Source organism: Lawsonibacter faecis (assembly GCF_014287675.1).
Classification (GTDB): domain Bacteria; phylum Bacillota; class Clostridia; order Oscillospirales; family Oscillospiraceae; genus Pseudoflavonifractor; species Pseudoflavonifractor faecis.
In genome coordinates this window covers 171273-227493 of the sequence record NZ_JACOPQ010000005.1, presented here as the reverse complement: position 1 = coordinate 227493, position 56221 = coordinate 171273, and the positions used below count along the sequence as shown (strand labels likewise).

The following is a 56221-nucleotide window of genomic DNA, read 5'->3' as shown; positions in this document are numbered from 1 at the left end:
GAGAAGGTACAGAAGAAAGGTGAACGAACGACATGGGTAACATTTTGAAGAAGATCTTCGGCACCAGTTCCCAGAAGGAACTGAAAGCCATCGAGCCGCTGGTGAAGAAGATCGAGGCCCTGGAGGAGCCCTATAAGGCCCTCACCGACGCGGAGCTGCGGGCCAAAACCGATGAATTTAAGGAGCGCCTGGGGCACGGGGAGACGCTGGACGACATCCTGCCCGAGGCATTCGCCGTCTGCCGGGAGGCTTCCTGGCGCGTGCTGGGCATGCGCCCCTACCGGGTGCAGCTCATCGGCGGCATTATCCTGCACCAGGGCCGCATCGCCGAGATGAAGACCGGCGAGGGCAAGACCCTGGTGGCTACCCTGCCCGCCTACCTCAACGCCCTGGCGGGTGAGGGCGTGCACATTGTCACCGTCAACGACTACCTGGCCAAGCGCGACAGCGAGTGGATGGGCAAGGTCTACCGCTTCCTGGGCCTCACCGTGGGTCTTGTCATCCACGAGGTGGAGCCGGGCCGCCGCCGCGCCTCCTACGAGGCGGACATTACCTATGGCACCAACAACGAGTTCGGCTTCGACTACCTCCGGGACAACATGGCCATCTATAAGCAGGAGATGGTTCAGCGGGGCCACTCCTTCGCCATCGTGGACGAGGTGGACTCCATTCTCATCGACGAGGCCCGCACCCCCCTCATCATCTCCGGCCAGGGGGACAAGTCCACCCAGCTTTACCAGGTGGTGGATGCCTTCGTCTCCCGCCTGAAGGCCAAGAAGGTGGCCAGCGTGGATACCAAGGAGGAGGAGGACGAGAGCATCGACGCCGACTATGTGGTCGACGAGAAGGCCCGCACCGTCACCCTCACCGCCCGGGGCATTGAGAAGGCCGAGAAGGCCTTCAACATCGAGAACCTTGCCGACCCCGAGAACACCACCCTCTCCCACCACATCAACCAGGCCATTCGCGCCTGGGGCCTGATGCGCCGTGACAAGGACTACGTGGTTAAGGATGGCGAGGTCATCATCGTCGACGAATTTACCGGCCGCCTGATGTACGGCCGCCGCTACTCCGAGGGCCTCCACCAGGCCATTGAGGCCAAGGAGAAGGTGGAGGTGGCCCGGGAGTCCAAAACCCTGGCCACCATTACCTTCCAGAATTACTTCCGCCTCTACACCAAGCTCTCCGGCATGACCGGTACCGCCATGACCGAGGAGGAGGAGTTCAACAGCATCTACGAGCTGGACATTGTGGAGATCCCCACCAACAAGCCCCTGGCACGTGTGGACAACCCCGACGTGGTCTATAAAAATGAGCCGGGCAAGCTCCGCGCCGTGGTGGCCCAAATCGAGGAGTGCCACGCCAAGGGACAGCCTGTGCTGGTGGGCACCGTCTCCATCGAGAAGTCCGAGGAGCTCTCCGATATGCTCCGCCGCAAGGGCATCAAGCACAACGTTCTGAACGCCAAGTTCCACGAGAAGGAAGCCGAGATCGTGGCCCAGGCCGGTAAGTACGGCGCCGTCACCGTCGCCACCAACATGGCCGGCCGCGGTACCGATATCATGCTGGGCGGCAACGCCGAGTTCCTGGCCAAGAACGATCTGCGCAAGGCGGGCCTCTCCGATGAGCTCATCGCGGAGTCCACCGGCTATGCCGACACCGACGATGAGGAGATTCTGAACGCCCGTAAACTGTTCGCCGAGGCGGAGGCCAAGTATAAGGAGGAGATCAAGGAGGAGGCCGAGAAGGTCCGCGCCGCGGGCGGCCTCTTCATTCTGGGCACTGAGCGCCACGAATCCCGGCGTATCGACAACCAGCTCCGCGGCCGCGCCGGACGCCAGGGCGACCCCGGCGAGAGCCGCTTTTATCTCTCCCTGGAGGACGACATCATGCGCCTGTTCGGCTCCGAGCGGGTGATGAATATGATGGAGTCCCTGGGTGTGGACGAGGATACCCCCATTGAGCAGAAGATGCTCTCCAACGCCATCGAGTCCGCACAGAAGCGGGTGGAGTCCAAGAACTTCCAGACCCGTAAGACGGTGCTGGAGTACGATGACGTGATGAACACCCAGCGTAAGGTGATTTACGAGCAGCGCCGCAAGGTGCTGGACGGCGACAATCTGAAGGACTCCGTCCAGAATATGATAGCCACCGTTATCTCCGACGCCGTCCACGGCCACATGGGAGAGCAGAAGCACCTCTCCGCCGAGGACTTCAGGGCCGCTACCGCCCCGTTCCGGGGCGTCTTCCTGGCCCCCAACGATCTGGCGCTCACCGACAGCGAGCTGGAGCAGTACTCGGCCGACGATCTGGCCGATATGGTGAAGCAGCGCGCAGCCGACCTCTACGCCCGCAAGGAAAAGGAGCTGGGCGAGCCCCTTATGCGGGAGCTGGAGCGGGTGATCATGCTCCGGGTTGTGGACGAGTACTGGATGGACAACATTGACGCCATGACCGAGCTGCGCCAGGGCATCGGCCTGCGGGCTTACGGCCAGAACGACCCTGTGGTGGAGTACAAGCGCGAGGGCTACGAGATGTTTGAAAACATGATCGCGGCCATTCAGGAGGAGACCGTCCGGCGGCTGTTCCTGGCCCGGGTCCAGGTGGGCGGCGAGGTGAAGCGCGAGCGGGTGGCGAAGGTCACCGGCGAGAGCGGCGCGGCCGACGGCACCGTCAAGAAGCAGCCCGTCAAGAAGGCCGACAAGATTGGCCGCAACGACCCGTGCCCCTGCGGCAGCGGCCTGAAGTGGAAGAAATGCACCTGTGCGGAGTACCACTCCGAGGAGAACTGAGCGCCACTAAAATGGATGGTTCCTGTGAAGGCGTGCTTTCGCGGGGCGCAATCACGGCAGAGCAATAGGGAATAGGAAATCAGGGATAGGTGAAGGAATGGAGCGCTTATTCCCTGTTGCCTATTCCCTATTCCGTTTATATCCGTTCATAAAGGAGAGCTTATGGAGTTCAAAGAGACGACTGTCAATGGCGTGACCTACTCCCATGTCCCTGAACTGGGGGCCGCCCACGGCTTTTCCACCCGGCTGGGCGGTGTGAGCGAGGGGATCTTTGCCACGCTCAACCTGGGCGCCAATCGCGGGGACGACCGGGAGAAGGTCCGGGAGAATTACCGCCGCTTCTGCGCCGCTGTGGGCACGGACGCGGACCATATGGTTTTCTCCAGCCAGGTCCACGGCGACGTGGTGCGCGTCTGTACCGCCGCCGACGGCGGCCTGGGCCTCAGCCGGATGGAGGACTACGAGGCCGACGGCCTCGTGACCGACGTGCCCGGCCTCTGCCTGGTGGTATTTTCCGCCGACTGCCTGCCCCTCCTGCTCCACGACCCGGTGCGCCGGGTGGCCGCCGCCGTCCATGCGGGCTGGCGGGGCACCGCGCTGGGCATCGCCGAGCGGGCGGTGGAGAAGATGCGGGACCTCTACGGCTGCGACCCGGGGAATATCCGGGCGGCCATCGGCCCCTGTATCTCCAAGTGCTGCTTTGAGACGGACGAGGATGTGCCCAATGCCATGACCGCCGCCCTGGGCGCGGGGGCGCTCAAATTTATTGAGATGCGGGAGGGCGCCAAGTTCCGGGTGGATCTGAAGGGGCTGAACGCCCTGCGGCTGGAGCGGGCGGGCCTCGACCCGGAGCGCATTGCCGTCTCGCCGGAGTGCACCGCCTGCCGGAGCGACAAATACTGGTCCCACCGCGTCACCGGGGGCGAGCGGGGGAGCCAGGCGGCAGTCATACAGTTGTAGAGAAACAAGTAAGTATAAAACGGGGATTTGCGGGACAGGGTCTCAGCGGGCCGCCCGTTTATGCGGCGATTGGGAGGCGCTCTCACCTTCCGCCGGGCCGCCCTGCCCGGCCGGCATTTTTCTTTCTGCATTTCCATCATTTTAAAGGGGGTACTTTTATGAAAAAGCTCTTGGTTAATCCCGGCATCTGCGGATTCAAGACCCTGGTGGAGGCCAGCGCCGACAAGGAGACGGGGGACGTCACCGTCAAGGTGGCCTCGGGCTGCCCTGCCGTGCAGAAGATGATGGACGAGGTGGGGGACACCTTCGACAGCTACGCCCTCTGCCTCACACCGCCGGGCGCCGGCCCCCTGTACGAGTATGCCGCCGCCCATTTCCCCGCCCATGCAGCCTGCCCTGTCATCTCGGGCATTATCAAATGCGCCGAGGCGGAGAGCGTCCTGGCCCTGCCCGCGGAAGTGAGCTTTACCTTTCAGGAGTAAGCATGAAAAAAAGCAAAATGATATGCCTTGTTCTCACCCTGGCGCTTCTATGTTCCCTGTCCGCCTGCGGCGGGGAGGGGGAGCCCTCTCCCTCGCCCACCGCGGCGCCCACCGAGAGCGCCGCACCCTCGCCCGCACCCACCGAGGCCCCCGGCACGGCGGAGTTTGTGCTCTCCTGCTACCCGTCGGCGGGCTTTCACCCCATCACGGGCCAGAACCGCACCAATCTGACGTTGGCCCCCCTGATGTATGAGGGCCTCTTTGAGCTGGACGAGACCTTCGCGCCCCACAATGTCCTCTGCGAGAGTCATGCCGTCAGCGAGGACGGCCTCACCTGGACGTTCACCCTCAAGGCCGCGGCCTTCTCCGACGGCAGCGCCCTGACCGCCGCCGACGTGGTCCACTCCCTTCAGCGCGCTCAGGGGGAGGACTCGGTCTACGCCGGGCGGCTGTCCGGCGTGCGGAGCATCCGGGAGGCGGAGGCGGGGGTGGAAGTGGTTTTGTCCGCCCCCAACGGAAATTTGCCAGCCCTGCTGGACATCCCAATTGTCAAGGAAAACGGGGAGGCGCCCCTCGGCACCGGCCCCTACGTGCTCACGGGGGAGGGGGAGGAGCTGTCCCTCACGGCGGTGGACGGCTGGTGGCAGAACAAGGCCCTGCCCCTCACCTCCATCCGGCTCTGCAGCGTCCAGGGGGCTGACGGCCTCATCCATGCCTTCGACACCCGGGAGGTCTCCCTGGTGACTGCCGACATCACCGGTTCCAACGCCCTGGGTTATTCGGGCAGTTACGAGGTCTGGGACTACCCCACCTCCATCATGCTCTACGTGGGCTACAACACCCAATCCGGTCCCTGCAGGGATTCCGAGGTCCGCCGGGCCCTCTCCTACGGCTATGAGCGCACGGCGGTGGCAAAGAGCCTTTTCGCCCAGCACGCGGCGGCGGCCTGTCTGCCCGTCTCCCCAGCCTCGCCCCTCTACAGCCAGGCCCTGGCCGATACGCTTGCCTACTCGCCCCAGCGGGTGGAGGAGCTGCTGGAGGGGGCCGGCTGGCTGCTGTCCGACGGCGTGCGGACCAAGGGACGGGAGGCGCTGACGCTGACCTTTGTGGTGAATACGGACAACTCCTATAAGGTATCCGCCGCCGAGTATCTGACCGAGCTGCTCTCCCGGGAGGGGATCGCCGTGGAGCTGAAGAAGCTCCCCTGGGAGGACTATGTGGCCGCCCTGGAGGGCGGGGAGTTCGACCTCTACCTGGGGGAGGTGAAGCTCACCGCCGACTTTGACCTGACGGCCCTCCTGGCCCCCGGCGGGACGCTCAACTACGGGGCGTTTGCCGACGGGGAGACTCAGGATCTGTTGGCCGCCTATCTGGCGGCGGACGCCGCCGGGCGGAGCGAGGCGGCTCAGGCCCTCTACCGGCAGATTGCCCGCACCGCGCCCTTCACGCCCATCTGCTTTAAAAGCTGGTCCGTCCTCACCCACTGGGGGAAGATTGCCGGGCTGAACCCCACCCAGCAGAATGTGTTTTATGGATTTTCAAACTGGAAGCCGGGGAGGTGAAAAGCGCAGGAACGCAATCGCCCCTGCCCCACTGCGGGGCCCCTCGCCGTCCGCTTCCAGGCCCTTTGATTTCGGTATCACGCCCTATTGGAGGCCCCCTCGGGGGCCTCTTGTTGATAAAACCGACAATTGTCCGAACCGCCACTGGACAAGCCGCTCCGGATGGGGTAAATTGTAGGTGCGAAAGGTACGGCCGACAGACAGAGACTATATTTTGGAGGAATGGAAATGGGACAGGTCTTCCGCTGCTATGTGGAAAAACGCCCGGGCTTTGACGTGGAGGCGGTGGCACTGCTGCGGGAGCTGCGGGAACAGCTTCAGCTGCCCGCGCTCACCGGCGTGCGAATCTTTAACCGCTACGACGTGGATTTGCTGGACGAGGCTGCCTACCGCCCCGCGCGGGACACGGTCTTCTCAGAGCCCCAGTGCGACGCCGTTTACGACGAGGCCATGCCCGACCTGGGCGGCGCCCACATTCTGCTGGCGGTGGAGGCCCTGCCCGGTCAGTACGACCAGCGCTCCGACTCGGCCCGTCAGTGCATCCAGCTCCTCACCGGCGGAGAACGCCCCAGGGTCCAGACCGCCAAGGTCTACGTTCTCATGGGAGATCTGACCGGAGCCGACCTCAAAAAGATTAAGAGCTACCTCATCAACCCCGTGGAGAGCCGTGAGGCGGGCCTCGGCAAGCCCGAGACCCTGGCCCAGGATTACCCCGCGCCGCCCCCGGTAAAGTCCATTGAGGGCTTTATTGCCATGGACGAGGCGGCCCTCAGGGATATGCTGAATGAGTATGGTCTCGCCATGGATCTGGGAGACCTCCGGTACATGCAGGACTATTTCCGCGACGAGGAGCGCCGGGACCCCACCGTCACCGAGCTGCGGCTGGTGGACACCTACTGGTCCGACCACTGCCGGCACACCACCTTCTCCACCCACATCGACTCCGTGGAGATTCTGGACAGCGAGGTGAGAGGGGTCTATGAGCAGTACCTCGCGGCCCGGGAGGAGGTCTACGGCGCGGAGAAGGCCGCCTGCCGCCCCCAGACGCTCATGGACATCGCCACCATCGGCGCAAAGGTCCTCAAAAAGCGGGGGCTGCTTCCCAACCTGGACGAGAGCGAGGAGATCAACGCCTGCTCCATCCGTGTCACCGCCACTGTGGACGGGGCAAAAGAGGACTGGCTCCTCATGTTCAAGAACGAGACCCATAACCACCCCACTGAAATTGAGCCCTTCGGCGGCGCGGCCACCTGCATCGGCGGCGCCATCCGGGATCCCCTGTCCGGCCGGTCCTACGTCTATCAGGCCATGCGGGTCACCGGCTGCGGCGACCCCCGCACACCGCTCAGCGAGACCATGGAGGGCAAGCTGCCCCAGCGTAAGCTCTGCACCACCGCGGCGGCGGGCTACTCATCCTACGGCAATCAGATTGGCCTGGCCACCGGCCAGGTGAGCGAGATCTACCACCCCGGCTATGTGGCAAAGCACCTGGAGCTGGGCGCGGTGGTGGGAGCAGCCCCCGCCGCCAACGTGGTCCGGGAGCGGCCCGCTCCCGGCGACGTGGTAATCCTCCTGGGCGGCCGCACCGGCCGGGACGGCATCGGCGGGGCCACCGGCTCCTCCAAGAGCCACAATATGGACTCTCTGGACACCATGGCCAGCGAGGTTCAGAAGGGCAACGCCCCCGAGGAGCGGAAAATCCAGCGGCTCTTCCGCAATGGGGACGTGACCCGTCTCATCAAACGCTGCAACGACTTCGGCGCAGGCGGCGTGAGCGTCGCCATCGGTGAGCTTGCCGACGGCCTCTCCATCGACCTGGACGCCGTGCGCAAGAAATACGACGGTCTGGACGGTACGGAGATTGCCATTTCCGAGAGCCAGGAGCGCATGGCCGTAGTGGTGGCCCCGGCGGATGTGGATGCCTTTATCGCCCATGCCGAGGCGGAAAACCTGGAGGCCTACGTGGTGGCGACCGTCACTGAGAGTCCCCGCATGGTCATGCGCTGGAACGGCCAGACCGTGGCCGACCTCTCCCGCGCGTTCCTCTCCTCCAACGGCGCGGACAAGCACATCGACGTGGAGGTCCCCGCGGTGGACCGGGGGAAGACCGCGCTGCGCGCCTCCCGCCTGCGGGACTTGGCCGCCTCCCTGGAGAACGCCCTCCAGAGGGGCCTGGTGGAGCGGTTTGACTCCACCATCGGCGCGGCCTCTGTGCTGGTGCCCTTCGGCGGCGCGGCTCAGACCACGCCCACCCAGGTCATGGCCGCGCTGCTGCCCGTGGGGCCGGGACGGAAGACTGACGACTGCTCCGTCATGGCCTGGGGCTTCGAGCCCCGGCGCATGGAGCGGGACCCCTTCCGGGGGGCGGCCGTATCCGTGGTGGATTCGGTGGCCAAGCTGGTGGCCGCCGGATGCGACGCATCCAAGGCCTACCTCTCCCTTCAGGAGTATTTTGAAAAGCTCCGCACCGATAAGCGCCGCTGGGGCAAGCCCTTCTCCGCCCTCCTGGGGGCCCTGTCCGCCCAGTTGGGTCTGGGTGTGGCCGCCATCGGCGGCAAGGACTCCATGTCGGGCTCCTTCCTGGACCTGGACGTGCCCCCCACGCTGGTCTCCTTCGCCGTGGCGCCGGCCAGGGCGGGCGATATCATCTCCCCCGAGTTCAAGGGCCCGGACCACCCGGTCTGTCTCTTCGCCCCCCTCTACCGGGGGGACTACGAGAGCCAGAAGAACCTCTGGCGGGACTTCCATAAGCTCTGCAGGGCGGGCAAGATCCTCTCCGCCTGGGCGGTGGACGAGGGCGGCTGCGCCGCCGGGGTCATGAAGATGTCCTTTGGCAACCGGGTGGGCTTCCGCGCCTGCGACTGTATGGACAGCGCCCTCTGGTATGCCTCCATCCCCGGGGCCATCATCGCCGAGTGCGCATGTGAAATCCCCGGCGCCACACTCCTGGGCCGCACCGTCGCCGCCCCTAGCGTCACCCTCGCTGGGGAGACCGCCTTTATCGACGAGCTGCTCTACCTCAGCGAGCAGGCCCTGGAGGAGGTCTATCCCACCCGGGCAGGCGGCAGCGCGGCGGTGGAAAGCGTTTCATGGGAGGGGCGCTCCCCGGCGGTGTGCAAAGCCAAGGTTGCGCGGCCCAAGGCGGTCATCCCCGTTTTCCCCGGCACAAACTGCGAGTATGATACGGCGGCCGCCTGCCTGAAGGCTGGCATTGAGCCGGAGATTCTGGTGGTGCGCAACGGCGGCTCCGCCCAGCTCCGGGACTCCGCCCAGGCGCTGGAGGCGGCCATCCGTGGGAGTCAGATGGTGGTGCTGCCCGGCGGCTTCTCCGGCGGAGACGAGCCCGACGGCTCCGCCAAGTTTATCTGCTCCTTCTTCCGCAACGCCAGGATAACAGACGCGGTGCACGACCTCCTCAGGAACCGGGACGGCCTGATGCTGGGCATCTGCAACGGGTTCCAGGCCCTGGTCAAGCTGGGACTGGTGCCCTACGGCGAGATTCGACCCATGGACGCCGGCTGCGCCACACTGACCTATAACCTCATCGGCCGCCACCAGAGCCGCTATGTCACCACCAGGGTGGCCTCGGTCCGGTCCCCCTGGATGCTCAAGTCTCAGGTGGGCGACCTCCACACCATTCCCGTCTCTCACGGAGAGGGCCGCTTTGTGGCCCCGGCAGAGCTGATGGCGGGCCTCATCGCAAACGGCCAGGTGGCGACCCAGTATGTGGACGCCGCCGGGAAGCCGTCTATGGATATCAGCGTCAACCCCAACGGCTCCCTGGAAGCGGTGGAGGGAATCTTCTCCCCCGACGGCCGCGTCTTTGGTAAGATGGGCCACAGCGAGCGGTACGGCGAGTTTATCGCCAAAAATATCCCGGGGAATAAACACCAGCCTCTCTTCGAGAGCGGTGCGGAGTACTTTAAATAATCACTTTATTTTAAAAGCGGGAGCTGCCCCTCAGGGGCCGCTCCCGCTTTCTGCCGCACAAACCCGGCCGCTCAGAGGCGTGAGACAAGAAAGCCGTCCCGCAGGTATCATACCTGCGGGACGGCCCAAAACTTTAAACAGATTTTAATCTCTCCTTTATAGCCGTTTTAGACACCCGTGGTAAGATTAGGTCAATCAAAAAGGAGGTATCCAGTTATGGTTACTATTATTACGCTGGGCGTCATCGGTGTGGTCATCGCCGCGGTGGTCGGCATCATCCTGTTCCTGGTCGGCATTCCCCTGATGATTATCGGCAGCATTCTCCCCTGGGTCCTGACCCTGGTCGGTGTCGTCATGCTGATTAAGGCCGCCCTGGACAAACCCTTCCGCTGGGAGAACTTTATCCCCGGCCTGGTGGCCCTCCTGGCCTCCGGACTGCTCCGCTGGCTCTTCTGAGAGTTTTAACTTTTTCTTACCTTTTCCCCCAGCTCTTGACTTGCCTGTTCGCGGCTGGATATAATCTAGGTAACCCCTGATTCAATCGCTATGAGCAAATGGGCGGGATTACCTGGGAAGAGGTGAGCGAGATGAACGCCAACATTCTCGTCGTGGATGACGAGCCTGAGATTGCCGACCTGGTGGAAGTATATCTGAAAAGCGAGGGCTTCACCGTCTTCAAGTGCGGGACGGGCACCGAAGCCCTCGCTTGTGTGCGCCGGGAGCGGCTGGATCTCGCCATTCTGGACGTGATGCTGCCCGATATCTCCGGATTTACCCTCTGCGGCGAGATCCGTAAGGATTTTCACTTCCTAGTCCTCATGCTCACCGCCAAGGCGGAGGATATGGACAAAATTACCGGCCTCACCATCGGGGCCGACGACTATCTCACCAAGCCCTTCAACCCCCTGGAACTGGTGGCCCGGGTCAAGGCCCAGTTGCGGCGTTACACCCGCTACAACGAGGCGGAGAAAGCCGCCGCCGGGGATGTCATCGACTTCAACGGCCTGGTCATCAACCGCGCCACCCATGAGTGCACCCTCTACGAGCAGCCGCTGGGCCTCACCCCTATTGAGTTTGACATCCTCTGGATGCTCTGCGAGAACCGGGGGCAGGTCATCTCCGCCGAGCGGCTTTTCGAGACTGTGTGGGGAGAGAAGTATCTGGACCGCAACAATACGGTCATGGTCCACATCCGCCGTCTGCGCGAGAAAATGGGGGAACCCAGCCGAAACCCGCGGTTTATCAAGACGGTATGGGGCGTGGGGTATAAAGTTGACTGAAACTGGGCAAAAAAATGTTGACAAATCGGCGTTAATCGGGTATACTAACTCTTGCCCTGTTCCGAATGGGGCCGCTATGGCGGCGTAGCTCAGTTGGCTAGAGCATCCGGTTCATACCCGGCAGGTCACAGGTTCAAATCCCGTCGCCGCTACCATGCAGCGCAACGCTGCACATGGCCCGTTGGTCAAGTGGTTAAGACACCGCCCTTTCACGGCGGTAACACGAGTTCGAGTCTCGTACGGGTCACCAAACCCCATACGGGGTCGATGCCAATGTAGCCACTCCATATGGAGGCATAGCTCAGCTGGTAGAGCGTCCGCCTCACACGCGGAAGGTCACAGATTCGAGTTCTGTTGTCTCCACCAGAAGAAACCACTTTAGGATGTTTCCTAGAGTGGTTTTTTCTTGCCAAAATGGCCTGTTTTTAAGGCTTTACGTGTTTTGAAAGCAAAATGGGGTTAAGTTACAACAGGCAAAACCAGGCAAAGATAAGCATATCAAAAATGGGAAAAAGTATGGGTAAATTTTTCTCCCCCCTTAACAGAACGCGCCCCGGATTCTCCTTAGAAAAGGATGGGTCCGGGGCGTTCTTTATATTCCGTTGGGGGTCACTTCGTGGCGGCCGCTCCGGTTTTTAACTGGATGCGCTCATGGTTGTAAAAGTAGATGAAGCGGGCAAACATGTCGTTGGCTTCCTCAAGGGAAGCGGGCTTGTGTCGATAGATGCATTCCGTTTTGAGAATGGAGAAGAAATTCTCTGCTATAGCGTTGCCGTGACAGCTACCCCGCCTTGACATGGAGGGCGTAATGACGTATTTTTGAGCCGCTTGCGTCCACATGTAAGACATCCCCGTCGGTATATCTCCGCGCCAAGTGCCGCCGCTGTGCGCGGCTGAGCCCCGAATGATGCCTGCCGGCGTAGTCATTCACACGATTTTTTCTCTTCGCTCACTTGGGATAACATGGTCGTGACGGCCTAAGCGCATATTCTGGGGGGATTTATTTTTTCCCGGCTCCAGACCATGTGTAGACTGAACCCCGGTACTGCTCCCTGATCGCCTCTTCCGCCTGCTGCTTCAGCTCCCCCTGCAGAGTGACGGCCGGGTGAAAGCATCCCCCCATGCGCAGGAGGGGCAGCGTTACCTGCAGCTTTCCCTTCTCCTCCTTGACCAGGATATTGGAGATGGTCAGAATGCCTTGGCCGCCAAGCGCCAGATGTATGCTGGCCTTACCGCTGACAGGAGAGGTGCGGCTGAGACGAACCTCGATATCAAAGGGAACCGGCCGCGGCCCATCTCCCGACATCAGCGCCGCGCCGCACGGGTCGAGCCTCTGCCCGCAATCCGGGAAGACCTGATGTCCTGCGCCGTCGGGGGCGTCAGTTGCCCCGCAGCGGGCTGCTGCGTCCGCCGTTTGTAGCTCCATTGGATTTACCTCGCTTTCCTAATATATTACCTCAGTTTTGCGTCTGATCCGCCGACAAAGAAAGCGGCATTTGCAGAAGCCCTCTTTACCACAGACTATTTACGCCCTGTCTGCGACTTCCAGCCAATGGTCCCTCCAATAGTCCAGATGGCGGAACATGGCGTTTAGATGAGCGCGATCCGGCGCGGGTGCGAGATAGGCAGCATACTGGAGGGTATTGATGCCCCACGCGGCCAGATCGTCGTCACGCGTTCCGATTAAAACACCTCGCCGCCATGCGGGGAGCAATTGGCTGGAAAAACGCTCAATTTCTCTCCGCGGCAGCTCCGTACTGACGGCGAACAGGGTGGACAAGCACTGGTTTACAAGACCTGCCGCGCGTTCAATATCGCAGCCGCAGTCAGTGATGGTACTGATTTCCGGTCGCTCCGAGAAAACTGCGTTCAGCGCGGTGGAATCTTGAAAACCCAAAAGTACAATAGCATAGCTCATGTTGACCTGCTCTCTTGTATGGATTTCTTCTTCTCCAAGCCCTCCCTCGCCGCGACGGAAGGCTTGGAGAAGAAGGGGGGACAGCCCCCTCTTCTCCCTACTGTGACAGGCCCCGGATCTGCGCTTTACTGACGCAGCTTCGTCCAGGTCTCAGCGCCGTTTGATTTCGTGTAGTCGTGGGCGTTTGTGGCCTCCATGATCTGGTAATAGGCCCAGGAGCTGTCCGTCAGGTCGCTGAACGGATGCATACTGTCCGCATGGTCGTCCACGTAATCCTCATCGGCCGCGCGGCCTAGCATCCGGTTGACAATCACCGTTACCTCGGCGCGGGTAATCGCTTCGTTGGGGCGGAAGGTGCCGTCGGTATAACCGCTGATCCACCCGTACTTTACGGAGCCAACAATATAGTCGAAGAACCAGTCGTCCTCAGTGATATCGCTGAAAATATTTTCACCGTCAGTATCCAGCTTTGCAAAGCGCATGGCCATCACTGTAAACTCAGCGCGGGTCAGGGGCCGCATCGGGTCGAAGCGGCTGTTGCCAACACCGGCGATGACCTCGATGGAAGCCAGCGCGTTGACCGCCCCGGCATACCAAGCGTCGGCGGGCACGTCGCTGAAACTGACGGTAACAGCGATGTCCTTGTCCAGCAGCAGGTTATAGAACATCTGCGCCGCCTCGGCGCGGGTCATCTTGTCGTTGGGGCCGAAAGCGCCGTTTGCGTAGCCCCGCAGATAGCTGGAATGCTCCTCGGTGTTCAGCCACTTGGAGACGCCGGTATCGCCGGGATCGGCCGCGGAGAATTTCTCCTCAAAGATCGCCTCGATTGTATGGCCGGCCCGAATATTCTCGAAGGTGTAGCTTTCCACGGCGCCAATGCTTTTTCCATCCACCAGAACATCCTTCACGGCATATCCGTCTCCGGGCCTGACGGTAAATGTTTTATTCCCGCCTCGGGCCACGGATACTCTGCCGGAGGGGCTGATGGAGCCTCCGTCTCCCGCGGAGGCGGTGATGGCGTAGGTCGTGACGCCGCCGCCGCTCCACGTCCACCGGGCATACAGAACCAGATCGGCCGTCACGGTATCCTCGGCAAAGTTCCATGCCGTCTGGAAGGTCTCCTCCTGATACCAGCCGCCGAAAACATACCCGCTGCGCTCGGGTGCTGCGGGCTGGGTCACGGCGGTGCCGTGGACCACCGTCTGCGGCTCTACGGCGCTGCCGCCCTGGCTGTCAAAGGTGACGGTATGCTGAACGGTTTTGATGTTGGCGGTGACGGAGACAAAGCCGCCGTTCTCGTCCTCCACAAACAGGTCGGCGAGAGAGAACTCCGCCGCGTCGGGGTCCCAGCGCGCCGGCTGCGCGCCGCTGACGTTCCAGCCGTCCAGAAGATAGCCCTCGTCGACGCTCAGCGCCGGAAATGCCATGGCGTCTGCGCGGTTCTCCCAGGGCACAATTTGGGTCCAGGCGGGGGTATCCGCGTGGTCATCCCACCGGGCATGCTCGTAATTATCGATGCCCCAGTAGATTCTCAGCGTCTTCTCCACAGGAATTTCCGCAGAGACAATATTGGCGGTGATGGAGACAAAGCCGCCGTTTTCGTCCTCCACAATCAGGTCGGCGAGAGAAAACTCCGCCGCGTCGGGGTCCCAGCGTGCCGGCTGCGCGCCGCTGACGTTCCAGCCGTCCAGAAGATAGCCCTCGTCTACGCTCAGCGCCGGAAACGCTATGGCGTCTGCGCGGTTCTCCCAGGGCACAATTTGGGTCCAGGCGGGGGTATCCGCGTGGTCGTCCCACCGGGCATGCCCGTAATTATCGATGCCCCAGTAGATTTTCAGCGTCTTCTCCACGGGGACGTCCTCAAAAACAGGAGTGAAGCCAATATATGCCTCGCGGGCGTCAAAATTGGCAACACCTGCGGCTTCTAGGGAAGCAAAAGAGAAGGAATCCCCCGCGCGCAAGGTCAGCCCCGCGATGCCGAGGTTATTGACCCAGTGAGAGAGGACCTTGCCCTCCGGGGCCACCACGGTCGGTACGGTCATCGAAGCATCCGCGCTTGTGGAGTAGAGGTCAAACTGCTTGGGGTCTGTATCGGCGGTTTCATCGCCCCAGCTTCCTTCAAACAGATTGAAAGAGACATGAATGACAGTTTCGTTCTTCTCCCACACCGCATAGAGGTGAACCTTGCCGTCGGTGATGCCGGAGAACGGGAAAACCACTTTCTGGCCGCCCTGATATTCTGCCGCGGCGGCGTCCGGAGCAGCGGCCCAGCCCAGGAACGTATGGCCGTCCCGGGTAAAGGTCCGGTCATTTTTGAGCGTAACCTCGCTGCCGTAGGTAAAATGGGACGCGCTTTGCTCCTTGTCCGGATCGCTGGCCAATGAGCCGCCGTTTCCATGGTAAATAGCGGTGTAGGAATTGGTGTCCCAGTTTGCAATCAGGTTTGTCCAGCCGCTGACCGTCTGCCCGGCGACATCAATGCCGGCCTGACCCTCTCTGGACCAGAACCTGAAGGTATAGCCCTCCCTTGTGGGGGCCGGCGCGTCGGCGGTCGGGAGCTGGGAGCCGTACGCAGCCTTTGTGCCGTGCAGCGCTTTACCCGCGGTATAATCCGCGTCGCTCTGGAAATAGACCACGTTCTCCATGATAATGTCGTAGCGCGCCGTCAGCGTGTGGTTCCCGGCGATCTTGACAATCGTCTGCGCGGTTATTTCCGCATCCCCCAGGTACCAGCCCGCAAACGTATAGCCGACGGGCGGTGTGGGGACGGGCAGCTCGCCGTATGCGGCGTCATAGGTCACCTTTTTGCTGACGGTGGCCGATGAACCGCTGCCTGCGTCAAAGGCCACGTCATAGGAGTTTGCGGCATAGGCCCCGTACAGCTCGTATTTCTTGAGCGCCAGCGGCGTATGTACGTTCTTCCCGGCAGTCCCGATATCGGTCTTTTTCTCGTACCAGCCGTCAAACGTATACCCTTCCCTGGCTTCCGGCTGGAAGAGTACGAAGTCTGCCCGGCTCTTTTCCGTCATCACGCCGGAGGGAATCGCCAGATCGTCCACATGATAGTTCACCCTGTATTGGTCGTAGACCACGCACATGATACGGTTCCAGTCGCTCTTCAGCACCGTGCTGGTCTGGTCGAGCCGCCACACCGGCGCTGCGTTGTCCTTGTACCATACCCCGTCGAATTCATATCCGAACGCCCCTTTTGCAGGGGCGTAATACATATCCAGGTCGATGCCGGCTGCAATTTCCCGCATATCGCTGCCAACGGGGAAGGTGCCGACCACAACGTCGCCCAGACTGCGGTCGGCCGTGGTCCCGTTTCTGAAAATACGGAGTACGACGCGCCCGGTCTGCTCAACCGGGGTGGTCGGACAAGACACGGCAAAGGTGACCGGCAGGCTGCTGTCCTCCGCAAGCGTCCACCCGGCTGATGTGTAGCACAGGGCAACGGTCTGCCGCTCCGGGGCGCCCTCGTTCAGCGTATGTGTCACGCCGGGGACGTCCCTGCAATACTGCTGCACATAGGGGGCGGCCTGAATGGTTACGTCGCAGGTCCAGCCGGATTCCGCGTCGCCGGACACGCCGCCCAGCGCATAGGAGCCGTCCAGCAGCGGGTAGTGCGCAGTGTCGTGGTCCGCGCCCGCTGTGGTGCAGTCGACGCTCACCCAGTCCTCCGCCAGACGGCTGAGGGCGTCGGCCGTGGGAGCGGCCGGCGCGGTGACGCCCACGTCGGTATCCACATCTCCGGAGGAATCTCCCCCTGTGGTCGGGGCCTCGCCCGCCGCCGACGCGGAATTGGTCAGCTTGCCGTTCGCCGCATCGGCCTTTGTGAAGGTTTTGATGACGTAGAGAACGGCGGCGGAGGCAGTGTCCGCAATGGTGCCGGTGATGACGCCGTCCGCGGCCTGTACCGCGCCGCAGTCGCTGCCCACCAGTACCGCGCCCTCGTCGGTGACGGCAAAGGCGGCGCCCCCGGTTCCTGTGACGGCAATCTGATAGAGCAGGGTCACCTCAGCGGTGTCCGGCGCATCGGCGGGGAAGGATACGGGGCCGTACTCCACGGTGATTCCATCCGGCAGATTGAGCACGGCGCCGCCTGGCACGGCTGTCAGCCGCTCCTTCTGGATGTCGGTAATCTCCGGAGCCGGGGCCGGCTGCGTCTCCCACGCAAAAATGGGGTAGTTATGATTCTTGCCTTGCTCATAAGCCCATACACCGTTAAAGTCAAGGCCGGTATGCTGGCCCACATAGGCCTGATCAGCAAGATTGGCATATGTGATGTACTGGGCGCCGATTGCACTGCCGCCTGTTCCCGAAACCCAGGTGTCCGAGACTGAGCCGGCGTTTAAGCCGATAAATACGGAAACGTCCCGCACAGGGGTGCTGGGCCCGGTCTTAGAGTTCACTTTATCATTATGGGCGGCGTAGCAATGCTCAATCTTACCCTTGTCGGATTGCCAACCGACAAAGCCGCCAAGCCGCTGGGTACCAATGACCCAGTTATCCAGGTTCACGTAGCAGTCTTTGACAGTACCCACGTTGCCGCCAACCAGCCCACCCACATAATAGGTTGCGTAGGAAGGCTGCGTCGTATAAAAGCGCGCGTTAAGTCCGCCCTTTGCGTAGCACTGCTCAACGGTCCCCCAGTTCCCGCCTGCGATTCCACCGGCGTAGTTATAGGCGTTTACCGTACCGATGTTGGTGCCGCACTGATAAATGGTTCCGCGGTTTTGCCCGGCGATACCGCCCGCGTATCCGCCGCTGCTCCCGGTATTCAGCGCGGCGACGCCCACGGCGGATGAGTAGGGAGACTGCGTTACGATAACGTTTTGGATTGTGTTTTTGTTGACTCCTGCCACGGAGCCGACAAATTGTGAGCCGCCTACCCTCACAATATCCAGGTTAAAGTTTTGGATGATGCCCTCGTTAATCGCAAACAGGCCCACATTGGTTGCACCGTCATAAGAGCAGGTCAGGCCGCTGATGGTATGCCCGTTGCCGTCGAATATACCCGTAAACGGTACATCCGCATCGTCCGTCCAGCCCAGCGCCAGCCAGTCACCGCTCAAGGCGATATCCTTGGTCAAATAATACTTCCCGCTTAAGTCCTCTGCAATTGCCTCAAGCCCCGCCTGGTCGGAGATCGCGGTATACCCCTCCCACGGTTGGCCGGATGCAAACACTGCCGTTGGCAGCAGGGACAACAGCAGGCACAGGCATAGAATGGTTGACAAGACTCTCTTTTTCACAGTTTCACGCCTCCTTTTTTACTCCGTTAGACCAATAGACCAATGGTGAATCAACTTGACCGCCTTTGGGCAGCGCTCCGCCAGCTCTGCCGAAGCTGGACGGCGCACCAGGCACATCAAAAGCTCTTTTGAAATCGCGCATGCACCGCTCCCTCCTCTCCCGCTTGCGCCAAACGGGACGAAATCAATATTTTGTCTCAGGCGGCAGCGTTCCCCGCCGCAATTTAGGTAAAAAATGAATATAAAAGCTCCCCGCGCCTGGGCGCGGGGAGCTAAAAAGCACACGCAAAGCTGGGCCGCTCAGGATATCACCTGACCGGCCTGGCTTGTTATGTCTAAAAGAGTGGAAAGCTCTTGCTAAACGCAAAAGATCGTGCTAAAATAATTCCATAATTATGTAGGAGGTATCAGACTTTACGGTGCGTTCAGGACAAAATATTGATTTTGTCTCAGCTGACGAGACCCAGGCGCTCCAGCTGCCTGGAGTGTTCCGCTCCGGTGGAAATCAGGTAGATTCGGGTGGTCTCGATAGAGCTGTGGCCCAGCACATCGGCCAGCTTGGCGATATCCATGCAGGAGCGGTAGAACGCCCTGGCGAACAAGTGCCTCAGATTGTGGGGGAACACCTTGGTCGCCTCTACGCCTGCCCGCCTGCACAGGGCTTTCATCTCCGCCCAAATTTGTTTTCTGGATAAACTGCCGCCGTCTTTGGTGAGAAATATCTCGCCGGAGGCGATTTTTTTGCGCCTGGCGTACTTCAGCAGCTTTCTGCACAGCTTGCCGGGCAGAAGAATGGTGCGTATCTTGCCTTTGAGGGAGATCTCCGCCCTCCCCGTCCGGGCAGCCTCCACTGTGATATATTTTACCTCGCTGACCCGGATGCCGGCGGCCCCCATGGCCTCCATCACAAGAAGCAGCCGCTCACGGCCCAGCGAGCGGGCCGTGCCCAGCAGGCGCTGATACTCCTCCCGCGTCAAATCCCGGCAGTCGTCCCGGAACAGCCGCCGCTGGAGCTTTAAATATCTTACCCGGCACTCGTCCCAGCCGGCGTACCGGAGGAAGGCGTGAACGGAGGCCAGCATGGAGTTGATGGTCACCGGGGCGTACCGCTCCGCCGACAGATGCTCCTTCCACGCCGATACGGCCTCCTTCGTGACGTCCAGACCATCCAGCCACGCGGCGAAGGTCCGTAAATCCCGGGAGTACTTTTCCTGTGTGCCAGGGCTTTGCTCCTCCTCACGCAGATGCCGGCAGAAGGCGGCGAGATGCTCCTGTGTCAATTTATGCCCTTTCATGTCGAAAACCTCCCGATAAATAGAGTGTCCTTATTTTACCTTGACGGAGATTTCCTATGCGGATTAAATAAAAAGACCCCGTGCAGTCCGGCGAAAAGCCGGACTGCACGGGGTCAATTCAGATTTCGCCCTGTCTTGCATGCAGGATTTGGAAGCGTTGGAGCAAAAAGTTATAATTTTTATATTATAAAAATTTTTTTGGATATTTTGTAACGTTTTGCAGAGCCGGCACGTTACAAGACAAGATGAGCGTATAGCGCCGGGGGCGTGGTACCCCATCCAGTGTGTGGACAACGGCGTCCAAGCTTTCAGAGAGGAGGTAGGCTTATATGACGCAATTCCGATTTGTATCTTTTGAGCAGAACCTTGTCACCGACGAACTTGGCCCCTACAGGACCTTTGGTATCCGTGCCCTGCGCAGTTCCCGGGGCGGCTGGGTGGAGGCGGGCAGCGTATCCGACGTGGCCTGCGGCGGTGATTTTGTCGCCGATCTCGCGGACTGCTGCACACGGCTGCAGCTCGACGCATGCCATCTGCGGGACGTGGTCCTGGACGCTATCAGCTGATGCAATGTCAAATCCGTGAAACAGGCCGCCGCCCCAATCCAGATTGGGGCGGCGGCCTCAGTTCCCTGCCGGCTTGCGGTCAGTCGGTAAGCTGGTCGATGCTCAGTGCGTCGATGGTGTACCCCAGCTCCCGGATTTTTTTCTCCAGCTGCGAGACGTTCACGCCGGTGCCGTCGTAATCCACCGCCATCCTGCCCTCCGCCTCGTTTACGCTGACCGAGGACACGCCGGGCAGGGTATCCAGCCCCTTTTTCAGGGCTTTGACGGCGTGGGCGCCGCTGATGCTCCCCAACCGAAAATAAGCGCTCTCCTGTGACATGCTGATCACCTCCGCCCTAGTTTGCCCGGCGGCGGCGCGCTCCATGTGTGGGAACCAATGGAGGAAAGAAACCTTTTCAAACAGGGCAGAATAGAGTATAATCATCCCAGCCCCACACGAAAGTTTGAGTGGGCAAAGGAGTGTTTGTCATGAATGATAACGATTTTTACGCCAGTGAACGCGCCAGGGAGCGATACGGCGAGATTGAGACCGTGGGCAAGTATACCGCCCGGACCTTCCTGTGGATGTTTGTGGGCCTGGCGGTGACTTTCGGGGTGGCTATTATGGGCGCCGCGACCGGCCTCATCTATGTGATGCTGAGCATTCCCTTCTTCCAGTTGGGCCTGCTGATTGCGGAGCTGGTGGTGGTGCTGGTGCTGGCCTCCCGGATTCAGAGCCTATCGATTACAGGCGCGCGGGCCCTCTTCATCGGCTACTCCGTGCTCAACGGCTTTGTGTTCTCGTTCTACTTCATCTACTTCCGGCTGGACAGCCTCATTCTGGTCTTCGGGGCCACCGCCATTTACTTCGGCGCCCTGGCCGTCTTCGGCTACTTCACCAACGCCGACCTCTCCCGCCTGCGCAATATCCTGGTGGGCGGTCTCTTTTTCCTCATCATTTTCGGCGTGCTGTCTGTGTTCATCCCCGGCCTGTACGCGATGGAGCGTATCTACTGCCTCGTCGGCATCGCGATTTTCCTGGGCTTCACCGCCTATGATACCCAGAAGATCAAGTACTACCACGACGTCTACGGCTGCGATCCTGAGATGGCCAGAAAGGCGTCCATCTACGCGGCCCTCCAGCTCTATCTGGATTTTATCAATCTGTTCTTGTACCTGCTGCGCTTCCTGGGCAGACGGAAAAATTGAAAAATGGTAAAAAAGGCCGTCTCCGGCAGTTCGGAGACGGCCTTTTTGCGCTATTTCAGTGAAAAGAGGGCTTTTTCATAGCCCTGGACGTAATATTTAATGTTTGTACGGCCCCTTTGCAGAATGATATGGCCCTCGGCCTCCAATCTGGCCCGCTGGGCCTCCACTCCGCCGGGGAATTTGGGGTTCAGCTCGCCGCCGGCCTTGAGGGTGCGCCAGTAGGGGGTCTTGTTGTCGGCGCGCTGCTCGCTGGCCCAGGCGGCGATGGAGACGAAGATGCCCGCCGTGATGGGGTCGGTGAAATCGGCGCCGTTTTTCCAGGCGAAAAAGGCCCGAAGCTCCCCAACGGTGGTGAGCTTCCCACGGGGGATGGTCCGCATCACGGCGTCGTAGTCCGCGGGAGGCGCGAAATACATCCGTGTGCCGCCGTATTTCTCAATGGTTTTTTCGTCGGTGACGATTTGAATTTTGGGCATCCCGTTGTCCCTGTGCAGCATTGCATTGAAGTCTTTCTGTTCCTCGTTTGCCATATTCAGCACCTCCTTGTCAAAAAGAGCATACACGAATCGAACCGGGGGTGCAATGAGACGGTTTTAAAAATTTTACGGCTCCCCGTCCCGGCAGGCGCAGCGCAGGACCTCCTCCCATACGGTGCGGAAGGGGAGCCCCAGGCGGCGGGCGGCGGCGGCCGCGTCCTCATACTCGGGCTTGCTGTGGGACGCGCCGTAGCCCTCCGCGCGCTTGATGCGGATGGGGCCGTAGGGGGTCTGCGCCGTCTCCGTCCGGGGACGGAGAAAATACTTGGCGCAGCGGCGCGCGCGCAGGCCGTTGGTGGTGGTGTGGGCAAAAATTGCGCGGATGAGCGCGTCCTTCCGCTCCGGGGCGCAGAGGACGGTGAGCACCTGGCCGGGGCGGCCCTTCTTCATGGTGCCGGGAACGGCGTAGGCGTCCAGCGCGCCCGCATCCAGAAGCTGCCCGCAGGCGAAGGCCAGGGCCTCGCCGGTCATGTCGTCGATGTTGCACACCAGCTCCAGAATTTCGCCGTCGGCCCCGTCCTGCGCATCCCCCAGGAAAGCCCGGACGCAGTTGGCGGCGGGAAATTCCTTCTTGCCCACTCCGTAGCCGATGTTCTCCGCCGCCATCACCGGCATGGGTCCGAAGCGCGCGGCAAAATGGGCCAGCAGGGCGGCCCCGGTGGGTGTGCACAGCTCCCCCTGGATATCGCCGCTGTAGGACGGAATGCCCCTGAGGAGGGCGGCGGTGGCCGGGGCGGGCACGGGGACCACACCGTGGGCGCAGCGGACCTGTCCGGCGCCCACGTGGACGGGGGAGGCGGTGATTTTGTCCGGCCCAAGCAGATGGATGGCGTAGCACACCCCTGTGACGTCGGCCACCGCGTCCAGCGCGCCCACCTCGTGGAAGTGCACCTGCTCCACCGGGCAGCCGTGGGCCTCGGCCTCGGCGGCGGCGATGGCGTCGTAAACGCCGCGGGCGTGGCTGCGCACCTCCTCCGGGAGGGAGAGGGAATCGATGAGCGAGGCGATGTGCCCTGGGGCGGAGTGACTGTGGGAGTGAGCATGGCAGTCATGGGCGTGCTTATGGCCGTGAGGGAGGTCCGTGCCCTCCTCTGTGCCGTGAACGGTCACCTGCATCCGGGTGCCTACGATGCCGCAGGTCCTGGCGCTCAGGGGAGTCAGCTCCACGCCGCCCAGACCCAGGCCGTTCATGGTGCGGAGAAATTGCGCCTTCTGCCCGTGGTCCAGCAGCTCGTAGAGCGCCGACATGAGCATATCACCCGCCGCGCCCATATTGCACTCCAAATAGAGTAGTTTCATTCCTGCGCGCCCTCCATCTGATTGATCATGCTTGCCAGATACCCCGCCCCGAAGCCGTTGTCGATGTTCACCACGCTGACGCCGGAGGCGCAGGAGTTGAGCATGGAGAGGAGGGCGGAGAGTCCGCCGAAGTTGGCCCCGTACCCCACGCTGGTGGGCACGGCGATGACGGGGCAGTCCACCAGACCGCCCACCACGCTGGCCAGTGCGCCCTCCATGCCGGCCACGGCCACCACGCACCGGGCGCTCATCAGCACGTCCAGATTGCTCAAAAGCCGGTGGAGTCCCGCCACGCCTACGTCGTAGAGCCGGGTGACGCGGTTGCCCATGGCCTCGGCGGTGAGGGCCGCCTCCTCCGATACCGCCATATCGCTGGTGCCGCCGGAGGCCACCACGATATGGCCCAGGGCCGGAGTGTCCGCCCGGGGCCAGGCCACCGCCAGCCGGGCGGTGGGGGAGTAGTCCAACACCGCGGTCTTACCCACTTTTTCCGCCGCGGCAGGGTCCAGGCGGGTCACCAGAATATTGCCGCAGCAGCGCTCATGCATGGCGGAGAGGATGCCGGAGATCTGCTCCGGCGTTTTGCCCGCGCCGTAAATTACCTCGCAATTGCCCTGGCGGACCGGGCGGTGAAAGTCCACCTTGGCGTAGCCCAAATCCTCGAAGGGGGACTGCTTCAGCTCCAGCAGGGCGTCCTCCGGGGCGGCGTCCCCGGCGGCCACGGCGCGGAGCAGGGCCAAAATATCACGTTTGTTGTCCATTGATATCAGCCTCCCGTCCGGGTCTCAAAATCCAGCAGGACCGTATCGAAATAGGGCTCCAGCGCAGACAAAAGTTCATCCTTCCGGGCTGCGGCCTCCCGCCACTGGGCGGGGGTGAACTGGAGCCGGGCCGCGCCGTGAAAGAGGCGGACCCGGAAATCGGAAAAGCCCAGGGCCATAAGGGCGTTCTCTGCCCCCTCCACCTTGGAGAGTGCCTCTGCCGTGATGGGCGTGCCCGTGGGAATCCGGGTGGCGAGGCAGGCATAGGCGCTCTTATTCCAGGTGAAGAGCCCCGCCTCCCGCGAGCGGGCGCGGACCTCCGCCTTGGAAATGCCGCACTCCCGCAGGGGGGAGCGGACCGCGAGCTCTCTGAGCGCCCGCATACCCGGCCGGTCCCCCGCGTCGTCCGAGGCGTTGGTGCCGTCCAGAAGGAGGGGATACCCGTCCCGGGCCGCAGCGGCGCGCAGGAGGGGAAAAAGGGCGGTCTTGCAGTGGTAGCAGCGGTCCGGCCCGTTGGCGGCCGCCGGCGGGACGGACAGGATGTCCGCCTCCAGCACCGTCATGGGCGCTTTCAGCTCCTCCGCCAGCCGCTCAGCGTCCTTTAGCTCGAAGGCGGGCTGAAAGGCGGAGTGGACGTAATAGGCCCGTACGTCGCAGCCGTATGTCCTGGCCGCCCAGAGGAGGAAGGCGGAGTCCACGCCGCCGGAAAAGGCCAGGGCGGCCTTCGGGTGGGCCGCAAAAAAGTCGGACAGGGTCATATCTATCACCTCGGTATAACAGAAAAGACATACCCGCCTGGGTATGTCTTCTGACATTAAACGCGGCTATTGCCGCGCGGTGGATATAAATCCGGGGAAAAAGAGGGGGCCTTCGGCCCTGCGCCGCGCCTCTTGGAGCGGCGGTTTCCGCCTATTCAGTATAGTGGAGAATGGGAGGGCCGTCAAGAGGGGTATCCATTATTTGTGTTTACATAATCTTCATAACTTGTTTAAAAACCGTCCAACATTTGCCTTGGGTCGTGTGGTATCTTATAGTCACAGCAAAGAAAACACCAGCCACACCGCCTCTGGGCTGTCAGCGGGGGCCGGACCTTGGATGCCAGCGGAAAAGCCGCGTGCGGATTCACGCGCAGCGGTTTGCCCGGCGCCAGCCGGGGCCGGATTTGCGGAGCGGTCACGCTCCGCAGGTACTCTCCTCCCGTATCAGGCGGACCAAAGATAACATGGGGTTTCCTGTGTTTCGATATAAATGAACATCTTTCCTCCCTCCATACTCCTCTCTTCTCTTTCCTTCATCAAAGGCCCGCCGTATATACGGCGGGCCTTTGATATTGCGGGGGCTTTCGCCGGAGAGCGCCCGCTCCCATTGCTTTTTCAAATAGCGGCTATTCAAGATGCGTATTTTACAAGGCGCCGGCTCAGGTGGTAGGATTGGTAAAGATTTCATCTGGAGTTGGGAGCGTGTCTACATGGCAGAGGTAAAAGAGAAAAGGGGCGCGGCAGGGCTTTTGCCCGGCCTGGGGGCCTGCGTGGTCATCGGGGCCGCCGCCTGGTGCATGGCGAAGTACATCCCCGTGGCGGGCAAGCTGATCGGCGGCCCGGTGTTCGCCATTTTGCTGGGTATGATCCTTGCCTTCGTGAAGCGCCCGGCGTGGTTTCAGGCGGGCATCACCTTTTCCGGCAAGAAGATTTTGCAGTACTCGATTATTTTCCTGGGCTTCGGCATGGACATCATGACTGTCCTCAAGACGGGCGGGCAGTCCCTGGCGGTGATGCTGTGCACCATCGCCGCGTCCCTGCTGACCGCCTTCCTGGTGGGCCGGGCTCTGAAGGTGGACGGCAACACCTCCATCCTTATCGGCGTGGGCACCTCCATCTGCGGCGGCTCCGCCATCGCCGCCACCGCCCCGGTCATCGACGCGGACGACAAGGAGGTGGCCTACTCCATCTCCACCATCTTCCTCTTCAACATCCTGGCGGTCTTCATCTTCCCGGCCCTGGGCCGGGTCTTCGGCATGAGCGACACGGGCTTCGGCGTCTGGGCGGGCACCGCCATCAACGACACCTCTTCCGTGGTGGCGGCGGGCTTCTCCTTCTCCGACGCAGCGGGGGAGATGGCCACCATCGTCAAGCTCACCCGAACCCTGATGATCATCCCCATCACCCTGATTTTGGCCCTCTGGCGAACCAGAAAGGTGGAGAAGACCGACGAGGCCCAGGGAATCAACTACTCCCTGGCCAAAATATTCCCATGGTTTGTGCTGGGCTTCCTGGCCACCGCCATCTTCAATTCCGTGGGCATCCTGCCCCCGGCGGCCAGCAATTTCCTCAACGAATTCGGTAAGTTCGGCATCATGGTGGCCATGGCGGGCATTGGACTGAACACCAACGTAAAGAGCCTCTTCAAAAACGGGATGCGGCCCATCGCCCTGGGTCTGTGCTGCTGGTTCGCCGTGGCGGTGGTATCCCTCCTGGTTCAGCGGTTCGTGGGGCTGGTGTAAGAGCGTCCGGGGGACCCTGTCCCCCGTATCCGCCCCGGGTGCAGACCCTGGAGCAAATATAAGTCCACTCAGCTTTCCGCCTTGGCGGGAACGCTGCGAGGCTTGGGATAACGACGGCACGGCAAACAAGGAAGCAGTGGACGCAGCCCTCCGTCCACTGCTTCTTTCACAGCCGGGTGAGCTGCCGCTCAGCGGTCCCCGGAATCGGAGAAAAATGCGGAAAACAGCCCGTCCTGCTCCCTTTTATGGATACAGAAGCCGACGGCGACCTGGTTGCGGGTCAGCTCAATCAGCGCCTGGGCGTTTTCCTCGCTGAACGCGCCGCACAGTTCGATGGCCCCCACGCCGTCGGCGGCCAGGGCGAGGGCCTTGTCCCGGGCCTCGTCGAGGCTGCGGACGGTGCAGATGCAGGTTGTCTGCCCACCTGTCTCAAAGACGGCGCAGTGGCGCTCCGGGTCGTAGTGGGAGCCCATCAACAAAAAGGCGTATTTCTTTTTCATTCCGTCCTCTCCCTGGAGTAGGCCCCGATCTCCGCCAGCCGGCCGGGGATGTCGATGTGCTGGGGACAGCTGCTCACACAGGCGTTGCAGCCCACGCAGGCGTCCGGACGGGCGGACTCGGGCAGGAGCCGCCAGGAACCGTCGAAGTCTTCCCGGCTGTCCTTTATCCGGGCCTGGTTGTAGATGGAGAAGACCCGGGGAATGTCCACTCCCGCTGGGCAGTCCATGCAGTAGCGGCAGCCGGTGCAGGGGATGGTGGCGGCGGAGCGGTAGAGGGCCAGGGCCTCGTCCAGCACAGCGCGCTCGCTGTCCGACAGGGGGCGGAAGGGGGTCATGGTATTGAGGTTGTCCTCCACCTGGTCCATGGCGGTCATGCCTGAGAGGACGGTCATCACCCCCGGCAGGGACGCGGCGAAGCGGACCGCCCAGGAGGCGACGCTGGACTCCGGGTCGGCTTTGTTCAGTACGGCACGGGCCTGTTCGGACAGCGTGGCCAGCGCCCCGCCCCGGACGGGCTCCATCACCACCACCGGCAGGCCGTGGGCGGCGGCGATCTCGTACTGCCTCTTGGCGTCCTGCAGGTCCCAGTCCAGGTAGTTGAGCTGGAGCTGGACGAAGTCCCAATCGTGCTCAGTGAGCATCCGCTCCAGAAGCTCCGGCCGGTCGTGGAAGGAGAAGCCCAGACGGCGGATTTTTCCCTCGGCCTTCTGTCGGGCCAGGTAGTCGCAGGCTCCGGTGGCGTTCAGAATTTCATAGTTCTTTTCGGTGATGCTGTGGGCCAGGTAAAAGTCGAAGTAGTCCACCCTGCAGCGCTCCAGCTGCCGGGAAAAGAAGCGCTCCGGGTCGTCCGGGTCCTTGAGCAGCCAGCAGGGGAGCTTGGTGGCGAGGAAGTAGCTGGAGCGGTCCCATTTGGACAGGACGGTGCCCAGAAAGGGCTCGCTCTCACCGCCGTGGTAGCCCCAGCCGGTGTCAAAATAATTCACGCCCGCGCCATGGGCGCGGGTTAAAAGCCGCTCGGACTCCGCGCGGTCGATTTTGCCGTCGGGCAGGGTGGGAAAGCGCATACAGCCGTAGCCCAGCAGGGAAAGCTCCGCCCCAATGGACGGAAAAAGTCTCGTTTCCATGGTGGTCCCTCCTTATGTATTGAACATATTATAGCGCGTGCGCAGGAGAAAGAGCAACAGGAAATCCCGCGCCCCGGCGGATGGAGACTGCGCTTATATCAGCTGTGAAATTGAAATCAGCGAGAGAAGAAAGCATGTGAAAGAAAACCGTGCGTGTTTTTGGCGCGATACGTGCGCCGGAAAGCCCGCCCATGGGCGACAGCCGAGCAAGATTGCACGGCTGCACGGCGCGTGGGATAAGTCCAAAGGGACTTTTCCCATGCGTTCGCCATAAACTGGGTGGGAGGGAATCGCATGAAATTGACAGAGCATATTTTAACCGGCAATGACTGCTGGAAGGCGGGGCGGACCATTGTCCCCAAGGGGGTCATGGTCCACTCGCCCGGGGTGGCCCAGGACGACGTGAACGTCTTTCTCAAGGCCTGGGACCAACCCGGTGCGGAGCGCTGTGTTCACGCCTTCGTCACCCGGGAGGGCGCGGTGCAGACTCTGCCCTGGAACTGGCGGGGCTGGCACGCGGGCGTGCCAGCCGAGGGCGGCGTCTCCGCCAACAACACCCATATCTCCTTTGAGATGCTGGAGCCAGACGGCCACGCCTATCAGGGCGCGGTTATGGTGGGGTACGATGTGAAGAAGAACGCCGAGTATTTCGCCGCCGTCTACCGCAACGCGGTGGAACTGACTGCCATGCTGTGCGCAGCCTACCATCTGGACCCCGCTGCCCCCGGCGTGGTCATCAGCCACGCGGAGGGGCACGTTCTGGGCGTGGCCTCCAACCACGCCGATGTGGGGCAGTGGTTTCCCAAGCACGGCAAGAGTATGGATGACTTCCGCGCCGATGTGGCACGGGTGATGGAGGGAGGCTCGGCAGAGTTGACGCAGGCGGAGTTTGGCCGGATGTTCCGTGCCGCCCTGGCGGACTGGGAGAGCGAGCAGGGGGCCGGAAAAGCCAGCCCCTGGGCCGTAGAAGCGTGGGAAAAGGCGGTGCGCGCCGGAGTGTTCGACGGCGCCCGGCCCCGGTCGCCCCTGTCCCGGGAGCAGGCGGCCCTGGTGCTGGACCGGCTGGGGCTGCTGGAGAAATAGGCCTGGAGCGGGACGCCGTATTAGGGCCGTACCCATAAGGAAGGGCCTCATACGTCCTAATGGGTACTGCGCTTTTGTGCGGCGGCCCGCTGTGATTGATCCGCAAGCGCCGCCCCGCAATGCGCGGGGCGGCGCTTCATCTTGTCTAAGAAGCCGCGTGGGGCTTCCTTGACAGAAGGCGGCATGACGGCAGGGACTCAATTTTTTGCAGAAAGTCGACCAGCCGTCATGAGAAGTGTCATTTCTGAGGCGCATGTTCCTAGAAATAACGGATATTTATTTGACTGCGTCGTCTGTGGGCGGCGGAACTCTGCGAGGCTTTCTCTGCGGAGGGGCTTTTGACAGCCAGAGCGCCGCCCCGCAATGTGCGGGGCGGCGCTCTGATGGGGGATACCCGGCTGCTAAGTACGCCGCCCGGATGGGCGGCGGATGGGTCAGCCGCGGGCGAAGGGACAGCCGGAGTCCAGGTCCACGGCGGCCCGCAGGTTCGCGGAGCCGCGGGTCATATAGGCGGGCAGGGAGACGTACACAGGGTAGTCGGGCGTGGCGGAGCCGGAGCCTGCGCCGTCCCAGACAGGGAAGTCGGGGAAGGAGGGGAGGGTAACGGCGCCGCCGTTCCCGCCGCAGCCGCAGCCGTTACTGGAGCCGCACCCACAGCCACAGGAGTTCCAGCTCTCGCCGCAGCCACAGCCGCAGCCGCAGGAAGACCAGTTGTTCGAATTACCACAGCAACACATAATGAGTATCCCCCAATATCAAATTGGCGGGACGCGGGGCGGCGCGTACCGCTTCGCGCCCCACAAGTCAGTATATGCACAATGTGCCGCAGCCGGAACCGACAAAAAAGCGCCGCCTCAATTTTGAGGCGGCGCTTTTTGCCCACAACTTACTGGGGGATGACGTTGACAGCGCGGAGCTTGCCGGCATCCTTGGGATCGGGCTCGGTCTCATAGGAGACCTTCTGGCCCTCGTAGAGGGTCTTGAAGCCGTCGGTCTGGATGGCGGAGAAGTGCACGAACACGTCGTCGCCGCCCTCGTCGTTGGAGATGAAGCCGAAGCCCTTGGTCTCGTTGAACCATTTGACAGTACCGTTCATGATGGTACCTCCTAAAAAGTTTTGACTCTAAATACAGGCAAACAAAAAAACCCACTCTTTTTGTGCCTCATCCAACGAACAGACGATGACTTACAAAAATGTGAGTTCAGGTCGTGCATTTAGAAGAACGTACCTAGGATACCATGCCCGTGCGAAATTGTCAAGCACGGCGCGAAAAACAAGAGGTCATCCCTTAAAAGACCTCTTTTTCGCCGTTGTTTTCCAGCAGGGTGCGCACGGTCTCATCTCCGTAGGACAGGAGGCGGCCGTATTCCCGGGCGATTTGAGTGCGGTTGCCGCCGAAATAGGCCCCGGACTCCACCAGAGCGGCCTTGCGCTCCTTCAGACGGAGGTACTCCGCCAGTGTGTGGTCGGCCTTGTAGAAGAGGTAGAGAAACTTGCCCCGACAGGCGGAGACGGGGAAGAGATCGGTGACGAAGGGCTCGTTCTCCGGGTAGCAGCGCACGCCGTAATGCCGGGCGATCTGATCGGCAAAGGAGGCCAGTTCATCCCACTCGGCCCGGGAGTCCACCGGATGGCTGAGCGCCAGGGATTTTACGCCCGCGCGGACCATCTCGCAGAAGCAGTCCATCACGCCGCAGCGGTAAGAGTATGTATCAATCTCATGCATAGAGCAGGCCTCCTTATGTAACTTCCTGATTTTACCACAAAAATTGGACAAGGGCAAGCGGGGAATTTAGATTTTTTAAAAAGTCGGCAGAGCCCTGACGACGCGGCGCCCCGGCGAGGGGTGGAGACGGGAGCCCCCCGCCTCCGCGCACTGGGGGGAGTCCCTCGTGAGGGAGGCAGAGGCGGCGGCAACATGAAGAGCGCAGACAGGCGGGGCCTGTGCCCCGCCTGTCAAAAAGCCGGCGACTATTTTGCCCAGCCCCGGCTGCGCTCCACGGCCCGGTGCCAGTCGCCCAGCAGCGCCTCCCGGCGCGGCGCCTCCATTTTGGGCTCATAGGTGGTGTCGCACACCCAGAGGTGCTGAATCTCGTCTGTATCCCGCCAGACCCCGGTGGCGAGGCCCGCCAGATAGGCGCATCCCAGGGCGGTGGTCTCCCGGATCATGGGCCTGCGGACCGAACGCCCCAGGATATCGGACTGAAACTGCATGAGGAAGCGGTCCCGGCTGGCGCCGCCGTCGGCCTTGAGCTGGGAGAGGGGGAGGCCGGTGTCCTTCTCCATGGCCCGCACCAGGTCGGCCACCTGGTAGGCGATGGACTCCTGAGCCGCCCGGATGATATGCTCCCGCTTGGTGCCCCGCGTCAGCCCTACGATACAGCCCCGGGCGTACATATCCCAGTAGGGGGCCCCCAGGCCGGTGAAGGCGGGGACCAGATACACGCCTCCGGTGTCGTTCACCTTCTGGGCGTAGTACTCCGCGTCCCGACTCTCGGTGAGAAAGCGCATCTCGTCCCGTAGCCACTGGATTACCGCCCCGCCCACGAAGACGCTGCCCTCCAGGGCGTACTGCACGGTTCCGTTGAGTCCGATGGCGATGGTGGTGATAAGGCCGTTCTCACTCCGACAGGGGGCGTCCCCGGTGTTCATCAACAGGAAGCAGCCGGTGCCGTAGGTGTTCTTGGCATCCCCGGGCTGGAAGCAGGTCTGGCCGAAGAGAGCGGCCTGCTGGTCCCCGGCGATGCCCGCGATGGGCACCCTCACGCCCTGAATCTCGGTGTGGCCGTAAATTTCGCTGGAGCTGTGTACCTCGGGCAGCATGGAGCGGGGGATGTCCAGGGCGTCCAGCATTTTTTGGTCCCAATCCAGCTTGTGGATGTCGTAGAGCATGGTGCGGGAGGCGTTGGTGTAGTCGGTGACGTGAACCTCGCCCCCGGTGAGCTTCCAGAGGAGCCAGGTATCCACCGTGCCGAAGAGGATATCCCCCGCCCTGGCCCTCTCCCTGGCACCCTCCACATGGTCCAGAATCCACTTGATTTTCGTCCCGGAGAAGTAGGCGTCGGGCACCAGGCCGGTGGCGTCCTTAATGTGGTCCCCCAGCCCGTCGGCCAGAAGGCTGTCCACGATGTCGGCGGTGCGGCGGCACTGCCAGACGATGGCGTTGTGGATGGGGCGGCCGGTGCGGCGGTCCCAGAGGATGGTGGTCTCCCGCTGGTTGGTGATGCCGATGCCCGCGATGTCGGCGGCGTCCACCCCGGACTGGGCCACCACCTCCATCATCACCGCGTACTGGGAGGACCAGATCTCCATGGCGTCGTGCTCCACCCAACCCTCCCGGGGATAGATCTGGGTAAACTCCTTCTGTGAGATGCCCAGGATATTCTGCTCGCAGTCGAAGAGGATGGCGCGGGAGCTGGTGGTGCCCTGGTCCAGGGCTAAAATATACTTGCCCATTCAAATACGCCTCCTGTAAAATGAATCGAGAAAACCATGTCACAAATCCCGCGTGGCCACGAAATTGGCCCCGGTGCCGCAGACGTCCCTCACCACCACCTGCCCTGTGCGGACGGGGGCGGTCAAATTCACGGCCTCCAGGGCTGCCATGGCGGCAAAGATCAGGCCCCTGGGGATGGGGCGGTCGGTCTTCACCGGGCAGCGGGGGTGGGCCGCCCGGCTGATGCGGACCGTGGATGTGACCACCCGTGTGGGGTTGGTCAATTCTATTTTACCATATTCCGCGCCTCTTGGACAGCCGTTTCCCGTGACGGCGCAACCGTGGGCCTCGTCCACGCGGAGGCGGCAGCCCTTGGGACAGACGATACAGATAAGCTCTCTCATGTTGCCGCCACCTCCCGGATGGAAACCGTGATTTCTTCCTCCGCCCGGTCCAGCAGAACCCGGGGCAGGATGATGTGCTCCATCTCTCCGGGGGCCAGGTGCTCCCTGGGAAACCGGGCGATTTGGCTCTCGCCGGAGGTCACCAGAACCTCGCTGCCGCCGCAGACCCGGTTGACCCGGAAGAACAGCTCGGCGGCCCGCTCAACCCCCGCCGGCCGGATGCGCTGAGGGACGGTATAGGTCACGCCGTCCCCTCCGCGGACGGTGAGAACCGGTCCTTCCGCCGCGCCTGCGTCCAGGACATACCGGGCGGCAGCCCGGCCCGCCCGCTGGCTCTCGGCGGTGACGAAGTCCACCAGATCGTGGACGTGGGCCACGTTGCCGCAGGCAAACACGCCGCGGAGGCTGGTCTCCATATTCTCGCAGACCACCGCGCCGCCGGTGCGCGGGTCAATCTCGATGCCCGCCTGCCGGGTCAGCTCGTTCTCGGGGACGAGGCCCACCGAGAGGAGAAGGGTGTCGCAGTCGAAGACCATCTCCGTGCCGGGGATGGGATTGCGCCCTTTGTCCACCTGGGCCACGGCCACCTGCTCCAAGCGGTCACGGCCACGGATCTCCGTTACGGTATGAGAGAGGTAGAGGGGGATGCCGTAGTCGTGGAGGCACTGGACAATGTTGCGGTTCAGCCCCCCGGAGTAGGGCATCAGTTCCACACAGGCCAGGACCTGCGCTCCCTCCAGGGTCATGCGGCGGGCCATGATGAGACCGATGTCCCCGCTGCCGAGAATCACCACCCGGCGGCCCGGCATACGGCCCTCCATGTTCACGTACCGCTGGGCGGCCCCGGCGGTATATACCCCTGCGGGGCGGGTGCCGGGGATGGCGATGGCCCCCCGGGTACGCTCCCGGCAGCCCATGGCCAGGATGACGCTCCTGGCCTCCTCCACCCGGTAGCCGGCGGCCTTGCCGACCATATGTACCCGGCGCTCAGGCGTAACCTCCAGCACCATGGTGTCCAGCCGGACCTCCACGCCCGTCTCACCCAGCAATTTGACAAACCGCCCGGCATACTCCGGACCGGTCAGTTCTTCTTTGAAATAATGCAGCCCAAAGCCGTTGTGGATGCACTGGTTCAGAATACCGCCCAGCTCCCTGTCCCGCTCCACGATGAGGATGCGCCTCAGTCCGCCGTCCCAGGCCGCGCAGGCGGCGGCCAGGCCCGCGGGCCCGCCGCCGACCACAATGAGATCATACATGGGCGCCGCCTCCTTTCGTCTCCTCAAAGAGCATCTGTGTTCCGGCCCGGTCCTGGACGATCTGCTCCGGGGAGAGGCCCAGCTCCCGGCACAGAAGCTCCACCACCCGGGGGCCGCAGAAGCCGCCTTGGCAGCGGCCCATGCCGGGGCCGCACCGGCGCTTAACGGCGTCCACCGAGCGGGGGGGAATGGGGGAGTGAAGGGCATCCAGAATTTCGCCCTCGGAAATGGTCTCACAGCGGCAGACGATACGTCCATAGGCGGGATTTTGCTCCACCAATGCGGCTTTCTCCGCATTATCGAGCTCATGAAAGCGGATTCTGCGCCTCTGGCAGATAAAATCGGCCTTTTTCTCCAGCTCCAGCCCCTTTTCCCCCAATAATTCCACCAGATACTCCGCCATGGCCGGGGCGGCGGAGAGGCCGGGAGAGCAGATGCCCGCCAGGTCGAAGAAGCCGGACGCCCCCGCCGCCTCGCCGATGATGAAGTCATCCCCGTCCGCATGGGCCCGGACCCCTGCGAAATTGCGGATGGACTGGCGGAAATCAATGGCGGGGACGGATTTTTCCGCCGTCTCCCGGACAAAGCGAAGGCCGTCGGCGGTGGTGGCTGTGTCCTCCCTCTCCACCGGCTCGGCGTTGGGGCCCACGATGAGGTTGCCGTGGACGGTGGGGGCCACCAGGACCCCTTTGCCGGCCGGGCCGGGGCACTGGAAGATCACCCGGCCCACCCGGTCTCCCTCCGCCTTATCCAGCAGGAAGTACTGCCCCCGGCTGGGGTGGATGGCGTAGGCGTGGGGGGCGGCCAGGTCGTGGATCCGGTCTGCAAAGACCCCCGCCGCGTTGATGACGAAGCGGGACTCAAAGACCCCCCGCCTGCCGGAGACCTGCCAGCCGCCGGGGGTTTTGGCGATGGCGTCCACCCCGGCGTCCAGGTACACCTCCGCACCGTTGCGCACTGCGGTCTCCGCCAGGGCGAGGCAGTACTCCCAGGGGGAGGTGACGGCGGCCGTGGGGGCGTGAAGGGCGCAGGTGACGGAGGGGGAGAGGCCGCCCTCCAGTGCGCGGGCCTGGTCTCCGGTGAGGAGGGCCAGACCGGGCACTCCGTTGGCGCGGCCGCGCTGCCAGAGGGCCTGCAGGGAGGCGCGGTCTGCCTCGGAAAAGCCCAGGACCAGGCTGCCGCAGGGGCGGTAGGGGATGTCCAGCGCGGGGCAAAGCGTCCGCGCCAGGGCGGAACCCCGGACGTTCAGCCGGGCCATAAGGGTGCCCGGTTCCGGGTCGTACCCCGCGTGGAGGATGGCGGAATTGGCCTTGGTGGTGCCGGTGGAAACGTCGTTTTCCTTCTCCAGCACGGCCACCTTCAGCCGGTATTTCGACAGCTCAAAGGCCGCCGCCGCGCCCGAAATCCCGCAGCCGATGATGAGTACGTCGTACATAGTGGTTCCCTCCTCAAAACAACAAAAAGAGCACAACTACAAGGGGCCCGAAGGGCCTTGTCGTTGCGCTCTCAAATGCTCAAGCGAATATTCTCTTTTTCTGTATCCAGCATAGCAGAATACGCCGGAGAATGCAAGGGGGAAATGGTGGGAGTGAAGGGGAAAAGTCAAACGTGAAAAAGCGGGGCCGCAGCCCTGGAGGACGTAATCTCCGGCCCTTACCGGACAGCGCCTCTCCGAGGGCGACAAGGGGAGGCATGGAGCGGCGGGACCCTACAAAAACCACACATCCTCACTGGTGGAGGACACGGCAACGGCCCCGGCGGCCAGGGCGCCGGTGACATCCTCCTTGTCGCAGATGAGGCCCCCGGCGATTACGGGCTTTCGAATACTCGCGGTGAGGCCCCGCAGCACCTTGGGCATCGCCCCGGGCAGGACCTCAATGAGGTCGCAGCCGTCCTGCTCCAGGGTCTTGCGCATATTCTCCACCGCCATGGAGTCCAGAAGGAAAAAACGCTGGAGGGAGATGAGTCCCAGGCCCTTGGCGTGGCGGGCCAGTTGGGGCCGCGTGGTGATCACCCCGTCGGCCCGGGTGTCCCGGGCCAGGAAATCCACCGATACATCCCGCTGGGCCAGTCCCTCCACCAGGTCCAGGTGGACCAGGGCCAGCTTGCCGGCCCCCTTCACCCGGTCCACCAGGGCGGCGATGTTGAGCACGCTCCCGAAGAGCAGGAAGACCACCCGGCACTGGGAGGCCAGGGCCCGCTCCAGCCCCGCCTCGTCCTTTACCGAGGCCACCACGGGGCAGTCGTACAGCGCATCCAGAAAGACTGAGAGGGCCACGGCGTCCGCCTCCTTACGATTTTATGAAACTCAGGATAGAGGATTCCGCTGGGGTTGTCAAGTGGTGTATAATGACCTTTAAGATAAAGAAAATAGGAAGTGTACCTATGGACGTGGACAAGCTGCTCGCGCAGGTCTGCGGCGAGGCGCGGGCGCTGGGCATCCCCCTGGCGGCGGACATTCTGCCCCAGGTGCGGCTTAATTTCCGCGCGGTTGCCCGGTTTGGCTGCTGCGTGAAGACCCGCGAGGGGCATATTATCGAGGTCTCCGCCCGGCTGAGCGCGGCGGGGGAGCGGGCCGTCCGGGAGACCCTGGCCCACGAGGTGCTCCACACCTGCCGGGGCTGCAAGGACCACGGGCCGCGCTGGAAGGGCTATGCCGACAAGATGAACGCCGCCTACGGCTACCATATCTCCCGCACCGGCACATGGGAAGCCCTGGGCCTGCCGGACCAGAAGCCTGTGAACCACCTGGTGGTCTGCGAGCGCTGCGGGCAGGAGTTCAAGCGGGCGAGGGCGTCCAACCTGGTGCAGCACCCGGAGCGCTACCGGTGCAGATGCGGGGGACGGCTGAGTCTGAGATATTAGAGCGTGTCTTCAAATCGTCAGGCCGCCCCGTGCATCCGGCAGCCCGCCAATTTGCAGACAAGCGCTAGAGCATATCCGCATTTAAAAAGGAGGGGGCCGCCGTGGCGGGGAAAGAGCCGAAGAAAAAATGGAGCTGGGTATTCTCAGCCGTGGGTCTCGCCATCGGTGGGGGCATCCTGGTGTGGCTCCTCTTTTACATCCGGGACAACGTGGACGTGGGCGCGGTGCTCTCCGCAATCCGCCCGATCTGGCTGGTGGCGGCGCTGTGCTGCATACCGGTCTTCGAGCTGCTGGACGCCCGGGTTTACTACATCATGGGCCGTGGAATGGGCTGCCGGGCGTCCGCCCTGGGCTGCCTGGACGCAGTGGCCATCGGCGAGTTCTACTACCGCCTGGGGCCGGTGGGCGCGCCGGTGCAGCTGGGGCTGCTCCTCTCCGCGGGGTATACGGGGAGCGCCGCCGCCACGGTCTACACCTGGAAGGCGGTGGCGAATACGGTGGTATACACCGTCTACGCCGTCGCAGCCCTGCTGGCGCGGCTCTTCCTGTTCCGGCAGGAGACCGCCGCGTGGGCCATTTGGGCCGTGGGGGCGCTGGTGTGCGCCTATGTGGCGCTCTGCGCCGCCGTCTTCCTGCTGGCGGCCCGGCCGGGACCGGTGAAGCGGCTGTGCGCCCGGCTGCTGCATTTTTTGGCACGGCATATCCGGCCCCTGGCTCAGGAGGGGCGGGTGGAATTCCTCCTCGCCAAGCTGGACGAGTTCTGCGCCGACATGAACGCCCTGCGCAGCAGCCGGGCCCTGCTGCTGCGGGTATTGGGTCTGATGGCTCTGGAGATGACCGCCCTGTTCGCCATCCCCGCCTTCCTCTACCTGGGGCTGGGGCTGGAGGGGGTGACCTTCGGCGAGCTGCTGCTGACCCAGTGCCTGGTGATGGTCCTCTCCCGGGTGGTGGCCATCCCCGGCAACGCCGGGGGCGCGGAGGGGAGCTTTTACCTCTTCATGGCCCCCCTCTTCGGGGAGACCCTGGCGGTGGCGGTGGTGCTCTGGCGCTTTGCGGCCTTTTTGGAGGTTCTGCTCCTGGGAGGACTCTGGTCGGTTGCGCGGTTTCTGCGCAGGGCGGGGGGACGGCCCCGGCGGACGGCGTGAGCCGGGGAGACGCTGTAATGTGGAAACCCACTGCGGAAGACGGCCCGAAAACGGACGGCGGCGCGGCATCCGGCGCTTTTCTGAACTAACCCGCGCCGCCGCCTGCCTGAAATGGGACGGGACGACGTGATAACGGCGGGAAAAGGGGGTAACACCTTGAAAAAACGGTATACACGGCTCAAGCTGAAGATGCTGCTCCTGGTGGTGGTTGGGACAATCATCGCCTGGGGGGTGGGCATCTTTCTGCTGGAGGTGGTGGTGGACGGCGTCCTCCAGGACCCCTTCGCCCGGTTTTTCGTCTGGGCGGCCCAGGCGCTCTTCGGCGAGAGCCGCCAGGGCGCGCTGGAGCTGTACCAGATCTATATCCGGGGCAACAAGCCTGAGATTTTAATGCTGGGCATGGTAATCCTCATGCTCATCGCCTTTTACCTTGCAATGGGCCGCTTCACCGGCTGGCTGGACCAGATTGGCGGCGCCACCCGGCAGGTGATCAGCGAGAGCGGCGAGGCCATCTGCCTGCCCAAGGAGCTGGGGCCGCTGCAGGAGGATCTGAAGGCCATCCAGACCCAGCTGACCCGGCGGGAGGAGGCGGCCCGGGAGAGTGAGCAGCGCAAGCAGGACCTCATCGCCTTCCTGGCCCACGATTTGAAGACCCCCCTCACCTCCGTGGTGGGGTATCTGACCCTCCTGCGGGACAAGCCCGATATGGACAGCGTCCAGCGCGCCAAGTACACCGGCATCGCCCTGGACAAGGCGGAGCGGCTGGAGGAGCTGCTGGGGGAGTTTTTCGACATCACCCGCATGGACCTCAAGAGCATGGAGAAGGACATGACGCCCATTCAGCTCACGGTGCTGCTGGAGCAGCTGGCCGACGAGTTTTACCCCCTTTTTGTGGAGAAGGACCTGACCTGCGAGACCAATATTGAACACCATCTGTCCGTCCGCGGAGATCCGGACAAGCTGGCCCGGGTCTTCGACAACGTGCTGCGAAACGCGGTGAGCTACTCCACGCCCGGCGGCCAGGTGGCCATCCAGGCGGGGAGGAGCGGCAGCGCGGTGGAGGTGGTCGTCTCCAATGAGGGGCTGGAGATTCCCGAGGGTGAGCTGGCCCGGATTTTTCAAAAATTCTATCGGCTTGACGCCGCCCGCTCCTCCCGGACGGGCGGGGCCGGACTGGGGCTGGCCATTGCCAAGGAGATTGTGGAGCTCCACGGCGGCAGCATCCGGGCCGAGAGCACGGGCAAGGTGACCAGCTTTGTGATCACCCTGCCCCAATACGGGGAGGAGGGTGGAACGCATGAATGATTCAGGGGCCGCAGCGGCCTATTTAAATCAAAATCCCCTCTTTTTTATGGATATGCGGGAGATTCTGCGCCGGGGGAGCGGAACGCTGCTGTTTTCCAACCCGCAGGGGGTGCTTTTGCACGATACGGGCAGCGGGGCCTATTTCATGAGCGCCCGGTCGGAAGACGTGCTGGACAAGATGCTGCCCGGCATCCCGGAGCGCCCCGAGCTGCTGGTGGGCCATGAAAAGTGGTACCTGGATCGGCTGAAGGGGCAATTTGGCTTCGAGCGGGCGGATTTCTGCGTCCAGTCCGCCTGGATGGAGGAAACTCCACCTGACCTGCCCGATTTTGACGGGGAGCTGCGATTTCTGGGCCCCGAGTGGGCCGAGACGGTCTATCATGCGTACAGCCATGCCTTTGGCGGCGTGGCGTACATACGGGGGGCCATTGAGCGGGGGATGCTGGGCCTCTTCGCGGATGGGGCGCTGGCGGGCTTCGTGGGCTTCCACGACGAGGGGGCCATCGGTATGCTGGAGGTCCTGCCGCCCTACCGACGCCGGGGGTACGGCGAGGTGCTCCTCCGGGCGGCGGTGCGGCTGGCGATGAAGCAGAAAAAGTACCCCTTCGGGCAGATTTTCGACGGCAATACGGCCTCGCTGGCCCTCCAGAGAAAAATGGGCATGACCGTATCGGAGGAGCGGCTCTTCTGGTTGACGAGGGAGTAAGCGCGGCGGGCGACACATGAGTGGCCTCCTGGGGCGCCGAGGACTATACAGGCAAGAACGCAAAAAGGGACGGCCCCCGGGTGGGGCCGCCCCTTATCAATCCGGAAGGAGGGGGATATCTATGGAGCTTGAGCGCTTTATGCGGCGGATAGGTCTGCCGGGAGAGGCGAGGGCCGTGGTGAGCGATCACCCCATCCCGCCGCAGGAGTACCGGCAATGGAGGGAGCTCTTTTACACGGATGCCGGGGCCTTCCTGGAGGCGTGGAGACGGCGGGAGGACAGGCTCGCCTGGGCGCTGTGCTTCTTCACCGCCGTTGCGGCGGAGGCGTACGAGCGCTATCAGGCGCTGGAAATACCGGAAAAGGTCTATTGGGAGACCTTTTCCGATATCGCCATATGGTGTGAGGACTGCCGTCAGAGGCACGGCGTTTACGGGCTGAGCCAGGCGGAGTGGATTGGAAAATCGGTCAAGCTGGAGCTCTTCCGCCTAGGCCGGCTGCAGTTTGAGCCGGTGGCGCTGAGGGAGGCCGTAACGCTGGGCGGAGAGATCTTTTCCGCCGGAACGCAGGCGCTGGCGGTCCATATCCCTGCGGGAGAGCCGCTGGACATCGCGCGCTGTGAGCAGTCGTTCCAGCGTGCGGCGGCATTTTTCGGGCGGGATCGCCGGGTGTGCAGCTGTGAGTCCTGGCTTCTCGCTCCGGGACTGGGGGAGCTGCTGGCGCCCGGGAGCCGCATTATGCAGTTTCAGTCCCTGTTTGAAGTGATCGGGACCGATGAGCGCAATCCCCAGGCGGAGGAGCGGATCTTCGGGAATGTTGAGGCCGACAAGAGCCGGTATCCGGAGCGGTCGACGCTGCAAAGGCGGGCGAAGGCCCACCTGCTGTCCGGCGGGCGGCTCGGCGTGGGGACCGGAGTACGGATGCTGGCTGAGGTGGGGGACAGGGTCTAATTTTCGTCCATCCGGGCCACGGTCACGCCGGTGTAGTACCACTTTATGATGTCCTGATAGGTCTTGCCCTCCTTGGCCAGGGCGTTGGCCCCGTATTGGCTCATACCCACGCCGTGACCATACCCGGTGACGGAGAAGGTGAGGTTCTCGCTGTCGGCGGTCACGGTGAAATTGGCCGAGCGCAGGCCGAAGAGGGTGCGGACCGTCCCGCCGCTCATCGTGACGCCGCCTACATCTACTTTTTCCACACCGCCGGCGCTGTTGTGGACAATGTTGGAGAGCCAGCCGGAGGCATCTCCGGAGAGATCGGCGTCCGGGGCCTCGGCCAGGATGGTGCTTTTGAAGGTCTCCAGGGGGACGGAGACCGTGCTGTGGTAGCCCGGCACCTCGTCCCCCTCGGGACTCTCCACGCTGGTGAGGTAGGGCACACTGTTGCCCCAGACCTCCACGGCGTCCACCGTGCGGCCCGCCGCGGAGGAAAAGAAGACGGCCTGGATGGGCGCGCCGTCGTAGAGGGCGACCATGCCGTCGGTCCCGGAGACGGCGGCCTTAATCTTTTCCGTGTAGGCGTCGGCATTCTCACCCCAGTTGGCGGCGGCGGACGCAGGCTCGATATAGGCCTGGCAGCAGTTGATGTCGGTACACACGTCGGCGTCCGGGTGGTTGGCCACCTTGGCGGCCATCTTTACCTCGGCATAGGTCCGGGCGGCCACGGCCTGGGCCTTGAGGGCCTCGCTCTCGAAGGAGGCGGGCATCTCCGCCGCCACCACACGCCAGAGGTAGTCGGCCATGGTCATTTCACTCACCGTGCCGTCGGAGAGCTTGACCCTCACGGCGGCGGTCTCGTCCGCGCCGGCGGCGGGGGGCGGTGAGACGACGGTGCGGTCCAGGGGCAGGGTGCCGGTGGGGGCGTCGTCCGGCTGGTCCGCAGGACTGCCGCCCCGGATTAGGAGGAGGGGCAGCAGGAAGAACAGCAGCAGCAGTATCAGCGCCGTGGCCACGACTTGTTTCATTGGGGACCCTCCGTTCTTTTGCAATGCCGCCACCCTCCGTGTTTCATGAATTTCGTCTTGTTTAACGTTGACGCTACGCCCTAAAAAAGGTAAAATAAACTACAAATTGAAAGGGGAAGGAGGCCGGAGAGATGCAGTGTCAGCACTCCGACACCTCCATGGACTTCATTAAAAGTCTATGCGGGGAGTTCCAGAAGCATAACCAAATCGACCCCGCCTACTACGAGAAATACGACGTGAAGCGAGGCCTGCGCAACGCCGACGGCACCGGCGTCATGGCGGGGGTGACCCAAATCGGCAACGTGCTGGGTTACTACGTCCAGGACGGTGAGCGCAACCCCATGGAGGGCAGGCTCATCTACCGGGGGATCGACGTGAACGATCTGGTGGACGGCTTCATGAGCGAGGACCGCTTCGGCTTCGAGGAGACGGCCTACCTCCTTCTCTTCGGCGCTCTGCCCACCCGGGAGCAGCTGGCGCTTTTCAAGGGGGCGCTCTCCGCCCACCAGGCCCTGCCCAATATGTTTACCGAGGATATGATTTTAAAGGCCCCCAGCGCCGACGTGATGAACAAGCTGGCCCGGGCCGTGCTGGCGCTCTACTCCTACGATGACGCGCCCGAGGACCGTTCCCTGGAGAGTGAGCTGCGCAAGGCCATCGCCCTCACCGCCCGGGTGCCTACCATCGCCGCCCACGCCTTCGCCGCCAAGCGGCACTACTATGACCAGGAGAGTCTGTACTTACACCGCCCCCAGGAGGGGCTGAGCGTGGCGGAGAACTTCCTCTGGTCCGTCCGGCACGACAACCAGTTCACCCAGGAGGAGGCGAAGCTGCTGGACCTGTGCCTGGTGCTCCACGCCGAGCACGGCGGCGGCAACAACTCCGCCTTCGCCTGCCGGGTGCTCTCCTCCTCCGGGACCGATATCTACTCCGCCATCTCCGCCGCCATCGGCTCCCTCAAGGGCCCCCGCCACGGCGGCGCCAACAAGAAGGTCATGGAGATGTTCGGCTATATTGAGGAGGGGGTCTGGGACTGGAAGGACGAGGAGGAAATCCGCGCTTTTCTGGGGAAACTTTTGACGAGAGAGGCGGGGGACGGCTCGGGGCTCATCTACGGCATGGGCCACGCCATCTATACGCTGTCCGATCCCCGCGCCGTCCTGCTCAAGAAGTTCGCCCGGAATCTGGCCGCCTCCAAGGGAATGCTGGACGAGTTCCAGCTCTACGAGGCGGTGGAGCGGCTCACGCCCGAGGTCTTCCACGGCGTGAAGGGGGAGAGCAAGGTGGTCTGCGCCAACGTGGACCTCTACTCCGGGCTGGTGTATAAGATGATGGGCATTCCCCAGGAGCTGTATACGCCTCTGTTCGCCGTGGCCCGCATGGTGGGCTGGTGCGCCCACCGCATCGAGGAGGTCTGCAACCCCGGCAATAAGATTATCCGTCCGGCTTACAAGGCCGTGGCGCCGCTGCGCCCCTTCATTCCCCTGGACCAGCGGGGTTAAGAGGAAGTGGAACGCCCCCGGTATCCATCAGGATACCGGGGGCGTTTTGTGAATCACTCCGGGGCAGCGTCTACTCGATATGCAGGCCGGAGCGGCGGTCGATGGCCGCCTGGACGCTCCGGCGGGCGTTCTGACCGTTGCCGAAGAGGACGGAGAGCCTGCCGGGATTGGGCGCCATGCCCGGCCAGGGGGTGAGCTGGATCTGTGGACCCACGCAATCCACCAGGAAGAGCCCCTCGGCCAGGGGGGCAAAGCCCTTGATGCGGTAGGTATCCCCGGCGAAGAGGGAGAGCAGGGACTCCAGCGCGGCGGCAGAGAGGATCTCGTCCAGAACCAGGGTAAATTTCTGGAGCGTGATGTCCTTGACGTGGGGGACGGCCGCGGAGGTCCGGGCGGGCGGGGCGCTCAGAGCGGAGAGCCAGGACGCCTCCAGCTGGCCGAAGGTGGTCTCGTGGACCTGACAGCCGGGACGCTGGGCCAGAACCTCGGCCCGGACCCGGGCCACGGCCTCCGGTGCGGCAAGGTCCGTCTTGTTGATGAGCACCAGGTCGGACACCGCCAGCTGGAGCGCGCAGACCCGGGTGGTGGCAAAGACCTTGTGGAACTGGCCTGCGTCCACCAGACAGATTGCCCCTGCATAGACAAGGCCGGGGAACCGCGCCGGCTGGTCGAGAACCTTGCGGACGCTGGTGGGGTCGGCCAGGCCGGAGGCCTCCACCAAAATCACATCGGGGCCCTGGGCAAGGGTGCCCGCCAGGGCGGACTCGAACTGGTCCAGACGGCAGGAACAGAAGATGGAGCCGTTGTCGATCTCGGTCATGGCCACGCCCAGCTTGGAGAGCAGTGCGCCGTCCACCCCCTCCCGGCCGAACTCGTTGACAATCAGGGCCAGCTTCCGGCCGGGAAAGCAGCGGACCATGTTTTTTAGGAAGGTGGTCTTTCCCGCTCCGAGAAAGCCGGTAATGAGATAGAGGCTGGACATAGGGCACCCCCATGAGATAAAAATGAATCATAAAAGTGGAAAATGGGTGCTAGAGCGTGTCTTCAAACTGGCGGGCTGCCGGCGGGAGCCGACGCGTACCGCCCGGGCCGGGGCCGCGCCGTTTTCGGGCGGCACGCCATAGGGTATGTCGCAGCCGGTGGCGAGAATCAGGCCGGTCCTGTCCGGGACGGCGTCCAGCAGGGCCGCGGTATGGTCCAGAACGGCCTGGGGCGTGCCCCGGAGGAGGAGACTGTTCAGCGGAAGGTTGCCGCCGATACAGACATTGTACCGGTCCGCGACAGACTTGGCAAGGGGCAGGTCCACGTCCTCCCCCACGAAGACGGCGTCCGGCCCTGTGCGGCACATGGCGGGGAGAAGCCCGATGACGTCCCCGCAGACCGAGAGGGCGGAGAAGAGCCCGGCGGCCCGGAGCCCGTCGAAGACCATGCGCAGGGGCGGGGTTAAAAAGGCGCTGAAGCAGTCGGGGGAGAGCTGGACGGCCAGCGGGTCGGCCACCAGAATCACGTCCGCCCCAGCCCCGCCCAGGAGTCCGCCCAAGCGCAGGGCGGACTTGGCGCAGTAGTCCAGCAGATCGCGAACGTAGCGGGGGTCGTCGTACAGGTCTGAGAAGAGGGCCCCGCCCCGGAGGTGGGAGGCCAAGGTAAAGGGGCCGCAGACCACCCCGATGAGGGCGGTGAAGCCGCCCACAGCGGACTTCAGCCGGGCCGTCACGTCCAGCACCAGGGGCAGCCGCCCGTCCTCCGGCCCGGGGAGGGTGCACTCGCAGGGGACAATCATATTGTCCGCCAGGGGGTGGGAGAAGACCGAGGGCGGGCGGCTGGGATGCCAGCGGAGATCGCAGCCAAGACACTCGGCCTCCAGGGAGAGATCGTAGGTCACGGCCTGGCCGTCGGGACGGTAGAGACGGTTGACCGCCAGCAGGGCGGTGAGGAGCCTGCCGCCGTCGGTGAGCAGCTCGTCTGCGGGGCAGCGCGTCAGCGCCCCGGCGTGGACGCCGGCCAGAGGGACCCAAGGGGTCCGCTCAGGGGACTCCCGGCGGAGGGTGGAGAACAGGATTTCCTTGGGCGTCACGGCGAGGCCTCCCCTTACCAATGCATGATACTGATTTTATCTCCAAGGAGCGCGGATGGCAACCTATTTCCAGCGGACGGCCTTTTTTTCTATCAGGGACACCGCGCCGTTGAGGGCGGTGACCACCAGAGCCACCAGAAAAATACCGGCGATGACGTTGGTGTAGTTGGCATAATCGGCAAAGTTCTTGATGAAGTACCCCAGGCCGCTGCTGGAGCCCATCATCTCGGCCAGAGTCAGCAGCATGAAGGAGGTGGACAGGCTCACCCGCAGGCCGGAGATGAGGCCGGGCAGGAGGTAGGGCAGAAAAATCTGAAAGACCATCTCCCGGCCGGAGAGGCAGAGGGCCCGGGCGCTGTCCAGAATGTGGGGGTCGATGCCCCCCACCCGGCCTACGGTCTGGAGGAAGGTGGGCCAGAAGATGCCCAGCATGATGACCAGGGCCGAGGCGGAGCGGAAGGTGGGCATGAGGGCGATGAGGTAGGGCGCGTAGATGATGGCGGGGATGGGGGCCAGGATGCGGGCGATGGGGACCAGGCTGTCTCTCAGGCGTGGGCTCCACCCGGCCAGCATCCCCAGCAGCGCCCCCAGGGGGAGGGCCAGGCCGAAGCCGACGCCCAGCAGGGAGAGGGAGGAGCCTATGCCCCGGAGCATCAGCCGCCACTGACTGCCGAAGACGGCGAAGACCGCCTCCGGCGTGGGTGCGAGAACCGGGTGGCCCACCCCCAGCACGGTGGTGCATAGCTCCCACACCGCGAAGACAAGGAGGATAAACGCGCCGATATCCCCCGCGGCCCGGGCTTTTTTCCCGCGCAGGATACGGTATAGACAGAGCCCCTCCACCAGTGTGGCGGCGCAGAGGAAGAGGAGGGGGGAGGCCTTCTCATTTCTGCCCGGCAGGGCCACCAGCACCAGGAGCAGGAGGAAGAGCAGATGGACCAGGATGGGGGGAAGCCGCTTTTTCTCTCGGTTCATGCCGCGCTACACCGCCTCTCCGTACTCATAGAAGAGGCCGATGAGCCGCTTGCGGATGGCGCAGCCCGCGGCGGAGGTGAGGAGGGCGGCCGGGACCCGGGGCCTGGGGAAGTCCACCGGCAAAGTCAGCCGCAGCCCGCCGGGGCGGAAGAAGGCGATGCGGTCGGAGAGGATGATGGCTTCGTCGATGTCGTGGGTGACCAGGACCACCGTCTTCCGCTCGGACTCCCAGAGGTCCAGCAGAAGCTGCTGAAGGGCCTGGCGGTTTTTGGGGTCCAGGGCGCCGAAGGGCTCGTCCAGCAGCAGCAGGTCGCCCCCCATGGTGAGGGCCCGGGCGATGGCCACCCGCTGGGCCATGCCGCCGGAGAGCTCCCCGGGGTAGCGGTGGAGGTCGTCCCCCAGGCCCACCCGGACCAGGGCGGCGGCGGCGCGGTCGTTGGCCTGCTGCCGGGTGAGGGACGCGTCCGCCTTCCGCAGGGCAAAGGCCACGTTGCCCCGGACGGTGAGCCAGGGGAAAAGGCCGCCCTGCTGGAAGACGATGGCCCGGCCGGGGCCGGGGCCGGTCACCGGCTGGCCGCCGATGGTCACGCAGCCCCCGTCCGGCAGGGAGAGACCCGAGATGAGCCGCAGCAGGGTGGACTTGCCGCAGCCCGAGGGGCCGATGACGCTCAGAAAAGCGCCGTCCTCCACTGTGAGGGACAGGTGATCCAGCACCGGGCGCGAGTCCCCCGGATACCGGAAGGTCAGGTTTTGAATATCAATGGCGGGCATGGGACGGCCTCCTCATGAAATATGAACGGCAGAGGACGGACGGGCTTACCGTGAATGTGATGGCCGGGGGTTTCACAGCCGGGGCGGGCGGAGCCCGCCGACACGGACCCGGCGGCGTAGCAGGCTGGGGGGAGCTGTCCCCTGGTTAGACGCAGGCTACTCGTTGTTGACGGAGTACTGGGACATCATATCCTGGAGGTGGGCGTCGTCAGGGTAGCGTTCCAGGACGATGGAGAGTGCGTCCAAATAGATGGATGGGTCCACATGCCCGTCCATATTGTCGGGGGCGGAGGCGTCGATGTCGCCGTTGGCCTTCATAACGTTATAGAAGTCCACCACCCGGTTCAGGGAGGGGTCCATAGATATCTTCATGCAGCCGTCGTAGATGCAGTAGCGCACATAGTCCTCGCTCTGACCGGAGAAGGCGGCCAGCTTGGCGATGGTGGTGTCCGGGTCGTCGTACATCAGCTTCATGGCCCGGAGGTTGGCGATTTCAAAGCGGACCAGGGCGGGGCGCTTCTCGGCGATGACCGCGCCGGAGGTGGTCTGGCGGCAGCAAACGGCGTTGGGGGCGTAATCCCCCACAAAGAAGGGGACGACCAGGCCCTGGGTCTCGGCGTTCTGCTCAAAGCCGCTGTTGACAAAGCCCACGTCGGCCGCGCCCTTGAGGACGGCCTCCACCACGCTCTGGAAGCCGTCCAGCTCGGTGAAGGTGACCGTGTCCATATCCACGCCGGCCCGGCGCATCTGGTCCTTCATGATCATGTGGCCGGTCTCGGGGCGGACGCAGGCCACGGTCTTGCCCTCGAAGCCCTTTAGCTCCTGGAACTCCGCCTCACGCTCCGGCAGGGCCACGCAGGCGCTGCCCTCGGCAATGGTGCCGCCGATGACCGTCAGGTCCGCCCCCTGGGAGACGAAGGTGCAGGTGGGAATGACCCCGAAGGGGAGTACGTCCAGCTTGCCCAGGGTGATGGCGGTGAGGCCGTCGTTCAGGTTGGAGATCTGCGAAAGCTCCACACTGAGCCCCTCCTCCTCATAGTAGCCCATTTCATGGGCCAGGACCACCATGGCGGCCTTGATGCCCGTGCCCATCTGGCCCACGGTGAGGGTGTAGGTCTCGGCGCTGTCGCCCGCGGCGGAAGCGGTATTCTGCGGCCTCTCAAGTCCATACTTTTCGTTCAGGGCGTCAATCTCCTCCTGGGAAGGCGTGGAGGCAGTGGAGGGGGACGGGTCGGGGGAGGCGGTCTGAGGGTCCCCGGCGCAGGCGGCCAGGGACAGGATCAGCATCAGGGCGAGGGCAAGAGAGAGCATACGTTTCATATTCGGATACCTCCTGAATTGAGTGGGGGATGGGAACAGGCCGGGAGTGAAAGGTGCAGGGGCCGGTCCGGCCCCTTATTTCGTACGCGGCGTCCCTTCCCGGCTGTACCACTATTGTAATCGGGCGGACATGGTCCTGTAAGAGAGAAAGCCGGAGTTCTTGGTACTTTTTTATGTTTTTTCGTGGCAATTCCTTGACAGCCTATGGTATACTTATCATGGACCGGTATGGCCCGCAATTTATGATAAAAGGGATAGATGCACATGAATTCACGCTATGACGTTGCCATCCTCGGCTGCGGCGAGGCCGGTATTTTCGCCGGATACGAGCTGATGCGCCGCTGCCCCGGCCTTAAGGTGGTCGCCATCGACCAGGGCGCCGACATTTACAGCCGCAGCTGCCCCATCGTGGCGGGTAAGGTGAAGGAGTGCATCCACTGCAAGATTTGCGATACCATGTGCGGCTTCGGCGGCGCGGGAGCCTTCTCCGACGGCAAGTACAACTTCACCACCGAGTTTGGCGGCTGGCTCACCGACTTCATGCCCAAGGAGGAGGTTATGGACCTTATCAGCTACGTGGACTCCATCAACATGGAGCACGGGGCCACCGACAAGGTCTATTCCACCTCCACCCCCGAGGCGCAGGCTCTGGAGAAAAAGGCGCTGGAGTTCGACCTCCACCTCCTCCAGGCCCGGTGTAAGCATCTGGGCACGGAGAACAACCTAAAAATCCTCCAGAGCATTTACGAGACGGCCAGGCAGGGCGTGGAGTTCCGGTTCCGCACCGCCGTGACCAGAATTGAGGCCATCGGGGAGAAGGGCTACCGCCTGACCACCGAGAAGGGGGACACGGTGGAGTGCACCTACTTCATCGCTGCGCCCGGGCGCTCCGGCGCGGAGTGGTTTGCCAACCAGTGCAAGGGGCTGGGTATTGAGCTTATCAACAACCAGGTGGATATCGGCGTCCGGGTGGAGGTGCCCGCCAAGGTGTTCGAGCACATCACCGACGTGGTGTACGAGTCCAAGCTGGTCTACCGCACCAAGGGCTACGGCGACCAGGTGCGCACCTTCTGTATGAACCCCTACGGCCATGTGGTGGCGGAGAACGTGGAGGGCATTAACACCGTCAACGGCCACTCCTACTCCGACCCCGCCCTCCAGAGCGAGAACACCAACTTCGCCCTGCTGGTGAGCAACCGCTTTACCTCCCCCTTCAACGAGCCCTACCGCTACGGCAAGCACATCGCCTCCCTCTCCAACATGCTGGCGGGGGGCGTGCTGGTCCAGCGGTTTGGTGACCTGGTGGCGGGCATCCGCACCAACGAGCACCGGATGAGCAAGTCCTTTGTCCGGCCCACGCTCACCGCCGCCGTGCCCGGCGACCTGTCCCTGGCCCTGCCCAAACGGCAGCTGGACGACATCATCGAGATGATCTATCAGCTGGACAAGCTGGCCCCCGGCACCGCCAATTACGATACCCTGCTCTACGGCGCGGAGGTGAAGTTCTACTCCTCCCGGCTGGCCCTCTCCGGCGAGCTGGAGACCGCCATGGACAATTTCTTCGCCATCGGCGACGGCGCGGGCGTGACGAGGGGGCTGGCCCAGGCGGGCGCGTCTGGGGTCAAGGTGGCGCAGGTGATCGCAGCGCGGCTGAGATAGCCCGGGGCGTCGCCGATCCATTCACAGCGCAGCGGAGAATTGCCGCAGGCGGGATTTACTCCCGCCGTCGCGGATGAAATAAAAAAGGCTCCCCCGGGGCCTTGGCCCCGGGGGAAACGACGGCGCGGGCGTGACGAGGGGGCTGGCCCAGGCGGGCGCGTCTGGGGTCAAGGTGGCGCAGGTGATTGCAGCGCGGCTGAAATAGCCCGGGGCGCCGCCGGCACCATTTGCATTGCTGCGGCACGCCGATCGAACTCAAAAAATATAGGCGGCATCGTTATTGTAACGATGCCGCCTATATTTTTTTACGGCTGCAGCGTGTCCTGAACGGCGGCGATAAACGCGGTCGGATGGACGATATTGCTGCCGTTTGTCCCTGTGGAGCAGGTATCAAAGAGAAGCTGAACGATTTGCTCGTTGCTCAGGTCGGGATTTACCTGCCAGCCCAGAGCCAACACGCCTGCCGCGTAAGGTATGCCCCAGCTCAGACCGCCCTGCCCGGTATACTGGTAGGACGGCGAACCCTTTGAGTATTCTTCGGCTACCGTCCTGTAAGAGGTGGGAGCGCCGATTTGGGCAGCGGGAATCTGATACGTTGAGCTCGGAAAACCGCCGACGCACATGGCAGGGTCCTCGCGGTGGGCACGGTCATAGTAGGCGGGAGCGATGATGCCTGTCTCCGCATCGGAGCGGCAGTCCAAAACAAGAATCCCCTCGTCTTTCGCGGCGGCAAGGGCTTCGTCCCACATATCCAGGTTTTCAGTAAACGGAGAGCCAGGGCCGGAGGGGGCAGCCGAAACCGAGACGACCCGTATTTTTTCGCCCTCAGGCAGCTTTTTGTTTTCCTCAATGATCCAATAAAGCCCCTCTGCGTAATACTGGCTGTCACATTTCCATGAGGGCGCTGCGGCATAGTAGACGTCGGCTCCGGGGGCGACGCCGAGGGTCTCGCCCACCAGAATGCTTGTTACCGCGGGGCCGTGCATGGAGCCGCGGTTTTCGTCCGTTTCACAGCCGGTATCATGATAGGCAGCGATTTTACCGGCAAATTCGGGGTGATCCGTCAAGAGGTTTTGATCGATAATTGCCACATGGACGCCTGCCCCGGTGATCCCCTGCTCATGAATGGACCGGACTCCCAGGCCGGGGTCTTTGCCCTCCTCCATCATCTGGGCCTGAAGGTCCTCGCTGCCTTTTAAGACAGTTCCTTCATTAAACGTAAAAGTAAAAATATCATCTCTGCTGTAGTCACTCTCTTCATAGACGCTTTTATTGTCGCCCGACCAGGTTGAAGCGCGGATATCGTCATATGGGTTCACAGTTAAGGCGGGCGCTTCTTTTTCAGACTCACAAGCAGTCAGCAGCAACAGCACCAAAGGCACACACAGCAATATCTTCTTGTGTTCCATCTGCAGGCCGTCCTTTCTTCATCCGTATCAAAATGTTCCTCAGGATACCAAGCATTATATAGCTCCATTCCCGTGCTGTCAAATGGGCCAGCCTGACGGGGTGAGTGGGGGACAGATAACGGACTTTGTACGCTCTGTATACAGTCCCATATCCATTAAAAAGGGGCTGTAAAAATTTTGTAAAGTGAGAAAGTACGGGGTTTTCCACATTGTCCACAGGGTTTTCCACAGTGGATAACAGGCAGGTGAAAACCTGCCCTATGCAGTCTGGGTTGACATAAAAGCGTGTCAAGAATAAAAACTGTGTCGGAGTGCACAAAGATTTTGGAGGACAGAATCCGGACGTTCGGGCCGGGGGCGGAGGACACCGATACCGATGCAGCAACCCCGCCGAAATCGACGGCTGGCAGACCAAATGGGAACGTGGAGGCGTGGTTCCAGAGCCATACCGGCAAGAACGGTTGCCCCCTGAAGACCGAAAACAAGGACGCGGCGGATCAGCGGAAGTACGTCGCGCTGAGCAGGGAGGAGAAGGAGATGCTGGTGGATGTGGCGTCCGGCGCCGCCATCTCCCTCCGGGACGCCCATGGCGATATCCTGCAGGCCATCCGCAACAGCCTGACCAATCGTTCGGTGGACATCACTGTGGAGTAAGCAAAGACAGGGCACGGCGGCGGGAAACGTTTCCCGCCGTCGCTTTTTGATTTCATTACTTTGACAATTTAAATTATAAAAACGACTCGAGGATTGGAAATAAAATGCATTGCGCCCCGGGACGGCGGCCCGTATAATTGCTTCATCGTGCCAAAAGGCACGAAATCGGAAATTAAAGGAGATCGAGAGATGAAAAAAGCAGTCACTCTGGCACTGACCTTGGCGCTGGCGCTCGGCCTGACGGCCGGGTGCGCGGAAAACGGCGGAGGGACGCAGTCGCCCGGGGCGGCCCAAACATCCCCTGAGGATGCCAATCCGACAAACATCCAAACAGCCGAAAACTTCACCGACGAGATGAAGATTCCCCACGCCGCCGACATCTCCCCCGAGGACGGGGCGGACAGCGTGGAGCGGGCGGGAGACCATGAGGACTCCCCCTACTTCAGGCACCCTGATTTCTACCGCATGGAGTCCACCGATACCCTGACCATCCTCACCGGCTTCAGGACCATCCAGCAGAGCAGCGAGTGGAGCTGCGGCGTGGCCTGCGCCCTCATGGTGCTGGACTGGTACGGCAGGACCGGGGACTGGAACGAGGAGACCCTGGCCGGTCTGCGGCACGAGCTCACCGGCGAACTGGCCGACTACCCGGGGACCACCCTGCGGCAGGCCATGGACATCTTCGACGGAGTGGGCGGCTTTACCTATAAGACGACTCTGGACGAGCCGGAGATCTGGATGGAGGACGTCCGGTCGTATCTGGCCCAGGGACAGCCCGTTATGGTGGCATGGAACGACTGGGGCGGCCACTGGCAAATTATCATCGGCTACGACGACATGGGCACTGAGACCGAGCAGGACGACGTGTTCATCGTGGCCGACCCCTATGACACCACCGACCACAATCAGGACGGCTACGGCATTTACCCCGCCGAGCGGTTCCTCTACAATTTCAGCATGTACGGCGCGTTTCCGGAGGCGGAGGGCGGCAGCGATATGCTGTATCTGGCGGCCTGGCCGGCGGCGTAAGAGGCGGCGCTGGCGCAAAGCGCGAGGGCGCCTTCCTAAAGAGGGCGCCCTCACACGGCTGCTGGCCGGATACGGCCCGCACGGGCCGTATCCGGTGAAAATAAGAGAAAGAGAGACGCCCGGCCGGGCGTCTCTCTTTCTTACTCTATCATTCCGAAATGCCCGAAGGGCAGGGCGACAAAGAACGCCCGGCCGATGACGTACCGCTCGTCCACCGTGCCCAGCTCCAGGAAGCGGCTGTCGGAGGAGTTGTTGCGGTTGTCGCCCATGACGAAGACCGAGCCCTCGGGCACCACCACATGCTCATTGCCCATGCGGGAGTCAAAGGGCTGCTGCATGGGCTCCTTGATATAGGGCTCGCTGAGCTTTACGCCGTCCACGGTGACGGTGCCGGCGTCGTAGTCGATGTCCACGGTCTGTCCGCCCACGGCGATAACCCGTTTGACGATGGGACCGCGGACGTTGGCAAAGTATTTGGTAAGGACCACCACATCCCCCTGGGCCGGGGTGTACCCCAGGGTCTGGACCACCATCATGTCCTTGTCCCAGAGGGTGGGGTTCATGGAGTCGCCGTCCACATAGATGAAGCGGCCGACAAATACGAAGATGAGGATGATGCAGACCAGCGCCACGGCCAGGGCCTGAAGCCAGTCGTAAAGGGCACGGGCGAAGCCGGAATCCTCTTCCTCCTGCGCCGGGTTGTTCAGGGTCTCGTCCACGATAGGCAGCCTCCAAAAGTTAAATCTTGCCGAAATTCCCAAAGGGAAAAAGGACCAGCCGGGCGCAGCCCAGCACATAGCGCTCGTCCACCGTGCCCAGGGTCAGGTCCCGGCTGTCCGCCGAGTGGTTGCGGTTATCTCCCATGACGAAGATGGAACCCTCGGGCACCACCACATGCTCGTTGCCCATGCGGGAGTCGGTGGGGGCGAGCATGAACTCGTTGATATAGGGCTCGCTGAGCTTTACGCCGTCCACGGTGACGGTGCCGGCGGCGTAGTCGATATCCACGGTCTGGCCGCCCACGGCAATGACACGCTTGACGATTGGGGCCTGGGCGGCGTCGAAATGCTTGTTGAGGACCACCACGTCCCCCTGGGTGGGAGTATAGCCCAGGCTCTGGAGAACCAGCTTGTCCCCGTCGTGCAGGGTGGGCACCATGGAGCTGCCGTCCACGCCGATGAGACGGCCCACAAAGGTGAACACCAGAATCAGAGTCACCAGAATAAAGGTGAAGGTCTGGAGCCAGAAGTAGAGATCCAACTGGAAGGACTGGGCGCCGGTGATGTCCTTACGCTCCGCCTCAGGCCGCAGCTCCCGCTTGCCTCTCGCCATGGCGTTCCACCTCCGCTGAAATACATAGACATGTATTATACCCCTTTTTTTCCACAAATGCAAGGCGGGCGCTGTGCCCGGGGGCGGGGACGCTGGGCGAGGAGGGCGGGGAAACGGAGCGAAGACCCCGCAGGCTTTGCAAAGCGCGGCGGAGCAGAAGTCCGGGGACCCCGTCAGGCGAAGCGCGGGCGCACGGCTCAGGAGCCGCCGCAGAGGGTGTGAAGCGTAACGGCGGCGTCGTCCGCGCCGGAGAGGTACGCGGCCTCCCGGCTGTGACAGGTGAAGAGAAGGACCTGGCGCTCCCGGCCCAGGGCGCGGAGATAGTCCAGAGCCAGGGCCATGCGGGCGTCGTCGAAGGCATCCAGCGCGTCGTCCAGCACGATAGGGGCGCACTCGTCCCCGGGGAGGGCCAGCCGGCACACCGCCAGCCGGACGGCCAGGTAGACCTGCTCCGCCGTGCCCTGACTCAGCAGCAGGGTCCTGCGGGGCAGAGGGCTGTCCGCCTCCTCCGCCATGGCCTCGAACTCCCGGTTCAGGGTGACTTTGCCATACTTGCCTCCGGTGAGGACGGAGAGGATGTCCCCGGCCTCGGCATTGAGGGCGGGAGAGAAGCGGGCCTGGAGATCGGAGTTGGCATCGGCGAGGCCCTCAAGCGCCAGGGTCAGGGCGTCGTACTCCTCCCGGCGGCGGGAGAGCTCCTCGGTGAGCTCCTCCCGGCGGGCCTGGAAGAGGGCTGGATCCCCCAGGGTGTTCAGCTCGCCTCTGGCCATGGCCAGGGTGCTGCGCAGGCGGCTCAGCTCCCCCTCCGCGGCGGAGAGGGAGGCGGAGACGGCCTGAGGGTCGAAATGCTCGTCCGGGGCCCCGCCGTCGGCAGCCCCTGCGGCGCAGTCACCGGCCTCGTCCGGTCTGGGGAGGCTCTCGGCCAGCTTTCTGGCCCCCTCCAGCCGGACCCGGGCGGTGGCGAGACGCTCGTCCAGGCTCAGGGCCCGGGAGATCGCGGCGGAGACCCCGAAGGTATCGGTTACACCGGGCTCAAAGGTGTGGACCAGGTCCAAAAGGCATCCGGCGAGCTCCTCTCGCTGTGCGGTAAGCTGGAGACGGGAGTCCTCCACCGCCTGGGCCTTGCGCTCCGCCTCGGAGGCCAGGACGCACTTCTCCCGAAAGGCGTTGGCGTTGGAGAGAATATCGTCGGGGTACTCGGCGGCGTAGCGGGCGAGAAGACCATCCGCCGTCCGCTCAAGGCTCTTGGCGCGGCTGCTGCTGACGGCCACGCACAAGACCTCCGTCAGGACGAGGAGGCCAGCTCCCGCGCCTGCGAAAACAAAAATGGAATTGGGTTGGAGCAGCAGTCCCAGGCCCGCGACCGCGCCGCCCAGGATAAGGCC

51 protein-coding genes and 3 tRNA genes (1 of these 54 running past the window's edge) are annotated in these 56221 nt (G+C 63.0%); 23 read left to right on the top strand and 31 right to left on the bottom strand.

The features are described from left to right. Nucleotides 1–32 precede the first annotated feature (32 nt). The 10 genes from secA (at nt 33) to H8S62_RS08380 (ending at nt 11372) form a co-directional block, all read left to right on the top strand. Complete coding sequence (gene secA, locus H8S62_RS08425; protein WP_186919009.1) at nt 33–2792, top strand: preprotein translocase subunit SecA; 2760 nt, start codon at nt 33–35, stop codon at nt 2790–2792. A gap of 162 nt (nt 2793–2954) precedes the next feature. Continuing rightward, the gene (gene pgeF / locus H8S62_RS08420; protein WP_155147489.1) at nt 2955–3752 is read left to right on the top strand and encodes a peptidoglycan editing factor PgeF; all 798 of its coding nucleotides are present in this window, start codon (nt 2955–2957) and stop codon (nt 3750–3752) included. A 158-nt stretch (nt 3753–3910) separates the two neighbouring features. Further along, a complete protein-coding gene (locus tag H8S62_RS08415) occupies nt 3911–4234 on the top strand; it encodes a DUF6951 family protein (protein ID WP_155147491.1) in 324 nt (107 codons plus the stop codon). 2 nt (nt 4235–4236) lie between these two features. After that, nucleotides 4237–5796, top strand: a complete 1560-nt coding sequence (locus tag H8S62_RS08410) for an ABC transporter substrate-binding protein (RefSeq protein ID WP_186919008.1) — start codon at nt 4237–4239, stop codon at nt 5794–5796. A gap of 228 nt (nt 5797–6024) precedes the next feature. Continuing rightward, complete coding sequence (locus H8S62_RS08405; RefSeq protein WP_186919007.1) at nt 6025–9726, top strand: phosphoribosylformylglycinamidine synthase; 3702 nt, start codon at nt 6025–6027, stop codon at nt 9724–9726. A gap of 216 nt (nt 9727–9942) precedes the next feature. Beyond that, nucleotides 9943–10182 carry a phage-shock protein gene (locus H8S62_RS08400; RefSeq protein WP_155147495.1) on the top strand — a complete coding sequence of 80 codons (240 nt, stop codon included), beginning with the start codon at nt 9943–9945 and terminating at the stop codon, nt 10180–10182. Nucleotides 10183–10313: 131 nt separating this feature from the next. Continuing rightward, complete coding sequence (gene vanR / locus H8S62_RS08395) at nt 10314–11006, top strand: VanR-ABDEGLN family response regulator transcription factor (RefSeq protein WP_186919006.1); 693 nt, start codon at nt 10314–10316, stop codon at nt 11004–11006. 78 nt (nt 11007–11084) lie between these two features. After that, a tRNA-Met gene (locus tag H8S62_RS08390) sits at nt 11085–11161 on the top strand. A gap of 20 nt (nt 11162–11181) precedes the next feature. Continuing rightward, nucleotides 11182–11256 (top strand) — tRNA-Glu (locus tag H8S62_RS08385). 40 nt (nt 11257–11296) lie between these two features. After that, nucleotides 11297–11372 (top strand) — tRNA-Val (locus H8S62_RS08380). Between the two features lie 243 nt (nt 11373–11615). On the opposite strand, the gene H8S62_RS08375 is transcribed toward H8S62_RS08380, so the two are convergent. From H8S62_RS08375 to H8S62_RS08350, 6 genes are all read right to left on the bottom strand, one after another. Continuing rightward, nucleotides 11616–11846 (bottom strand): integrase core domain-containing protein, encoded by a 231-nt coding sequence (locus H8S62_RS08375; RefSeq protein WP_207723483.1) that lies wholly within the window; start codon nt 11844–11846, stop codon nt 11616–11618. 160 nt (nt 11847–12006) lie between these two features. Next, nucleotides 12007–12432: a hypothetical protein gene (locus tag H8S62_RS08370; protein WP_186919005.1), complete on the bottom strand. Its 426-nt coding sequence runs from the start codon at nt 12430–12432 to the stop codon at nt 12007–12009. 99 nt (nt 12433–12531) lie between these two features. Further along, nucleotides 12532–12924, bottom strand: coding sequence for a hypothetical protein (locus H8S62_RS08365; protein ID WP_186919004.1), 393 nt, complete (start codon nt 12922–12924; stop codon nt 12532–12534). 125 nt (nt 12925–13049) lie between these two features. Then, nucleotides 13050–18179, bottom strand: coding sequence for an InlB B-repeat-containing protein (locus H8S62_RS18510; RefSeq protein ID WP_186919003.1), 5130 nt, complete (start codon nt 18177–18179; stop codon nt 13050–13052). A gap of 4 nt (nt 18180–18183) precedes the next feature. After that, nucleotides 18184–18321 carry a hypothetical protein gene (locus H8S62_RS08355; RefSeq protein WP_186919002.1) on the bottom strand — a complete coding sequence of 46 codons (138 nt, stop codon included), beginning with the start codon at nt 18319–18321 and terminating at the stop codon, nt 18184–18186. Nucleotides 18322–18628: 307 nt separating this feature from the next. After that, nucleotides 18629–19474 carry a tyrosine-type recombinase/integrase gene (locus tag H8S62_RS08350; RefSeq protein ID WP_186919001.1) on the bottom strand — a complete coding sequence of 282 codons (846 nt, stop codon included), beginning with the start codon at nt 19472–19474 and terminating at the stop codon, nt 18629–18631. Between the two features lie 329 nt (nt 19475–19803). Between H8S62_RS08350 and H8S62_RS08345 the strand changes: the two genes are divergently transcribed. Continuing rightward, entirely contained in the window at nt 19804–20040 is a 237-nt protein-coding gene (locus H8S62_RS08345) for a hypothetical protein (protein WP_155147507.1), read from the top strand. A 79-nt stretch (nt 20041–20119) separates the two neighbouring features. Here the strand turns inward: H8S62_RS08345 and H8S62_RS08340 are convergent, their stop codons facing one another. Then, nucleotides 20120–20359 carry a heavy-metal-associated domain-containing protein gene (locus tag H8S62_RS08340; protein ID WP_186919000.1) on the bottom strand — a complete coding sequence of 80 codons (240 nt, stop codon included), beginning with the start codon at nt 20357–20359 and terminating at the stop codon, nt 20120–20122. 149 nt (nt 20360–20508) lie between these two features. Here H8S62_RS08340 and H8S62_RS08335 point away from each other — a divergent pair, with 149 nt between their 5' ends. Then, nucleotides 20509–21228 (top strand): Bax inhibitor-1/YccA family protein, encoded by a 720-nt coding sequence (locus H8S62_RS08335; RefSeq protein WP_186918999.1) that lies wholly within the window; start codon nt 20509–20511, stop codon nt 21226–21228. Between the two features lie 50 nt (nt 21229–21278). On the opposite strand, the gene H8S62_RS08330 is transcribed toward H8S62_RS08335, so the two are convergent. The 4 genes from H8S62_RS08330 to larE form a co-directional block, all read right to left on the bottom strand. After that, nucleotides 21279–21758, bottom strand: coding sequence for an MGMT family protein (locus H8S62_RS08330; protein WP_155147512.1), 480 nt, complete (start codon nt 21756–21758; stop codon nt 21279–21281). 72 nt (nt 21759–21830) lie between these two features. Next, on the bottom strand, nt 21831–23063 hold the full coding sequence (larC, locus tag H8S62_RS08325) for a nickel pincer cofactor biosynthesis protein LarC (protein ID WP_186918998.1): 1233 nt from the start codon (nt 23061–23063) through the stop codon (nt 21831–21833). Next, nucleotides 23060–23824, bottom strand: coding sequence for a nickel pincer cofactor biosynthesis protein LarB (gene larB / locus H8S62_RS08320; protein WP_155147516.1), 765 nt, complete (start codon nt 23822–23824; stop codon nt 23060–23062). The genes larC and larB overlap by 4 nt, the downstream gene beginning before the upstream one ends. 5 nt (nt 23825–23829) lie before the next feature. Then, the gene (larE, locus tag H8S62_RS08315) at nt 23830–24582 is read right to left on the bottom strand and encodes an ATP-dependent sacrificial sulfur transferase LarE (protein WP_186918997.1); all 753 of its coding nucleotides are present in this window, start codon (nt 24580–24582) and stop codon (nt 23830–23832) included. Nucleotides 24583–25292: 710 nt separating this feature from the next. Between larE and H8S62_RS08310 the strand changes: the two genes are divergently transcribed. Then, a complete protein-coding gene (locus H8S62_RS08310) occupies nt 25293–26324 on the top strand; it encodes a YeiH family protein (protein ID WP_155147519.1) in 1032 nt (343 codons plus the stop codon). Between the two features lie 188 nt (nt 26325–26512). Here the strand turns inward: H8S62_RS08310 and H8S62_RS08305 are convergent, their stop codons facing one another. Then, complete coding sequence (locus H8S62_RS08305; RefSeq protein WP_186918996.1) at nt 26513–26824, bottom strand: DUF6506 family protein; 312 nt, start codon at nt 26822–26824, stop codon at nt 26513–26515. After that, nucleotides 26821–27948, bottom strand: coding sequence for an aldo/keto reductase (locus H8S62_RS08300; RefSeq protein WP_186918995.1), 1128 nt, complete (start codon nt 27946–27948; stop codon nt 26821–26823). The genes H8S62_RS08305 and H8S62_RS08300 overlap by 4 nt, the downstream gene beginning before the upstream one ends. Nucleotides 27949–28242: 294 nt before the next feature. Between H8S62_RS08300 and H8S62_RS08295 the strand changes: the two genes are divergently transcribed. After that, on the top strand, nt 28243–29031 hold the full coding sequence (locus H8S62_RS08295; protein ID WP_186918994.1) for a peptidoglycan recognition protein family protein: 789 nt from the start codon (nt 28243–28245) through the stop codon (nt 29029–29031). A gap of 434 nt (nt 29032–29465) precedes the next feature. Here the strand turns inward: H8S62_RS08295 and H8S62_RS08290 are convergent, their stop codons facing one another. The 8 genes from H8S62_RS08290 to H8S62_RS08255 form a co-directional block, all read right to left on the bottom strand. Beyond that, entirely contained in the window at nt 29466–29768 is a 303-nt protein-coding gene (locus H8S62_RS08290) for a hypothetical protein (RefSeq protein WP_186918993.1), read from the bottom strand. A gap of 149 nt (nt 29769–29917) precedes the next feature. Beyond that, nucleotides 29918–30130, bottom strand: a complete 213-nt coding sequence (locus H8S62_RS08285; RefSeq protein WP_256284353.1) for a cold-shock protein — start codon at nt 30128–30130, stop codon at nt 29918–29920. Nucleotides 30131–30320: 190 nt separating this feature from the next. Then, nucleotides 30321–30758, bottom strand: a complete 438-nt coding sequence (locus tag H8S62_RS08280) for a hypothetical protein (protein WP_186918992.1) — start codon at nt 30756–30758, stop codon at nt 30321–30323. A 245-nt stretch (nt 30759–31003) separates the two neighbouring features. Continuing rightward, the gene (gene glpK / locus H8S62_RS08275) at nt 31004–32488 is read right to left on the bottom strand and encodes a glycerol kinase GlpK (RefSeq protein ID WP_155147532.1); all 1485 of its coding nucleotides are present in this window, start codon (nt 32486–32488) and stop codon (nt 31004–31006) included. Between the two features lie 39 nt (nt 32489–32527). Beyond that, nucleotides 32528–32872 carry a DUF1667 domain-containing protein gene (locus H8S62_RS08270; RefSeq protein WP_186918991.1) on the bottom strand — a complete coding sequence of 115 codons (345 nt, stop codon included), beginning with the start codon at nt 32870–32872 and terminating at the stop codon, nt 32528–32530. After that, nucleotides 32869–34128 (bottom strand): NAD(P)/FAD-dependent oxidoreductase, encoded by a 1260-nt coding sequence (locus H8S62_RS08265; protein WP_186918990.1) that lies wholly within the window; start codon nt 34126–34128, stop codon nt 32869–32871. The genes H8S62_RS08270 and H8S62_RS08265 overlap by 4 nt, the downstream gene beginning before the upstream one ends. Next, nucleotides 34121–35563, bottom strand: a complete 1443-nt coding sequence (locus tag H8S62_RS08260; RefSeq protein WP_186918989.1) for an NAD(P)/FAD-dependent oxidoreductase — start codon at nt 35561–35563, stop codon at nt 34121–34123. Before H8S62_RS08260 ends, H8S62_RS08265 begins: the two co-directional genes overlap by 8 nt. Nucleotides 35564–35836: 273 nt before the next feature. Next, a complete protein-coding gene (locus H8S62_RS08255; RefSeq protein ID WP_186918988.1) occupies nt 35837–36406 on the bottom strand; it encodes a glycerol-3-phosphate responsive antiterminator in 570 nt (189 codons plus the stop codon). Between the two features lie 107 nt (nt 36407–36513). On the opposite strand from H8S62_RS08255, the gene H8S62_RS08250 reads away from it, so the two are divergent. The 5 genes from H8S62_RS08250 to H8S62_RS08230 all read left to right on the top strand — a co-directional run bounded on the left by H8S62_RS08250 (nt 36514) and on the right by H8S62_RS08230 (nt 41098). Next, nucleotides 36514–36993 (top strand): SprT-like domain-containing protein, encoded by a 480-nt coding sequence (locus tag H8S62_RS08250; RefSeq protein WP_186918987.1) that lies wholly within the window; start codon nt 36514–36516, stop codon nt 36991–36993. A gap of 101 nt (nt 36994–37094) precedes the next feature. Continuing rightward, nucleotides 37095–38138 carry a lysylphosphatidylglycerol synthase domain-containing protein gene (locus tag H8S62_RS08245; RefSeq protein ID WP_186918986.1) on the top strand — a complete coding sequence of 348 codons (1044 nt, stop codon included), beginning with the start codon at nt 37095–37097 and terminating at the stop codon, nt 38136–38138. 156 nt (nt 38139–38294) lie between these two features. Next, a complete protein-coding gene (locus H8S62_RS08240; protein ID WP_243141801.1) occupies nt 38295–39443 on the top strand; it encodes a sensor histidine kinase in 1149 nt (382 codons plus the stop codon). Continuing rightward, on the top strand, nt 39436–40149 hold the full coding sequence (locus H8S62_RS08235; protein WP_243255504.1) for a GNAT family N-acetyltransferase: 714 nt from the start codon (nt 39436–39438) through the stop codon (nt 40147–40149). Before H8S62_RS08240 ends, H8S62_RS08235 begins: the two co-directional genes overlap by 8 nt. A gap of 121 nt (nt 40150–40270) precedes the next feature. Further along, the gene (locus H8S62_RS08230) at nt 40271–41098 is read left to right on the top strand and encodes an acyltransferase domain-containing protein (protein WP_186918985.1); all 828 of its coding nucleotides are present in this window, start codon (nt 40271–40273) and stop codon (nt 41096–41098) included. Here H8S62_RS08230 and spoIID read toward each other — a convergent pair. Next, nucleotides 41095–42111, bottom strand: a complete 1017-nt coding sequence (spoIID, locus tag H8S62_RS08225) for a stage II sporulation protein D (protein WP_186918984.1) — start codon at nt 42109–42111, stop codon at nt 41095–41097. The two genes, H8S62_RS08230 and spoIID, sit on opposite strands and share 4 nt — an antisense overlap. 131 nt (nt 42112–42242) lie before the next feature. Between spoIID and H8S62_RS08220 the strand changes: the two genes are divergently transcribed. Then, nucleotides 42243–43613, top strand: a complete 1371-nt coding sequence (locus H8S62_RS08220; RefSeq protein ID WP_155147546.1) for a citrate/2-methylcitrate synthase — start codon at nt 42243–42245, stop codon at nt 43611–43613. Nucleotides 43614–43683: 70 nt separating this feature from the next. Here H8S62_RS08220 and H8S62_RS08215 read toward each other — a convergent pair whose 3' ends face one another. The 5 genes from H8S62_RS08215 to H8S62_RS08195 form a co-directional block, all read right to left on the bottom strand. Then, a complete protein-coding gene (locus tag H8S62_RS08215) occupies nt 43684–44595 on the bottom strand; it encodes a CobW family GTP-binding protein (RefSeq protein ID WP_186918983.1) in 912 nt (303 codons plus the stop codon). 27 nt (nt 44596–44622) lie between these two features. Then, on the bottom strand, nt 44623–45687 hold the full coding sequence (locus H8S62_RS08210) for a uroporphyrinogen decarboxylase family protein (protein ID WP_186918982.1): 1065 nt from the start codon (nt 45685–45687) through the stop codon (nt 44623–44625). 63 nt (nt 45688–45750) lie between these two features. Next, the gene (locus H8S62_RS08205; RefSeq protein ID WP_186918981.1) at nt 45751–46662 is read right to left on the bottom strand and encodes an ABC transporter permease; all 912 of its coding nucleotides are present in this window, start codon (nt 46660–46662) and stop codon (nt 45751–45753) included. A gap of 6 nt (nt 46663–46668) precedes the next feature. Continuing rightward, nucleotides 46669–47433, bottom strand: coding sequence for an ABC transporter ATP-binding protein (locus tag H8S62_RS08200; RefSeq protein ID WP_155147554.1), 765 nt, complete (start codon nt 47431–47433; stop codon nt 46669–46671). Nucleotides 47434–47589: 156 nt separating this feature from the next. Next, the gene (locus H8S62_RS08195; protein ID WP_155147556.1) at nt 47590–48753 is read right to left on the bottom strand and encodes an ABC transporter substrate-binding protein; all 1164 of its coding nucleotides are present in this window, start codon (nt 48751–48753) and stop codon (nt 47590–47592) included. 264 nt (nt 48754–49017) lie between these two features. On the opposite strand from H8S62_RS08195, the gene H8S62_RS08190 reads away from it, so the two are divergent. Then, on the top strand, nt 49018–50412 hold the full coding sequence (locus H8S62_RS08190) for an NAD(P)/FAD-dependent oxidoreductase (RefSeq protein WP_155147557.1): 1395 nt from the start codon (nt 49018–49020) through the stop codon (nt 50410–50412). A 305-nt stretch (nt 50413–50717) separates the two neighbouring features. Here the strand turns inward: H8S62_RS08190 and H8S62_RS08185 are convergent, their stop codons facing one another. Continuing rightward, on the bottom strand, nt 50718–51821 hold the full coding sequence (locus tag H8S62_RS08185; protein ID WP_155147559.1) for a S8/S53 family peptidase: 1104 nt from the start codon (nt 51819–51821) through the stop codon (nt 50718–50720). A gap of 324 nt (nt 51822–52145) precedes the next feature. On the opposite strand from H8S62_RS08185, the gene H8S62_RS08180 reads away from it, so the two are divergent. Together H8S62_RS08180 and H8S62_RS08175 are read left to right on the top strand one after the other, a co-directional pair. Next, a complete protein-coding gene (locus H8S62_RS08180) occupies nt 52146–52475 on the top strand; it encodes a hypothetical protein (RefSeq protein WP_186918980.1) in 330 nt (109 codons plus the stop codon). Between the two features lie 189 nt (nt 52476–52664). After that, nucleotides 52665–53504, top strand: coding sequence for a C39 family peptidase (locus H8S62_RS08175; RefSeq protein WP_155147563.1), 840 nt, complete (start codon nt 52665–52667; stop codon nt 53502–53504). A 140-nt stretch (nt 53505–53644) separates the two neighbouring features. On the opposite strand, the gene lepB (H8S62_RS08170) is transcribed toward H8S62_RS08175, so the two are convergent. The 3 genes from lepB (H8S62_RS08170) to H8S62_RS08160 all read right to left on the bottom strand — a co-directional run. Beyond that, the gene (gene lepB / locus H8S62_RS08170; protein ID WP_341481032.1) at nt 53645–54223 is read right to left on the bottom strand and encodes a signal peptidase I; all 579 of its coding nucleotides are present in this window, start codon (nt 54221–54223) and stop codon (nt 53645–53647) included. Nucleotides 54224–54242: 19 nt separating this feature from the next. Continuing rightward, the gene (lepB, locus tag H8S62_RS08165) at nt 54243–54836 is read right to left on the bottom strand and encodes a signal peptidase I (protein ID WP_186918979.1); all 594 of its coding nucleotides are present in this window, start codon (nt 54834–54836) and stop codon (nt 54243–54245) included. 197 nt (nt 54837–55033) lie between these two features. Then, nucleotides 55034–56221, bottom strand: the 3' portion of a protein-coding gene (locus H8S62_RS08160; RefSeq protein WP_186918978.1) for an ATP-binding protein. The gene runs 1098 nt beyond the window's last position; only the last 1188 of its 2286 coding nucleotides appear in the window; its start codon lies beyond the right edge, outside the window; it ends in the stop codon at nt 55034–55036.

What these genes read in the sequence shown, in the direction of transcription:
- secA (WP_186919009.1), top strand. Translation starts at nt 33, where the DNA reads ATGGGTAACATTTTGAAGAAGATCTTCGGCACCAGTTCCCAGAAGGAA.
- pgeF (WP_155147489.1), top strand. Translation starts at nt 2,955, where the DNA reads ATGGAGTTCAAAGAGACGACTGTCAATGGCGTGACCTACTCCCATGTC.
- H8S62_RS08415 (WP_155147491.1), top strand. Translation starts at nt 3,911, where the DNA reads ATGAAAAAGCTCTTGGTTAATCCCGGCATCTGCGGATTCAAGACCCTG.
- H8S62_RS08410 (WP_186919008.1), top strand. Translation starts at nt 4,237, where the DNA reads ATGAAAAAAAGCAAAATGATATGCCTTGTTCTCACCCTGGCGCTTCTA.
- H8S62_RS08405 (WP_186919007.1), top strand. Translation starts at nt 6,025, where the DNA reads ATGGGACAGGTCTTCCGCTGCTATGTGGAAAAACGCCCGGGCTTTGAC.
- H8S62_RS08400 (WP_155147495.1), top strand. Translation starts at nt 9,943, where the DNA reads ATGGTTACTATTATTACGCTGGGCGTCATCGGTGTGGTCATCGCCGCG.
- vanR (WP_186919006.1), top strand. Translation starts at nt 10,314, where the DNA reads ATGAACGCCAACATTCTCGTCGTGGATGACGAGCCTGAGATTGCCGAC.
- H8S62_RS08375 (WP_207723483.1), bottom strand. Translation starts at nt 11,846, where the DNA reads ATGTGGACGCAAGCGGCTCAAAAATACGTCATTACGCCCTCCATGTCA.
- H8S62_RS08370 (WP_186919005.1), bottom strand. Translation starts at nt 12,432, where the DNA reads ATGGAGCTACAAACGGCGGACGCAGCAGCCCGCTGCGGGGCAACTGAC.
- H8S62_RS08365 (WP_186919004.1), bottom strand. Translation starts at nt 12,924, where the DNA reads ATGAGCTATGCTATTGTACTTTTGGGTTTTCAAGATTCCACCGCGCTG.
- H8S62_RS08355 (WP_186919002.1), bottom strand. Translation starts at nt 18,321, where the DNA reads ATGCGCGATTTCAAAAGAGCTTTTGATGTGCCTGGTGCGCCGTCCAGC.
- H8S62_RS08350 (WP_186919001.1), bottom strand. Translation starts at nt 19,474, where the DNA reads ATGAAAGGGCATAAATTGACACAGGAGCATCTCGCCGCCTTCTGCCGG.
- H8S62_RS08345 (WP_155147507.1), top strand. Translation starts at nt 19,804, where the DNA reads ATGACGCAATTCCGATTTGTATCTTTTGAGCAGAACCTTGTCACCGAC.
- H8S62_RS08340 (WP_186919000.1), bottom strand. Translation starts at nt 20,359, where the DNA reads ATGTCACAGGAGAGCGCTTATTTTCGGTTGGGGAGCATCAGCGGCGCC.
- H8S62_RS08335 (WP_186918999.1), top strand. Translation starts at nt 20,509, where the DNA reads ATGAATGATAACGATTTTTACGCCAGTGAACGCGCCAGGGAGCGATAC.
- H8S62_RS08330 (WP_155147512.1), bottom strand. Translation starts at nt 21,758, where the DNA reads ATGGCAAACGAGGAACAGAAAGACTTCAATGCAATGCTGCACAGGGAC.
- larC (WP_186918998.1), bottom strand. Translation starts at nt 23,063, where the DNA reads ATGAAACTACTCTATTTGGAGTGCAATATGGGCGCGGCGGGTGATATG.
- larB (WP_155147516.1), bottom strand. Translation starts at nt 23,824, where the DNA reads ATGGACAACAAACGTGATATTTTGGCCCTGCTCCGCGCCGTGGCCGCC.
- larE (WP_186918997.1), bottom strand. Translation starts at nt 24,582, where the DNA reads ATGACCCTGTCCGACTTTTTTGCGGCCCACCCGAAGGCCGCCCTGGCC.
- H8S62_RS08310 (WP_155147519.1), top strand. Translation starts at nt 25,293, where the DNA reads ATGGCAGAGGTAAAAGAGAAAAGGGGCGCGGCAGGGCTTTTGCCCGGC.
- H8S62_RS08305 (WP_186918996.1), bottom strand. Translation starts at nt 26,824, where the DNA reads ATGAAAAAGAAATACGCCTTTTTGTTGATGGGCTCCCACTACGACCCG.
- H8S62_RS08300 (WP_186918995.1), bottom strand. Translation starts at nt 27,948, where the DNA reads ATGGAAACGAGACTTTTTCCGTCCATTGGGGCGGAGCTTTCCCTGCTG.
- H8S62_RS08295 (WP_186918994.1), top strand. Translation starts at nt 28,243, where the DNA reads ATGAAATTGACAGAGCATATTTTAACCGGCAATGACTGCTGGAAGGCG.
- H8S62_RS08290 (WP_186918993.1), bottom strand. Translation starts at nt 29,768, where the DNA reads ATGTGTTGCTGTGGTAATTCGAACAACTGGTCTTCCTGCGGCTGCGGC.
- H8S62_RS08280 (WP_186918992.1), bottom strand. Translation starts at nt 30,758, where the DNA reads ATGCATGAGATTGATACATACTCTTACCGCTGCGGCGTGATGGACTGC.
- glpK (WP_155147532.1), bottom strand. Translation starts at nt 32,488, where the DNA reads ATGGGCAAGTATATTTTAGCCCTGGACCAGGGCACCACCAGCTCCCGC.
- H8S62_RS08270 (WP_186918991.1), bottom strand. Translation starts at nt 32,872, where the DNA reads ATGAGAGAGCTTATCTGTATCGTCTGTCCCAAGGGCTGCCGCCTCCGC.
- H8S62_RS08265 (WP_186918990.1), bottom strand. Translation starts at nt 34,128, where the DNA reads ATGTATGATCTCATTGTGGTCGGCGGCGGGCCCGCGGGCCTGGCCGCC.
- H8S62_RS08260 (WP_186918989.1), bottom strand. Translation starts at nt 35,563, where the DNA reads ATGTACGACGTACTCATCATCGGCTGCGGGATTTCGGGCGCGGCGGCG.
- H8S62_RS08250 (WP_186918987.1), top strand. Translation starts at nt 36,514, where the DNA reads ATGGACGTGGACAAGCTGCTCGCGCAGGTCTGCGGCGAGGCGCGGGCG.
- H8S62_RS08235 (WP_243255504.1), top strand. Translation starts at nt 39,436, where the DNA reads ATGAATGATTCAGGGGCCGCAGCGGCCTATTTAAATCAAAATCCCCTC.
- H8S62_RS08230 (WP_186918985.1), top strand. Translation starts at nt 40,271, where the DNA reads ATGGAGCTTGAGCGCTTTATGCGGCGGATAGGTCTGCCGGGAGAGGCG.
- spoIID (WP_186918984.1), bottom strand. Translation starts at nt 42,111, where the DNA reads ATGAAACAAGTCGTGGCCACGGCGCTGATACTGCTGCTGCTGTTCTTC.
- H8S62_RS08220 (WP_155147546.1), top strand. Translation starts at nt 42,243, where the DNA reads ATGCAGTGTCAGCACTCCGACACCTCCATGGACTTCATTAAAAGTCTA.
- H8S62_RS08215 (WP_186918983.1), bottom strand. Translation starts at nt 44,595, where the DNA reads ATGTCCAGCCTCTATCTCATTACCGGCTTTCTCGGAGCGGGAAAGACC.
- H8S62_RS08205 (WP_186918981.1), bottom strand. Translation starts at nt 46,662, where the DNA reads ATGAACCGAGAGAAAAAGCGGCTTCCCCCCATCCTGGTCCATCTGCTC.
- H8S62_RS08200 (WP_155147554.1), bottom strand. Translation starts at nt 47,433, where the DNA reads ATGCCCGCCATTGATATTCAAAACCTGACCTTCCGGTATCCGGGGGAC.
- H8S62_RS08195 (WP_155147556.1), bottom strand. Translation starts at nt 48,753, where the DNA reads ATGAAACGTATGCTCTCTCTTGCCCTCGCCCTGATGCTGATCCTGTCC.
- H8S62_RS08190 (WP_155147557.1), top strand. Translation starts at nt 49,018, where the DNA reads ATGAATTCACGCTATGACGTTGCCATCCTCGGCTGCGGCGAGGCCGGT.
- H8S62_RS08185 (WP_155147559.1), bottom strand. Translation starts at nt 51,821, where the DNA reads ATGGAACACAAGAAGATATTGCTGTGTGTGCCTTTGGTGCTGTTGCTG.
- H8S62_RS08175 (WP_155147563.1), top strand. Translation starts at nt 52,665, where the DNA reads ATGAAAAAAGCAGTCACTCTGGCACTGACCTTGGCGCTGGCGCTCGGC.
- lepB (WP_186918979.1), bottom strand. Translation starts at nt 54,836, where the DNA reads ATGGCGAGAGGCAAGCGGGAGCTGCGGCCTGAGGCGGAGCGTAAGGAC.